62 protein-coding genes (1 of these 62 running past the window's edge) are annotated in these 57,671 nt (G+C 30.3%); 50 read left to right on the top strand and 12 right to left on the bottom strand.

What is annotated here, in order from left to right; genetic code table 11:
* Positions 1–211: 211 nt before the first annotated feature.
* Together HYG85_RS02595 and HYG85_RS02590 are read left to right on the top strand one after the other, a co-directional pair.
* On the top strand, positions 212–1,381 hold the full coding sequence (locus tag HYG85_RS02595) for an iron-containing alcohol dehydrogenase (RefSeq protein ID WP_212692161.1): 1,170 nt from the start codon (positions 212–214) through the stop codon (positions 1,379–1,381).
* 22 nt (positions 1,382–1,403) lie between these two features.
* Entirely contained in the window at positions 1,404–1,886 is a 483-nt protein-coding gene (locus HYG85_RS02590) for a flavodoxin family protein (RefSeq protein WP_212692160.1), read from the top strand.
* Between the two features lie 106 nt (positions 1,887–1,992).
* Here the strand turns inward: HYG85_RS02590 and HYG85_RS02585 are convergent, their stop codons facing one another.
* Positions 1,993–2,682, bottom strand: coding sequence for an SOS response-associated peptidase (locus tag HYG85_RS02585; protein WP_212692159.1), 690 nt, complete (start codon positions 2,680–2,682; stop codon positions 1,993–1,995).
* Between the two features lie 226 nt (positions 2,683–2,908).
* Between HYG85_RS02585 and polX the strand changes: the two genes are divergently transcribed.
* From polX to pyk, 8 genes are all read left to right on the top strand, one after another.
* On the top strand, positions 2,909–4,615 hold the full coding sequence (gene polX / locus HYG85_RS02580) for a DNA polymerase/3'-5' exonuclease PolX (protein WP_212692158.1): 1,707 nt from the start codon (positions 2,909–2,911) through the stop codon (positions 4,613–4,615).
* Positions 4,616–4,717: 102 nt separating this feature from the next.
* Positions 4,718–5,263, top strand: coding sequence for a ferritin family protein (locus HYG85_RS02575; RefSeq protein WP_212693683.1), 546 nt, complete (start codon positions 4,718–4,720; stop codon positions 5,261–5,263).
* A 414-nt stretch (positions 5,264–5,677) separates the two neighbouring features.
* Positions 5,678–6,139 (top strand): DUF6323 family protein, encoded by a 462-nt coding sequence (locus HYG85_RS02570; RefSeq protein ID WP_212692157.1) that lies wholly within the window; start codon positions 5,678–5,680, stop codon positions 6,137–6,139.
* Positions 6,139–7,446 (top strand): DUF6179 domain-containing protein, encoded by a 1,308-nt coding sequence (locus HYG85_RS02565; protein WP_212692156.1) that lies wholly within the window; start codon positions 6,139–6,141, stop codon positions 7,444–7,446. Before HYG85_RS02570 ends, HYG85_RS02565 begins: the two co-directional genes overlap by 1 nt.
* Positions 7,447–7,606: 160 nt before the next feature.
* Entirely contained in the window at positions 7,607–7,855 is a 249-nt protein-coding gene (locus tag HYG85_RS02560; protein ID WP_113671524.1) for a hypothetical protein, read from the top strand.
* A gap of 95 nt (positions 7,856–7,950) precedes the next feature.
* Positions 7,951–8,259 (top strand): DUF2752 domain-containing protein, encoded by a 309-nt coding sequence (locus tag HYG85_RS02555; protein ID WP_212692155.1) that lies wholly within the window; start codon positions 7,951–7,953, stop codon positions 8,257–8,259.
* Between the two features lie 170 nt (positions 8,260–8,429).
* Complete coding sequence (locus tag HYG85_RS02550) at positions 8,430–8,834, top strand: secondary thiamine-phosphate synthase enzyme YjbQ (RefSeq protein ID WP_212692154.1); 405 nt, start codon at positions 8,430–8,432, stop codon at positions 8,832–8,834.
* A gap of 178 nt (positions 8,835–9,012) precedes the next feature.
* Entirely contained in the window at positions 9,013–10,437 is a 1,425-nt protein-coding gene (gene pyk / locus HYG85_RS02545) for a pyruvate kinase (RefSeq protein ID WP_242986376.1), read from the top strand.
* Positions 10,438–10,467: 30 nt separating this feature from the next.
* On the opposite strand, the gene HYG85_RS02540 is transcribed toward pyk, so the two are convergent.
* Complete coding sequence (locus HYG85_RS02540) at positions 10,468–11,502, bottom strand: 2-hydroxyacid dehydrogenase (RefSeq protein ID WP_244971265.1); 1,035 nt, start codon at positions 11,500–11,502, stop codon at positions 10,468–10,470.
* A gap of 206 nt (positions 11,503–11,708) precedes the next feature.
* Positions 11,709–12,296 carry a hypothetical protein gene (locus HYG85_RS02535; RefSeq protein ID WP_212692153.1) on the bottom strand — a complete coding sequence of 196 codons (588 nt, stop codon included), beginning with the start codon at positions 12,294–12,296 and terminating at the stop codon, positions 11,709–11,711.
* Positions 12,297–12,433: 137 nt separating this feature from the next.
* Here HYG85_RS02535 and HYG85_RS02530 point away from each other — a divergent pair, with 137 nt between their 5' ends.
* The 8 genes from HYG85_RS02530 to HYG85_RS02495 all read left to right on the top strand — a co-directional run bounded on the left by HYG85_RS02530 (position 12,434) and on the right by HYG85_RS02495 (position 19,134).
* Positions 12,434–13,144, top strand: coding sequence for a response regulator transcription factor (locus HYG85_RS02530; RefSeq protein ID WP_212692152.1), 711 nt, complete (start codon positions 12,434–12,436; stop codon positions 13,142–13,144).
* Positions 13,141–14,538: a sensor histidine kinase gene (locus HYG85_RS02525; RefSeq protein ID WP_212692151.1), complete on the top strand. Its 1,398-nt coding sequence runs from the start codon at positions 13,141–13,143 to the stop codon at positions 14,536–14,538. Before HYG85_RS02530 ends, HYG85_RS02525 begins: the two co-directional genes overlap by 4 nt.
* 80 nt (positions 14,539–14,618) lie before the next feature.
* Positions 14,619–15,446: an endonuclease VIII gene (locus HYG85_RS02520; protein WP_212692150.1), complete on the top strand. Its 828-nt coding sequence runs from the start codon at positions 14,619–14,621 to the stop codon at positions 15,444–15,446.
* Between the two features lie 165 nt (positions 15,447–15,611).
* Positions 15,612–16,817: an MFS transporter gene (locus tag HYG85_RS02515; RefSeq protein ID WP_212692149.1), complete on the top strand. Its 1,206-nt coding sequence runs from the start codon at positions 15,612–15,614 to the stop codon at positions 16,815–16,817.
* A gap of 127 nt (positions 16,818–16,944) precedes the next feature.
* A complete protein-coding gene (locus HYG85_RS02510) occupies positions 16,945–17,556 on the top strand; it encodes a TetR/AcrR family transcriptional regulator (protein ID WP_212692148.1) in 612 nt (203 codons plus the stop codon).
* Between the two features lie 14 nt (positions 17,557–17,570).
* A complete protein-coding gene (locus tag HYG85_RS02505; protein WP_212692147.1) occupies positions 17,571–17,954 on the top strand; it encodes an FMN-binding protein in 384 nt (127 codons plus the stop codon).
* A 21-nt stretch (positions 17,955–17,975) separates the two neighbouring features.
* On the top strand, positions 17,976–18,467 hold the full coding sequence (locus HYG85_RS02500; protein WP_212692146.1) for a flavodoxin domain-containing protein: 492 nt from the start codon (positions 17,976–17,978) through the stop codon (positions 18,465–18,467).
* Between the two features lie 175 nt (positions 18,468–18,642).
* Positions 18,643–19,134 (top strand): flavodoxin domain-containing protein, encoded by a 492-nt coding sequence (locus HYG85_RS02495; RefSeq protein WP_113671515.1) that lies wholly within the window; start codon positions 18,643–18,645, stop codon positions 19,132–19,134.
* Between the two features lie 25 nt (positions 19,135–19,159).
* On the opposite strand, the gene HYG85_RS02490 is transcribed toward HYG85_RS02495, so the two are convergent.
* Together HYG85_RS02490 and HYG85_RS02485 are read right to left on the bottom strand one after the other, a co-directional pair.
* Positions 19,160–20,518, bottom strand: coding sequence for an NAD(P)H-dependent oxidoreductase (locus tag HYG85_RS02490; protein WP_212692145.1), 1,359 nt, complete (start codon positions 20,516–20,518; stop codon positions 19,160–19,162).
* A gap of 63 nt (positions 20,519–20,581) precedes the next feature.
* Positions 20,582–21,634, bottom strand: a complete 1,053-nt coding sequence (locus tag HYG85_RS02485) for a GGDEF domain-containing protein (protein WP_212692144.1) — start codon at positions 21,632–21,634, stop codon at positions 20,582–20,584.
* Positions 21,635–22,033: 399 nt separating this feature from the next.
* On the opposite strand from HYG85_RS02485, the gene HYG85_RS02480 reads away from it, so the two are divergent.
* From HYG85_RS02480 to speD, 12 genes are all read left to right on the top strand, one after another.
* On the top strand, positions 22,034–22,795 hold the full coding sequence (locus HYG85_RS02480) for a DUF4184 family protein (RefSeq protein WP_212692143.1): 762 nt from the start codon (positions 22,034–22,036) through the stop codon (positions 22,793–22,795).
* A 126-nt stretch (positions 22,796–22,921) separates the two neighbouring features.
* A complete protein-coding gene (locus tag HYG85_RS02475) occupies positions 22,922–24,313 on the top strand; it encodes a TldD/PmbA family protein (RefSeq protein WP_212692142.1) in 1,392 nt (463 codons plus the stop codon).
* Positions 24,313–25,665, top strand: coding sequence for a TldD/PmbA family protein (locus HYG85_RS02470; RefSeq protein ID WP_212692141.1), 1,353 nt, complete (start codon positions 24,313–24,315; stop codon positions 25,663–25,665). The genes HYG85_RS02475 and HYG85_RS02470 overlap by 1 nt, the downstream gene beginning before the upstream one ends.
* A 115-nt stretch (positions 25,666–25,780) precedes the next feature.
* Entirely contained in the window at positions 25,781–26,728 is a 948-nt protein-coding gene (locus tag HYG85_RS02465; protein ID WP_212692140.1) for a DUF4846 domain-containing protein, read from the top strand.
* Positions 26,729–26,835: 107 nt separating this feature from the next.
* The gene (locus HYG85_RS02460) at positions 26,836–27,264 is read left to right on the top strand and encodes a metal-dependent transcriptional regulator (protein WP_212692139.1); all 429 of its coding nucleotides are present in this window, start codon (positions 26,836–26,838) and stop codon (positions 27,262–27,264) included.
* Between the two features lie 19 nt (positions 27,265–27,283).
* Complete coding sequence (locus HYG85_RS02455) at positions 27,284–28,210, top strand: metal ABC transporter solute-binding protein, Zn/Mn family (RefSeq protein WP_212692138.1); 927 nt, start codon at positions 27,284–27,286, stop codon at positions 28,208–28,210.
* Positions 28,211–28,237: 27 nt separating this feature from the next.
* On the top strand, positions 28,238–28,981 hold the full coding sequence (locus HYG85_RS02450; protein ID WP_212692137.1) for a metal ABC transporter ATP-binding protein: 744 nt from the start codon (positions 28,238–28,240) through the stop codon (positions 28,979–28,981).
* 4 nt (positions 28,982–28,985) lie between these two features.
* Positions 28,986–29,888 carry a metal ABC transporter permease gene (locus HYG85_RS02445; RefSeq protein WP_212692136.1) on the top strand — a complete coding sequence of 301 codons (903 nt, stop codon included), beginning with the start codon at positions 28,986–28,988 and terminating at the stop codon, positions 29,886–29,888.
* A gap of 5 nt (positions 29,889–29,893) precedes the next feature.
* Positions 29,894–31,012 (top strand): metal ABC transporter permease, encoded by a 1,119-nt coding sequence (locus tag HYG85_RS02440; RefSeq protein WP_212692135.1) that lies wholly within the window; start codon positions 29,894–29,896, stop codon positions 31,010–31,012.
* A 148-nt stretch (positions 31,013–31,160) separates the two neighbouring features.
* Entirely contained in the window at positions 31,161–31,619 is a 459-nt protein-coding gene (locus HYG85_RS02435; protein WP_212692134.1) for a hypothetical protein, read from the top strand.
* A gap of 122 nt (positions 31,620–31,741) precedes the next feature.
* Positions 31,742–32,320, top strand: a complete 579-nt coding sequence (locus tag HYG85_RS02430) for a rhomboid family intramembrane serine protease (protein ID WP_212692133.1) — start codon at positions 31,742–31,744, stop codon at positions 32,318–32,320.
* Between the two features lie 34 nt (positions 32,321–32,354).
* Entirely contained in the window at positions 32,355–33,149 is a 795-nt protein-coding gene (gene speD, locus HYG85_RS02425; RefSeq protein ID WP_244971264.1) for an adenosylmethionine decarboxylase, read from the top strand.
* A 68-nt stretch (positions 33,150–33,217) separates the two neighbouring features.
* On the opposite strand, the gene HYG85_RS02420 is transcribed toward speD, so the two are convergent.
* Together HYG85_RS02420 and HYG85_RS02415 are read right to left on the bottom strand one after the other, a co-directional pair.
* Positions 33,218–33,895, bottom strand: a complete 678-nt coding sequence (locus HYG85_RS02420; protein WP_212692132.1) for a PspA/IM30 family protein — start codon at positions 33,893–33,895, stop codon at positions 33,218–33,220.
* Between the two features lie 47 nt (positions 33,896–33,942).
* Positions 33,943–34,326 carry a type III secretion system chaperone family protein gene (locus HYG85_RS02415; protein ID WP_113671500.1) on the bottom strand — a complete coding sequence of 128 codons (384 nt, stop codon included), beginning with the start codon at positions 34,324–34,326 and terminating at the stop codon, positions 33,943–33,945.
* 231 nt (positions 34,327–34,557) lie between these two features.
* Between HYG85_RS02415 and HYG85_RS02410 the strand changes: the two genes are divergently transcribed.
* The 13 genes from HYG85_RS02410 to HYG85_RS02350 all read left to right on the top strand — a co-directional run bounded on the left by HYG85_RS02410 (position 34,558) and on the right by HYG85_RS02350 (position 45,611).
* Positions 34,558–35,082, top strand: coding sequence for a DUF4178 domain-containing protein (locus HYG85_RS02410; protein WP_113671499.1), 525 nt, complete (start codon positions 34,558–34,560; stop codon positions 35,080–35,082).
* A 33-nt stretch (positions 35,083–35,115) separates the two neighbouring features.
* Complete coding sequence (locus tag HYG85_RS02405; protein WP_212692131.1) at positions 35,116–35,919, top strand: hypothetical protein; 804 nt, start codon at positions 35,116–35,118, stop codon at positions 35,917–35,919.
* A gap of 30 nt (positions 35,920–35,949) precedes the next feature.
* A complete protein-coding gene (locus tag HYG85_RS02400) occupies positions 35,950–36,156 on the top strand; it encodes a DUF350 domain-containing protein (RefSeq protein WP_113671497.1) in 207 nt (68 codons plus the stop codon).
* 60 nt (positions 36,157–36,216) lie between these two features.
* Positions 36,217–36,411: a DUF350 domain-containing protein gene (locus HYG85_RS02395; protein WP_113671496.1), complete on the top strand. Its 195-nt coding sequence runs from the start codon at positions 36,217–36,219 to the stop codon at positions 36,409–36,411.
* 36 nt (positions 36,412–36,447) lie between these two features.
* Positions 36,448–37,998 (top strand): polyamine aminopropyltransferase, encoded by a 1,551-nt coding sequence (locus HYG85_RS02390; protein WP_212692130.1) that lies wholly within the window; start codon positions 36,448–36,450, stop codon positions 37,996–37,998.
* A 21-nt stretch (positions 37,999–38,019) separates the two neighbouring features.
* Positions 38,020–39,048: a potassium channel family protein gene (locus HYG85_RS02385; RefSeq protein WP_113671494.1), complete on the top strand. Its 1,029-nt coding sequence runs from the start codon at positions 38,020–38,022 to the stop codon at positions 39,046–39,048.
* Between the two features lie 168 nt (positions 39,049–39,216).
* A complete protein-coding gene (locus tag HYG85_RS02380; protein ID WP_212692129.1) occupies positions 39,217–39,789 on the top strand; it encodes an L-2-amino-thiazoline-4-carboxylic acid hydrolase in 573 nt (190 codons plus the stop codon).
* A gap of 233 nt (positions 39,790–40,022) precedes the next feature.
* Entirely contained in the window at positions 40,023–41,348 is a 1,326-nt protein-coding gene (locus HYG85_RS02375) for an MATE family efflux transporter (RefSeq protein WP_212692128.1), read from the top strand.
* 269 nt (positions 41,349–41,617) lie between these two features.
* Positions 41,618–43,285, top strand: coding sequence for a hypothetical protein (locus tag HYG85_RS02370; protein WP_212692127.1), 1,668 nt, complete (start codon positions 41,618–41,620; stop codon positions 43,283–43,285).
* A gap of 169 nt (positions 43,286–43,454) precedes the next feature.
* Positions 43,455–44,186 carry a nickel pincer cofactor biosynthesis protein LarC gene (gene larC / locus HYG85_RS02365; RefSeq protein WP_212692126.1) on the top strand — a complete coding sequence of 244 codons (732 nt, stop codon included), beginning with the start codon at positions 43,455–43,457 and terminating at the stop codon, positions 44,184–44,186.
* Entirely contained in the window at positions 44,183–44,590 is a 408-nt protein-coding gene (locus tag HYG85_RS02360) for a DUF3842 family protein (RefSeq protein ID WP_113671490.1), read from the top strand. Before larC ends, HYG85_RS02360 begins: the two co-directional genes overlap by 4 nt.
* Positions 44,591–44,683: 93 nt before the next feature.
* Positions 44,684–45,202 carry an ECF transporter S component gene (locus HYG85_RS02355; protein ID WP_212692125.1) on the top strand — a complete coding sequence of 173 codons (519 nt, stop codon included), beginning with the start codon at positions 44,684–44,686 and terminating at the stop codon, positions 45,200–45,202.
* Positions 45,189–45,611 (top strand): DUF1893 domain-containing protein, encoded by a 423-nt coding sequence (locus HYG85_RS02350; RefSeq protein ID WP_212692124.1) that lies wholly within the window; start codon positions 45,189–45,191, stop codon positions 45,609–45,611. Before HYG85_RS02355 ends, HYG85_RS02350 begins: the two co-directional genes overlap by 14 nt.
* Positions 45,612–45,708: 97 nt before the next feature.
* Here the strand turns inward: HYG85_RS02350 and HYG85_RS02345 are convergent, their stop codons facing one another.
* Entirely contained in the window at positions 45,709–45,969 is a 261-nt protein-coding gene (locus HYG85_RS02345) for a hypothetical protein (RefSeq protein ID WP_212692123.1), read from the bottom strand.
* A gap of 278 nt (positions 45,970–46,247) precedes the next feature.
* On the opposite strand from HYG85_RS02345, the gene HYG85_RS02340 reads away from it, so the two are divergent.
* The 3 genes from HYG85_RS02340 (at position 46,248) to HYG85_RS02330 (ending at position 49,577) form a co-directional block, all read left to right on the top strand.
* Entirely contained in the window at positions 46,248–47,300 is a 1,053-nt protein-coding gene (locus HYG85_RS02340; RefSeq protein WP_212692122.1) for a DUF2804 family protein, read from the top strand.
* A gap of 31 nt (positions 47,301–47,331) precedes the next feature.
* A complete protein-coding gene (locus tag HYG85_RS02335; protein WP_212692121.1) occupies positions 47,332–48,147 on the top strand; it encodes a MerR family transcriptional regulator in 816 nt (271 codons plus the stop codon).
* Between the two features lie 68 nt (positions 48,148–48,215).
* Positions 48,216–49,577, top strand: a complete 1,362-nt coding sequence (locus HYG85_RS02330; protein WP_212692120.1) for an MATE family efflux transporter — start codon at positions 48,216–48,218, stop codon at positions 49,575–49,577.
* Between the two features lie 21 nt (positions 49,578–49,598).
* Here the strand turns inward: HYG85_RS02330 and HYG85_RS02325 are convergent, their stop codons facing one another.
* The 4 genes from HYG85_RS02325 to HYG85_RS02310 all read right to left on the bottom strand — a co-directional run bounded on the left by HYG85_RS02325 (position 49,599) and on the right by HYG85_RS02310 (position 53,567).
* Positions 49,599–49,886: a DUF2325 domain-containing protein gene (locus HYG85_RS02325; protein ID WP_113671482.1), complete on the bottom strand. Its 288-nt coding sequence runs from the start codon at positions 49,884–49,886 to the stop codon at positions 49,599–49,601.
* Between the two features lie 285 nt (positions 49,887–50,171).
* Complete coding sequence (locus HYG85_RS02320) at positions 50,172–51,329, bottom strand: iron-containing alcohol dehydrogenase (protein ID WP_212692119.1); 1,158 nt, start codon at positions 51,327–51,329, stop codon at positions 50,172–50,174.
* A 19-nt stretch (positions 51,330–51,348) separates the two neighbouring features.
* Complete coding sequence (gene gltA / locus HYG85_RS02315) at positions 51,349–52,737, bottom strand: NADPH-dependent glutamate synthase (protein ID WP_212692118.1); 1,389 nt, start codon at positions 52,735–52,737, stop codon at positions 51,349–51,351.
* A 2-nt stretch (positions 52,738–52,739) separates the two neighbouring features.
* Positions 52,740–53,567, bottom strand: a complete 828-nt coding sequence (locus HYG85_RS02310; RefSeq protein ID WP_212692117.1) for a sulfide/dihydroorotate dehydrogenase-like FAD/NAD-binding protein — start codon at positions 53,565–53,567, stop codon at positions 52,740–52,742.
* Positions 53,568–53,853: 286 nt separating this feature from the next.
* On the opposite strand from HYG85_RS02310, the gene HYG85_RS02305 reads away from it, so the two are divergent.
* The 4 genes from HYG85_RS02305 to HYG85_RS02290 all read left to right on the top strand — a co-directional run.
* Complete coding sequence (locus HYG85_RS02305; RefSeq protein WP_212692116.1) at positions 53,854–54,702, top strand: helix-turn-helix transcriptional regulator; 849 nt, start codon at positions 53,854–53,856, stop codon at positions 54,700–54,702.
* A gap of 164 nt (positions 54,703–54,866) precedes the next feature.
* Positions 54,867–55,895, top strand: coding sequence for a class II fructose-bisphosphate aldolase (gene fbaA / locus HYG85_RS02300; RefSeq protein WP_113671477.1), 1,029 nt, complete (start codon positions 54,867–54,869; stop codon positions 55,893–55,895).
* 218 nt (positions 55,896–56,113) lie between these two features.
* Positions 56,114–57,289, top strand: coding sequence for an ABC transporter substrate-binding protein (locus HYG85_RS02295; protein WP_244971263.1), 1,176 nt, complete (start codon positions 56,114–56,116; stop codon positions 57,287–57,289).
* Positions 57,264–57,671, top strand: partial view of an ABC transporter permease gene (locus HYG85_RS02290; protein WP_212692115.1) — the 5' portion only. 360 nt of this gene lie beyond the right edge of the window; the window shows 408 of its 768 coding nt (coding positions 1–408); it begins with the start codon at positions 57,264–57,266; its stop codon lies off the right edge, out of view. The genes HYG85_RS02295 and HYG85_RS02290 overlap by 26 nt, the downstream gene beginning before the upstream one ends.

Raw genomic sequence — 57,671 nt, 5'->3', positions numbered from 1 at the left:
TATGCTCATATTATATGCTTGTCAAGGGGAAAAATTGATAAAAATTATTTAGAATATTTAATATTTTGTAAAAAACAAAGAAATATTTCTAAAAATAATAAATGACAAAATAAGTATTTTAATATAAAATATAATTTATAGGATTTCACATTTTGGAACATCTTAACAAATGAATATTAAATAATTAATTAACAGCAAAGGAATGAGTCATATGGTAAACTTCAATTTTGCTAAAGTACCACAAACGATTTTCCATCCAGGAAGTATTAATGAGATAGATTCTTTGCATATTGTAAAAAGTGCAAAAAATATATTACTTGTCACAGGAGCAAACTCTTTTAGAAATTCTAAGTATTATGGAAAATTATTAGAGAAGATGGTAAATACTAATATATATGAGACAAGAGTAGTAAGAGAGCCTTCTCCAGAAAGTATAGATAATGAAGTAAACAAGCACAGAGAACATGATATTGAATTAGTGATTGCCATTGGCGGAGGCAGTGTCATGGATGCAGGTAAAGCTATTTCTGCAATGTTGACTCAAAAAGACTCAGTCATGGCATATATAGAAGGAGTAGGGGATGGAAAGATTCATAATGGGGATAAAATACCTCTCATTGCAATACCTACTACTTCAGGAACTGGTAGTGAGACAACGAAAAATGCTGTTTTAAGCAAAGTGGGAAAAAGAGGATTCAAGAAATCCATACGTCACGAGAATTTTGTACCAGATATAGTTATATTGGATCCAGAACTAATGATTAACTGTCCATCTAATGTAACAGCTGCTAGTGGGTTAGATGCACTGACTCAATTAATAGGTTCCTACGTATCCACCAAAGCGTATCCTATGACAGAGGCATTAGCCGTTTCAGGTATAGAATACTTTGGTAAATCTTTTCTGTCAGTATGTAAGAACGAATATGATTCTATAGAAAAACGTGCTAGTATGGCTTATGCTTCTTATATATCAGGGATTACATTAGCAAATGCAGGTCTTGGCATTGTTCATGGTTTTGCTTCAAGTGTAGGTGGTTATGCAGATATACCACATGGGGTTTTATGCGGTACATTGTTGCCTGAGGCAGTCAAACTTAATATTAAGCTATTACAAGAACAACAAGATGAGATTTATTTGAAGAAATATGCTAAAGTAGGTGCCATACTTACAGGAAGTGATGAAAAAAATATAGATACATCTTGCAAAGAATTGGTAAATATCTTAGAGTATTGGATAAATGAACTGAAGATACCAAGACTTAAGGAGTTTGGTATTACAGAAGAAGATTTGGATTGTATTGTAAAAGCAACTAATAATAAAAATAATCCTGTTAATCTAAGTAACGAACAAATGAAAAGTATACTTTTATCAAGATTATAAAAAACGAAAGGTGGAAATATTTATGGATAATGGTAAGAAACTTATTGTATTTTACTCTTTAGGTGGAAACACAAGATTTATTGCCGAGGAAATAAAAAAAGAAGAAAATGCCGATTTATTAGAACTGAAACTAAAAAAAGACATTAAATCAAAAGGATTCTTAAAGTATTTAATAGGGGGAAGACAAGCAATAACGGATAAAAAACCAGAATTATTGCCATATGACGTTAACCTAGATGATTATGAAACAATCTTTATAGGTTCACCTATATGGGCTAGTCATTTTTCACCAGCAGTAAACACTTTTTTATCAGAGAATGCAATACTAAATAAAAATATTGCCCTTTTCTGTTGCCATGCTGGTGGAGGCGAGGGAAAAGCTTTTAAACATTATAAAGAGAGATTAAAAGGTAACAGATTCATCGGAGAAATTGAAATAAAAGATCCTCTAAAAGCCAAGACTGAGTCTGTTAACAAATTAAAAAATTGGTTGAAGAATATATAGAAATATATTTTGATGGGGACTGTCGGATAATATGCTATCTCCAAAAATGTATTATCCGACGCCTTATAAAAAACTAATTACTAATTCTTTTTACTGTCTGTACAAGTCAAGAAGATACAGGTTTTGTACATAACGGGCTTTCATTTTTTGGTGAGTTGACTAGACTGGATACCTCATAAGCTTCCATTTCTGAAGTTGGGTATGGTTTCAGTAATGATTTTAGATAAGTTATATCTTTTATATTAGGATTCAGCCAACTTTTTTCATCGTCTTTATTCAATATTACAGGCATTCTGTTATGGATATTGGACATTAAAGTGTTGGGTGTAGTAGTTAATATTGTACAAGTACTTATTTTTTGTTTGTCCTTAGTGTAATATATACTATATAGACCAGCCATACAAAATAGTTTGTTGTTTCTCATAGTGATAAACATTGGTTTTTTACTGTTTTTTTCTTTTTTCCATTCATAGAACCCGTTAGATAATATAACACATCTATTGTTTATAAAGGATTTTTTATAAGATGGTTTTGTTTCTACAGATTCGCTTCTTGCATTAATCATTTTATATCCTATTTTTGTATCTTTTGCCCAAGAAGGAACAAAACCCCATCGTAAATAACCTATTCTATCTTTTTTGCCATTTGAGGCAACAGATAGAACTTGTTGGCTTGGAGCAATATTATAACGAGGAATATAGTCAAGATTGGAAGCTATGTTTTCTATGTCGAATCTACCTTTTAAGATATCAACCAACATGTCATAATCTAATGTTAAAACAAAACGACCGCACATATTAATCCTTCTTTCTTATTAGAATTTATAATCATATATTGTACATTATATCAAATAAAATTATAGATTCAAAGGGTATAGATTAATTACACAAGTACATCATATCTGTTTTAATTACTCATTAGTATAGATATTTTATTTAGTGCTAATACTAATATTTAAGTTAGGGATAACTATAGATATGGTTACTAATACAATAGAATTTATATAAAGGGGCGGTGTCATAATGACAAAAAGTGAAGTAATAAAAATTCTCAATGAAATAGGGTTGTTATTAGAATTGAAAGGTGAAAATTTCTTTAAATCCAGAGCCTATTATGATGCAGCTAACAAGTTGGAAGTCATTCAAGAAGATATACAGACTTTGGTTTCAGAGAATAGATTAGGAAGTATAAAAGGCTTTGGAAAAGCATTAACTAGTAAGATAACCGAACTTGTTACTACAGGTGAATTGGAATATTATACAAAATTGAAAGAGACCGTACCTAAGGGACTAGTAAGTATGCTCCGTATATCAGGATTAGGACCAAAAAAAATAATGACTATATATAAAAGTCTTGGTGTAAATACTATAGAAGAGTTAAAAGAAGCTTGTGAGAATAATAAATTATTGGATTTACCAAGATTCAGTAAAAAAACTCAAGATAAGATTTTAGAAGGGATAAAGAATTATAATGAATATTCTGAAAAGTTTCATTATCCTATTGGTGAAGTTTTATCCTCCGAGTTGTTAAAATATATTAGAGAAAGTGGTATTGTGCAAAGATGTGAAGTAGCAGGAAGTTTAAGAAGAAAAAAGGAAGTGTTAAAGGATATAGACCTATTAGTAAGTAGTGATGAACCTGATAAAGTAATGGATTTATTCACTTCTCATTATTATGTAAAAGAAATAACTGGCAAGGGAGAAACCAAGTCAAGTGTAGTGTTGCAAAATGGAATGAATGCTGACATTAGAGTTGTTAGTGATTCACAATTTCCATATGCACTTCATCATTTTACTGGTAGCAAAGAGCATAACACAGCACTTAGGCACCTAGCTAAGAAGCAAGGAATAAAAATGAATGAATATGGTCTTTTCAAAGATGATGAATTAATTGTATGCCATAATGAAAAAGATATTTTTAATGTGTTCGGTATGGAGTTTATTCCACCAGAATTAAGAGAGAATTATGGAGAACTTGAGGCTGCTGAGAATAAGGAATTACCTGTTCTTGTAACTAATGAAGATGTAAGGGGAGTCTTTCATACTCATACTAATTACAGTGATGGTAATGCTACAATTGAACAATTAGTTATAGATTGTATGAATAGAGGATATTCTTATCTAGGAATTACTGACCATAGTAAAACAGCCATTTATGCAGGTGGTCTTACAGAAGAGGATATAAAAAGACAACATGAAGAGATAGATCTCCTTAATGAAAAATATCATGATTTTAAGATATTGAAAGGTATTGAATCAGATATTCTTCCAGATGGTAGTCTGGACTATGATGAGCGAATTTTACAATCCTTTGATTTTATCATTGGTTCTGTCCACAGTGCTTTTAAAATGGAACAGAAAAAGATGACAGACAGAGTAATTAAGGCAATTTCTAATCCATATATGAGTATATTAGGGCATCCGACTGGTAGACTTCTTCTTAGCAGGGAAGGATATAAAATAGATATTGAGCAGATTATTGAGGTTTGTATTGAAAATGGTATAGTTATAGAAATTAATGCTAATCCTTATAGGTTAGACCTTGATTGGAGACACATGAAAAATGCAAAAGAAAAAGGCTGTAAATTTGTTATTTCTCCGGATGCACATAGTATCAAAGAGTTTGATTATATGAGGTACGGTATAAATGTGGCAAGAAAAGGCTGGTTGGAAAAAAGTGATATTATAAATACTTTGAATAAAGATGAAATAGTTAAATATTTCTTGTAGGGAAGTCGATATTAAGTATTAAGTAAAAGGCTCGTTGTATTTGGAATAAAGTATGATATAATATTATTTAGTTAAAAATGGGAGATGATTACTGTGAAAAAGATGAGATGTTTAATTTGTGGAATGATCATAAACGATAAAAACTATAATATGAATGATTCTACATTTATTGATAAAAATGAAGCAGACGATATAATTAGGTGTCCTTTTTGTGGCGTTTCAAAAGAATACCTAAGTGATGATGAGGAATATATCAATTTTAATCTAGACGACTTAGATGATAAAACCAGGAAAGTATTGGATATGGGTATGAAATTAGAAATATTCAATGGTGATTTTTATGCTGAAGCTAGTAAACAAGCAAAGGATGAGAAATTGAAAAAAATGTTTAAGGACTTGAGTAATATTGAGATGATGCATGCAAGAGTTCATAAAAATTTTGGCGGTTTTGAAACATTACCAAGTCTTAGAAAAATGGATTATACAAAGCATAATACTGATGAACTATTATTGATGGAAGCTAATAAAAGAGAGAAACATGCAATTGCATTTTATGATCGTTATTTTGATAAGGTTCCAGATAGTATTAAAAAAATCTTCAAAGCTTTATCTGATGTTGAGAAGGAACATGTTACAATAACTGAGTAAACCTAATATTGAATCTTACATACTTGTAAGGTTGTACATAAATTTTGTAAGGAAAATGAATGTTTTTATAGGTTGGTGTTTGGTATAATATAAATATGTTATTACCAAAGGGGGAATGGACATGATTAAAAAACTAATTAAATATGGATTTCTTTCATGTTTTCTATTGTTCTTGAGTTATTTAGTTATTAGAATAGTGAATAGTGATTGTATTGATGAAGAATAAAATATAATTTGATATAAAAAATAAAAAAGGTATGGGTACATGCCTTTTTTTGTTGACAAGAATTAATGAATGATATATAATAAAATTTAAAGCTTAATTATATAAAAAGACATAATAAACCAACTTTACTATATCATATTTTGGTTTTTTTGTCAAGGTTTTTGGATGAATTTATTTAGGAGGTTGTTATGAAATTACCGATTATGATTATTAATAGTTCAACGGAGCAGCAGGTCAATGAGATTATTAGACTTAATGAAGAGACTGTAAAATATGGTCTTACACTTTCTAAGCATGAGATTATGCAGATTATTGATGTTAGGAATGATTTGTTAAGAGGATATGGACGTATTGAATTAGGTACAGAAGTTATTAATAAATTAATTAAGAGTTTTTATAATTCTTCTTATATACAACAAGATATGTATATGTCGACTCTAATGGAATTACAAGAAGTTTTTTATTATATGAAGAATGAGACCGAAGATAATCTTAGTGATGATGAGATTATAGAGATCTTAAGAGAGTTTTTTGAGGATTATTGTAAGGGGTCTATTGAGTTATTGCAAGGAAGGGAAATTGAGAATTTTGCAAGGAATCAAAGAATCAAGTACCAAGAATCTGATTTTTTGAAGGGGGTGTCATTTTAATGAATAATGATTTGTCTTTACAGCTAATTAATAAAAATAATATAGAGACATTAGTTATATTGAAGAAATTAATAGCTAAATACACTTTTGGTGAAAGTTCGTCGGTGAAAGTAGAAGTTGCGGAGAATCTTTTACAGTCTATTCATTACTCAATTGATGCTTATGTAAGTGGATGTTCACAGGAAGAGGGATTAATTACCTTACAAAGTGAAGGGATTACAGAAATATATGAAAAAGGATTAAATATAGTAAAATTATGTTTGGAGGAATGTAAAGGGCTATACAAAAATGTCATTGATAATAAGCTTCAAATAAATATACAAGCTTATAACGATACTTTACACACAGCTATACCATATTTTTTAAGGGATTATAATTGTTTGTATAATGCTCATGAAACTATTTGCTGTATTGATTATCCATTAGCAATTGATGATATGGATATACAGGGAGTTTTTTATATTAGAAAGTATCTAGAGACAATCATGTTAGAAAATAAATTCTGCAATTATTTTATTAATGAAATAGATGAAGTGTTAAGTTGTTATGGACAGTTATACAAGTTAAATTATAGTGAAGCGTTAATAAATGTGTTTGAAATAGTAATCAATAACTATATATTTTTCTTAATAGCTGAAAATAAAGGAATTAGTATTCATATTTCCAAGGTTGATTATGAAATGATAGTAAGTAAAATCAGTAATTTAGAAAGGGAAGATCTTAATAAGCTGTTGGATAATATTTTTAAGGAGATAGCTGTTAATTTAGATATTAAAGATAAGGCGCTTATACATTATATTGAGGAGTATAAGAGTGTTTTTAGTGACAGGCTGATTAGTAATATCAAGCATGGTAGCTTAAAATATATGGTTATAGTTGATGATACACAAAAACTGCAAGAGATAAATTTATTGGACACAGATGATAGGATGGATGATGATTCATTCAAAGAATTGGTTAATACAATTCAAGAATGTAATGATACACAAGACATTATTAATATTATTAAGAATAATGTGAAATCGTTAATTGATTTTATAGATATTTTAAAAGCCGATTGTCTTTTTGGTGAAGAAACGTTTTATAGTATATTTAATATATTGAATGATATGGAATTAGCTATTTTAGGTAAGGTAGTCTATGATGAAGAGTTAAGATATAGAGAAGGGATTGACCTGTTGTTGATTGATATAGGTGATAGGGAAAAAGAATGGGAAATATATTATGATGATTTTATAAAAGATTTAGATAAAGATAGAATTAAAAACATTAAATGGCTAATGAGTAATTATAATATAGTGATATAATTTATATATTTTAATAAAATATTATGAATTTTATTAAAATATATATGGAGTGCATAATATCATAATATAACATAATATATAAAATAAATTGACATATTTAGACAATTACTTTATAATTATAACATAATATAGCTTATATGCTTGAAAGGAGGCAAATGACATGGGAGTTGCTGCTTTAGTCTTAGGAATTGTTTCTGCAATTGCTGCATTTATACCATTTTGTAACACAATAGCATTTGTACCTGCTGTAGTAGGTCTAATCTTAGGTATAGTTGAAACAGTTAAGAAGAGCAAAAACAATGAACCAAAAGGTATGGGGATTGCAGGAATAGTGCTTAATGCATGTGCAATAGTACTAATTATCATCTGGGTAATTTGTTTAGGATCTGCAATTGCAACAGCGCAATAATGAAAAAGAGGTTTATAATTTATAACTGGGTTTTCCTAGGGATATTGGTATATTTTATTTGTTTACCACTGATTACACCCATAATGGTAAAGGTTATGCCTGATTTATGGATCTGTCCATATCAAAAATATACAGGTAAAGAATGTCCGTTTTGTGGTGTTACAACGGATTTATACCGTTTGTTCAGGAATCCCCAAATATTAGGCAACATTAAGAATTTTAAAAATCCTGTTTCATTAATAGCCTTAGTATTAGGTTTGTTGGAGTTTCAGTATAGGATAATTATATTGATAACGGTTCAGAAAATAAAAAGAATCAAGGGGATTTTTATAACAGATATCATCATACATATATTATTAATAAGTATGTTTTTTTCTTTGGCTATTTATTTTTGGGACAAGTAAATTTAATATTTCTTATAAAGAATGAGTATCTAAAACGGGGAGCTTAATAAGCTCTCTTTTTTTTAATATATACCTTTAATTGGTCGATGTATTCTACTCTTTTTATTGATTATTTCTAATAATTGGTTTAAACTGAAATATATATAAAATAATAGAATATAGGTGATTATATGATAACTAAGATGATTCAGGTAAAAACCAATAAGCATACTGAGATGATTGATATAACTAGTAAGGTACAGAATATAATAGAATCTGAAGGTGTAGAAGATGGAATATGTACAGTTTTCATACCTCATACAACAGCAGGGGTTACCATCAACGAAAATGCTGATCCAGATGTTACTAGGGATATGTTGATGGAAATGAATAAAATAGTACCCTTAGAAGATGGGTATCGTCATATGGAAGGCAATTCTGCAGCACATATAAAATCAAGTATGATGGGATTCTCAGAAACTATTATAATCAAAGAGGGAAGACTACTATTAGGAACTTGGCAGGGAATATATTTTTGTGAATTTGATGGACCTCGCAATAGAAAAACCATGATTAATATTATTATAGAAAAATAATCACTTTACAAATGAGGCTTTTAGGCGTATAATACAATGGGAAAAACTTTTGTATATAACAAAATATATAGTGGTCAATAAATATTGTTCCACAGTATATATTTTTACAAATTTTTTTTGCAAATTTACGTGTTTATTAGTTAACAATAATATTAATATAAATATAGGAGGTTTAATATTGTATAAAGCAAAAACAAAGATCATTTGTACGATAGGACCTGCCAGTGATAATAGAGAGACTATTACTGAGCTTGTAAAGAATGGACTTAGTATCGCTAGACTGAATCTATCTCATGGAACAAAAGAGTATTATAAGAAGATTATTAATATAATAAAAGAAGTAAGAAAAGAGTTAGATGTTCCAATAGCTATTTTAATGGATACTAGAGGACCTGAAATAAGAACTAAGAATTTTGTTGACGGACAATTGAAGCTGGAAGTAGGTCAACAGATATCAATATGTAATGGAGATTTTGATGGTACCAAAGAAGGTTTTTGTATAACATATCCTACATTATATAAGGATGTGAAAAAAGGTAGCAAAGTATTAATTGACGATGGCTTAATTGAACTTGAAGTAATACAAGTTGATGCCAAAGAGAAAACTATCAAATGCGTTGTAAAAAATGGTGGTATAGTAAAAAATAAAAAAGGTATTAATGTTCCTAATGTAAATGTCAATCTACCTGCTATTACTGAAAAAGACAAAGAGGAAATACTTTACGGTCTTGAACATGATATTGATTTTATAGCTGCTTCCTTTATTAGAAAAGAGGAAGATGTTCTAGAAATCAGGAAATTCATTGATGATAATGGTGGCAAGGATGTTAAGATAATATCTAAGATCGAGAACCAGCAAGGGGTAGACAATATTGATTCAATCATAAAAGTCTCTGATGCGATTATGATAGCTCGTGGTGATCTAGGAGTGGAGACACCAACAGAGTTAATACCTATTGTTCAAAAGATGATAATTGATAAATGTAATCAAAATGAGCTGCCTGTAATTACAGCTACTCAGATGCTTGATTCCATGATAAAGAACCCAAGACCAACAAGAGCAGAAGTTTCTGATGTTGCTAATGCTATTATTGATGGAACAGATGCTATTATGTTGTCAGGGGAGACAGCTGCTGGATTATATCCAGTTGAAGCAGTAAAAGTGATGAGTAAGATTGCATATGCTTCTGAAAGCATGACTGACCACGAACAGAGAAATATCTGCAAAAAAAGCAAGACAAGTATTACACATGCTGTTAGTTATTCGGCTTATACTACTGCAATACACCTAAAAGCAAAAGCTGTAATTTGTCCTACTTATAGTGGTAATACTGCTAGAATGATTTCTATGTACAGACCTAATGTGCAGATAATTGCAGTAACTAGTGATGAAAAAGTTAGAAGACAAATGCAATTATTATGGGGTGTTACTCCGTTATTCTTAAAACAGGAAACGTCTACAGACATATTATTTTATAAATCAGTGATTATGGCAAGAGAATTAGGTATAGTTAATTCAAAAGACTTGGTGGTAATAACAGCTGGTGTTCCTCTTGCAGAAGGAAGTAAAACTAACTTAATGAAAGTACAAGTAGTAGAATAAACTAGAGGGGCTTAACAGCCCCTCTTACTTTTAGTTGACTTTTTTAATTGCACAACCATTCTCATCGCATATATAGGCTATCTCATTTTTTAATGGTTTGCCTTCATCAAATTGTGTAATACTATTAAACGTAGTTGTGGCTATATTATTTAGCGCCTCTTTTGTAAAGTAGGCTTGATGTGATGTAATCAGTACGTTAGGGAATGTTATAAGTCTTGACAATATATCATCATTGACCCCTTCTACAGAGAAATCTTCATAGAAATATTTATCTTCTTCTTCATATACATCCAAGGCAGCACTACCTATTTTATGTTCTTTAAGCCCTTCTATCAAATCTTTGGAATTAATTAATTTACCTCTACCAGTATTAACAATCATAACTCCATCCTTCATCTTATTAATACTTTTTTCACTAATTATATATTCTGTATCTTTTGTTAAAGGACAATGTAAAGTGATAATATCACTTTCTTTAAATAGGGTATTAAGGGGAACATAACTAAAACCTAACTCTTTGGCTGAATTATTATCAGGATATATGTCATAAGCGATAACATTACACTCAAAGCCTTTTAGAATCTTAATTAGAATTTTTGCTATTTTACCTGTACCAATGACACCTACTGTTTTTTGGTACATATCAAATCCTAATAAACCACTTAGAGAGAAGTTAAGATCTTTTGTCCTATTGTGTGATTTGTGTATTTTCCTGTTCAATGTGAGCATCATAGACATTGTGAATTCAGCTATTGCATGGGGGGAATAAGCTGGAACATGAACCACATGTACTTTCCCTTGTGCTGCTTTAAAATTAACATTATTATAACCTGCACAACGAAGTGCAATCAATTTAACTCCATATTCATATAGTTTATTTACAACAAATGAAGGAGCCTTGTCTTGTACGAATATAGAAACTACATCAAACCCTTCCGTAAGCTTTACTGTTTTATCACTTAAACGTTCTTCAAAGTATGTTATCTCAAAACCATAATCCTTATTTAAAACTTCAAATATTTCTTTGTCGTATGGTTTAGTATCAAAAAATGCTATTTTCAACATATCGGTCACCTCTTATATTATAGTTAAGTAAATTTTAATATATTATTCATGAGAATAAATAATAATTATTATTAATTAGGTATTATTATAAATTAATAATTTTTATAAGTCAAGTATGAATGATTAATAAAAAAATAGATCCTGCTTTGGATATTTGGCAGAATCTATCTTTTTTAAGTTTAGAAGTCTTAATTACTTATGAAATCTTATTCTATTATAGATTTTATAGTCAATAAATCATTGTAAGTTTGCTCTTTTAACTCTAATATTTGACTAAGAAGGTTTGCTGCTGATTCGAAGTCTTGAGAGGACATAGCAGTTTTAGCATCTTCTCTTAGAGATTTAACCATAGAATGTCTTTCTTTAATTGCTTCTAAATAAGGTTTTATTTCATCTTTGTGATTTTTGAATTGTGACTTCAAATCCTGGAATAATAATTTTTCGTCTTTTACCTGTTGTGTCAATTCTGTTCTCAAGGTATTGAAACTATCTCTTGTAGTAGAAAATTCATCTTTTAATGCTTTGTTTGATTCTTTTTTTGCATCAATTCTGCTTTTTATTTCATCTGCTTGAGATTTGAAGCTATCCTTTTCTGAATCCCTAATATCTTTTATTGAATCTCTAGTGATTTTGATGTTTTCGTTCATATCCTTTATGTCATCTCTTAACTCAATAACATTCTCTGGAATCTGAACTTTTTCTTTCACATTTTCTGGAGCACTCTCTGCAAGAGCAGATATACCTGAGAAAGTCATTATTCCAAGTATTAAAATAGTTGATACAAGTTTTTTCATATTAATCATCCTTTCAAATTTTTTCTTAACTTGTTTACAGTTATAGTGTAAAATAAAAATACGGCAGAATATTATTGTAAATGTGGAAAAAGTATGTAAAAAGAAATTTTGATTCTAAAACAGTGGAGGATAGGAATATGACAGATAAATTGATCTATGTGGTTGATGACGAGAAGAGTATTCGAGATTTGATAAAAGCATATTTAGTAAAAGAAGGATATACAGTCAAAACCTTTCAAAGCGGGGAATCAGCATTGGCAGCCTTTAATAATACTAAGTGCCATTTGATGGTTATTGATATTATGATGACCGGTATGGATGGTTATGAATTATGTAGAGAAATTAGGAAGTCCAGTGATATACCAATAATTATGGTTTCAGCAAAAGATGATGAGATTGACAGGATATTAGGTCTGGAGCTTGGAAGTGATGACTATCTATCAAAACCTTTCAGTCCAAGAGAGTTAGTAGTTCGTATCAAAAATATATTCAGAAGAATTGATAAATCCAACGGCAATAATATGGATGAAAAAGAAATAAATAAATTGTTAATAAATGATTTGATAATTTTAGAAGATGAAAGAAAAGCTGTAGCTAATGGTAATGAATTAAAGCTTACCAACAAAGAGTTTGAGTTTCTATTATTTATGGTTAAAAATAAGAATAGAGCATTTTCAAGAGAGCAAATACTAGATAACATATGGGGATATGATTATTATGGTGAAGAAAGAGCTGTAGATGACTTAGTAAAGAGAATCAGAAAGAAATTGAGAGAAAATAGTTCAAAGGTTGAAATATTAACAGTTTGGGGTTATGGTTACAAAATTGTTGACCAAGGTGAATCATGAGAAGAAATATTACGAAGAAAGTCATCCTACAATTCATACCCCTTATAATAGGTGCATTACTTGTTAGCAGCATTGTAGCCAATATTGCTATAAAAGTATTTTTAGAGAAAAAAGTTATGGAAGATCTTACTAATGAAGCAGCTATCATAAGAAATGTTATTACTACAGAAATTGGTAATGAAAAAAATATTGATAGAGAAAAGTTCAAAGATGTAATTATGCGTTCTCATAAGCTGGATAAGGTCGGCTTGGATAGCAGACTTGAAGTAATTACTAAAACAGCTAATAATGTTGTTATGTCCCAATCAAAAGACTCACAGTTTGATAGTCAGATGTTAACTGAATTAACTAATAGAATACAGAAAGGCAAAGAAAGCTTTATTATTAAAAATGATAAAGACGATTTTAAATATTATATTACTGTGCTTCCAATAAATAAATTAGTTAATAATAATAGAAAAGTAAGGTACTGGGTCATTTTGTATACCACTACTAAAGAAGTTTCTAATCTGACAAACACCATATTGAGAATAAACATTCTGATTATGATTATTATAGGTTTCATATCCATCGTTATTGGAGTATTTTTCGCAAGGTCATTGACAAAGCCTATAATAAAATTAAAAAACAGAGCCAACAGAATATCAAAAAGGGATTTTGACTCAATAGAGATGATTAATACAGGAGATGAAATAGAGGAACTAAGCGAATCTCTGGAACATATGGTTAATGAGCTAAAGAATTATGATGAATCCCAAAAAAGATTTTTGCAGAATGCCTCACATGAATTGAAGACACCGTTGACATCTATTAGTGGATATGCAGAGGGATTGAAAGATGGGGTTTTTGATAATACCGAAGAGGCTCTTGATACCATTATTGATGAAAGTTTAAGGCTGAAAAAACTAGTTGAGCAAATAATATTTCTATCTAAATTAGAAACTACGCATGAATTTTTTGAGATGAAGGTTGTTGATCTAAAAGAATTAATAGGAAATGCAGTTAAAAAAGTCTACGGATTATCGGCTAAGAAATCAGTAAATGTCAAACTAGATATAGAAGATAGGATTAATATATATGCAGATGAAGATAAGTTGATTCAAGGCTTTATCAATATCCTATCAAACTGTATTAGACACGCAGAATCTAATATAGATATTGCTGTTAAACAAGAACAAGAGTTATGTCATATTATCATCAGTGATGATGGTAATGGTTTCAGTAAAGAAGATTTAGAGAATTTATTCGACAGATTCTATAAAGGAGCGAATGGTAGTACAGGTCTAGGTATGACCATAACCAAATCCATTATCAATAAACATGGTGGACAAATCAGAGTCTCCAATAATGAGAATGGGGGAGCCAATTTTATTGTGACTTTCAAAACTATTTAGTAGTAAATATGACATACTGTTGTCAAGTTAACTATGTTAAATTATATGTGTTGATCTTTTATTTGAATGGAGGGAAAGTCTTGATTGAGATACCAGAGGCGATAGCATTATCACAACAAATTAATGATACACTTATAGGCAAAAAAATCAGTAAAGTATTAGCTAATGGTTCACCACACAAATTTGCTTGGTTTTTTGGTGAGCCAGAAGAGTATCATGAAAAATTAGCAGGTAAGACAATAGATGAATCAATAGCATTTGGGGGATACGTTGAAATTATTCTAGATTCTACACGATTAGTTTTTGGGGATGGTGTGAACTTGAAGGTTTTATACAAAGATGAGAAGATTCCCAAGAAACATCAGCTTTTAATCGAGTTTGAAGATAATTCATTGCTTATTGCATCTGTCCAGATGTATGGAGGCATGTGGTGTTTTGAAGAGGGAGAGTTTGAAAATATATATTATGAAATTGCAAAAGAGAAACCTTCTCCATTATCTGAAAAATTTGATTATGATTATTACAAAAAAATAATATCCCATGAAGAAGTACAAAATAAAAGTGCAAAAGCTTTATTGGCTACTGAACAGAGGATACCAGGATTGGGAAATGGAGTATTACATGACATATTGTTTAATGCTAAAATAAATCCCAAGAGAAAAGTCTCATCATTTTCACAAGATGAAATAGACAAACTATATGAATCTATTAAATCCACTTTACACGAAATGACTCTAAAAGGTGGTAGAGATACTGAGAAAGATTTATTTGGCTGTTCAGGAGGTTACAAAACCATATTAAGCAAAAAGACATATAAGGAACCATGTAAAATATGTGGAGGCAATATAATAAAAAAAGCTTATTTGGGAGGCAGTATTTATTATTGTGAAACTTGTCAGCCAGAATAAGTTAAATAAAGCAAGGTAGGGGAATAAAAAATAATTCCTCAACCTTTTTTTATGTTTATTATTATATAGAATTATGATATAATCATTAAAATATTTATATAGAAACTATATGAAACATTATTTATGAACATATCTTAATTAAATCATAGGAAGAGAGACAAGATCATGACAAAACTTTTTACAATGAAGAAAGAAATGGTTATATATTTTATTATTTTAGCACTCACTGCACTTGGTTTAGGATTGTCCAATGATATTTTTTCTAATTATTTTAAGGATGCTTATAATATTACAGCTTATCAACGTGGTATAATAGAATTTCCTAGAGAATTGCCTGGAATGTTATGTATTTTTGTTGTTACTGCATTATCTTTCATGGGAGATATAAGACTTTCTATCATTGCACAAATATTGAGTTTTATAGGTATTGCAGTGTTAGGATTTATAACACCAACATTTTCTGTGATGTTAATATTTCTATTCATCAATTCTATGGGAATGCACTTATTCTTTCCTTTACAAGACAGTATTGGAATTTCTTTGATTGATGATGAAAAGATAGGTAAAAGAATGGGGCAATATAAAGGGGTATTTACTGCTTTCAGTATGGTTGCAGCTATTATGGTGTTCTTAGGCTTTAGAACCAATGTTTTTAGTTTTACTACTAAGATTAAGTACATATTTGTTATTGATGCTGTAATATTTCTTGTGATAATTGTTTTATTCGTATATCTATTGAAATTATTGAAAAGACCTTTGGTAAAAAAGAAAAAATTAAAATTCGTATTTCGTAGAGAATATAAATATTATTATATATTAGCTATTATGCACGGGGTTCAGAAACAGATAATGGTAGTGTATGGTCCGTGGGTTCTTATAGACATTCTCAATAAAAAAGCGGATACATTAGCTATTCTCATGATGATAGGCAGCTTCATCGGAATTTTCTTTATACCAGCAGTTGGTAGATGGCTGGATCGTTTTGGAGTGAAAAAATTATTATATGCTGATGCATTATCATTTATTGGTGTATATGTTGCGTATGGTTTGATTACTACTGGATTTGATACAGGAAAGCTTCCACTTGTTGGTTTACCAGTTATCTTAGCTTATAGCCTAATTATAATTGATAAGATGTCCATGCAAATGGGAATGGTAAAGACTGTATATTTACGCTCAATAGCAGTTGATATGTCAGATATAACACCCACCTTATCCATGGGAATTAGTATGGACCATGTTGTTTCTATATTATGTGCTTATATTGGTGGTATAATATGGAGTGCATGGGGACCACAGTACATATTCTTTTTTGCTGCTACCTTATCCCTTGTCAATCTATTTGTGGCAAAAAAAGTTCAAATTAAATAATAGATATTAATAATATAAATTTTATACCCCTTCCTATTGACTACAGGGGTATAAAAATATATAATAAAATTAAACAGTGTTTAATAATTAAATATTGTTTAATATGATCTGGAAGAGTTAGGTAATTATGAGTAGACAAAGGCAAATAAATAAAAAAGAAGAAATAAAACAATTAATATTGAATACTGCAAGAGAAATAATGGTAGAAGAGGGAATTGATAAAATATCCATAAGAAAGATTACCAATACATTAGATTATTCTCCAGGTATTGTGTATCACTATTTCAAGGATAAAGATGAGATTACAGAAATACTATTAAAAGAAGGCTATGGAGAAATCTTAAACAGTCTTAGGGATGTAAAAGACCATGGAAATGAGCCGGAGAAAGAAATAAGAGCGAGATTTATAAGTTATATTAATGCTGTTCTCAAGTTTTCCGAATACTACTTAGCAATAGTCCTAAGTGACAAGGCATCTATATTGCAATATACAAGTATACTTCACAAAGGGGTCAGTGAAGACAGAAAATCAATTAAGATATTATGTGACAGCATTAGAAAGGGGATACAATTAAATCAGTTCAAAGAATGTAACGTTGAGCTTACAGCTCAAGCTTTATGGGTTTCCATTTTTGGATTAACTGTGCGATTGATTATTGAAGGGGAGATTGATATAGAGCAAAAAGAAAAATTAATCAATCAGCAATTGGATATTCTGATAAGTGGAATCAAAAAATAATAAGAGGTGGTTTGATGAAGAAGCTAAAAAAACGCAGTAAAGTTTTATTGATAATATTAGGCATCCTTGTTATAGCATTTTTCGCAGTAAAATCAATTCATGTAAAGGAGATTGAGGTTAGTAATATTGACCTTAATACCTTGGAAGATGGTATTTATAAAGGAAGTCATGATTCTACATTAGTCAAGGTACGGGTTAGTGTGGAAGTTGAAAATCATACGATCAAGACTATCGTTATTGATGAACATCAAACAGGTCTAGGGAAAAAAGCAGAAGCTATGACAGAAAAGATTATTGAAAAACAATCGTTACAGGTGGATGGTATAACTGGAGCTACAGTTAGTAGTAATGCTATAAAAAAAGCCATAGAAGATGCATTGAGTAAAGACCAACAATAAATATAATTAGGGAGGTTTGTTATGAGTACTTTAATAGTTTATGGAACAAAATATGGCTTTACAGGAAAATGTGCAAAAGCTCTAGAGAATGAATTAAATGGTAAAGTTGATATTATCAATTTACAGAGTGAAAGCATAAAGGACTTATCTGGTTATGAAAAAATCATTATTGGAGGTCCTATATATGCAGGGCAGCTTCGTAAAAATGTTAAGCAATTCTGTGTAGATAACCTTAACATGTTATTGAGTAAAAAAGTAGGATTATATATATCATGTTCAATGACAGGAGATGACGCAATAAAACAAATAAAAAACGCTTTTCCAGAGGCGCTGTATAAAAGAGCAGTGATTAAAGACTATCTTGGTGGAGAAGTCAATCTAGAAAAGGCACGTTTTTTTGATCGCCTAATCATTAAGATGGTATCAAAATCTGATGATAGTACCCCAAATAGGAATAATGGAATATGTATGGATAACGTAAAAAGATTTGCAGATGCTATAAATAATTGTTAATAGTATATTATAATTATATTTAATGGTGAAAGAAGAACTATTTATTCACAACTTCTTTTACCATTAATTTTTTTGTGTTATAATCAAATGGCTGTGTATTAAATAGATAGAATCTAATCTGTAATATTAAGATATAATATATATATTAAAATTTTTATGAGTGGGAGGTATATATATGAGTGTTTTAATAGTCTTTAGTACCAAATACGGCTTTACAGAAAAATGTATTAAAGTTTTACGTAATGATTTACAAGGTGAAGTGAAGATAGTTAATATTCAACAGGAAATGATTAAAGACATAAGCTGCTATGATAAGATTATTATTGGAGGACCTATTTATGTAGGAAGATTCCAGAAAAAACTACGGAGATTTTGTTCGGATAATCTGCAGATTCTGTTAGATAAAAAAATCGGATTGTTTGTAACGTGTTCTGTAGGTGGGGATATTGCGATTAAGCAATTGAATGATGCTTTCCCTAGTGAGTTATGTAGAAATACTATTGTAAAAGGGTGTTTTGGAGGAGAAATCAATAAGGAAAAAGCTAGATTTTTTCATAGACTAATTGTAAAGATGGTTTCAAAAACTGATAGTTCCAGTACTCATAGAAATAACGGTATGATTATAGAAAGCATCAATGAATTTGCAGGTATAATAAATAGTAGATAACATATTTATTATACCTGTATTTAGATTACTTGTTTATAGCTTCTTTATAAGGTTTTATGATAGCTTCATTCATTTTACCTTTTGATTTTGCCTTAACTGAAGGTATTGACATGAGCCATCCTATTAATATCATTTTAATCATGGTCTTTCTTTTTTTCTGAGGGAAATCGTATATACCATGTTTCTTATAAAACTTATGGTCTTCTTTCATAAGTCCACGCATTACATAAATTAGGTCCCTAAATATCTTCATGCCTCCAACTCCATAAAAATTCTCAGGCAGTACTAATTTGTTTTCAAGGGCAAACTCAGTTTGCAGGGATAGGTTCATCAAATTATTTTTAATCACATCATTATCTTTGCTTTCATCACATACTACAGAAGTTAAATAATTGTGACCAACTTCACTTCTGCCTTCAACAATAGTCTTCAGGTTACTTTCTTTTGAATATTCACCGCTTAATATATAACCTACTGGCATACCCATAGTGACTGTTCTATGCCCATTACAGAACTGTCTATCGTTGTATAGCTTGAATGAAGCTCCCATGGAATGATCTTTTATTGTAGCCGCATATATTATTGAATCAGCTTTTTGGATGGTATTACGTAACAAATCTTCAAAACCATCTTTATAAATACATTTACCGTCAGATGCACAATTAAAACAACCAAGACATCCACCAGAAAACTTGAAGTCATTGATGTTAATTATTTTTGTTTTATACTTATATGTGGCACAAAAATCATCTATCATATTTTTTAGACTAACATCTTCATCAGTACAGTTAGTAACAATTACCGTTTCAAAATCAGGCTTTACATCATTCTTATCAAGGCTTCTATCATATACGAAATCAAATTTAGAAGGTGTATGATTAGCTATATTAATAACATTACTCTTAACAGAAAATCTTACATATTTCCAAAAAAGTTTAAGCTCTTTTCTTCCTTTTTCTGTAAGTAGATCATCCATATCACAAGATATACCCTTAATATATTTTAACTCCATATCATTACAGTTATCTTCAATATAATGATGTGCTGTAATGTCAAAAAAATGTTTGGAGGTAGTTAACTGTGTTGCAAATTTACCTTTTAGATTGGTAAGAAGACTAGATTGTTTCATTAGCTCAATAAATCTATGAAGTTGATAGGGAGCGATGAATGTATAGACAGGATAAGAAAAAAGTATTAGATCATAGTTACTCAACTTCTGCATGATCGTTTCAAATTGGTCAGGTTTCTCTAATTTTTTTATTTGCTGACCAACATTAATTATTTCAAAACTATCATCTTGAAATTGTTTTTCTAAATATAAAACTGATTGTAAGGTTACACTATACTTTCCTTTTGGGCTTCCATTCAATACTGCTACTTGCATATTTACACCTCATTAAATTTTATTTTTTAAAGATTTACTTTATATCTTGTATTCTATAAATAATCAATCATGGATTATAAACTTGTTTCTACCATTGGATTTAGCTTCATAAAGTGCTAAATCGGCTCTACTTAATAAATCAGTTACTGTATCATTGGGTTTTAATCTAGTTAAACCAATGCTAATTGATGAATCAAGATTTTTTGTATGACCTATCTTTTGGATTGCTTCCAATAGATCATTCATCTTAGATTTTACGATGGTTTCATCTCCAGTATAAATGATGGCAAATTCATCGCCACCCCATCTAGCTAATATATTGGGTGCTTTTATAATTTCACCAGCTTTTTTGGCGAAACTTATTAATAAGTCATCACCAATAAGATGTCCGTAAGTATCATTGATTTTCTTGAAGTTATCAACATCCAATAGAGCTACATATATATTAGAGCTAGATATCTCCTGGTCACTTATCAGAGCCTGAAGATATTCATCAAAGATTCTTCTATTATTTACATGGGTAAGTGAATCATAAGTTGCTAGATTATGCAATTTATAATTAGCTTCTTTTAATTTTATACTGTATTCTTCTTGTTTTTTCTTTTCAGTAGTATATGCATTAGCAAATTGTTTGATTAAATAATATGATGCATATAATGTTAGTGGGATTTGTATAAGTCTATCCCAAAATTGTGAATCGGTTGGATGTGTATTAATTAAATCGGGTCTCAAATGTTCAAATATGTAGAGTCCTGTAAAAGTTCCAATCAACAGGATTATCAATATGGTTCTTTTTTTTGAATTAAATAGATATGTAATGCATATTAAGATGATAAATACATAGGCAATTGTATTATTAGCAGTTCCACCTGAATCAAACCATCCAACTGGGATAAAGAACAAAATTATAAATATAAAAAATATAAATTTTACATGTTCTTTTTTAGGGGTTTCCTTAGTCTCATAATATAATGCGAAGAAACACATAATTATTAAACAAATCCATTTTGTGTTGACTATGAGAGGAAATTTAAATATTATATTACCGACTATACATATAGTTGATAAAACTATACCAGTTTTTACTATTGAGTTGAAAATTTTATTTTCTAACATTTTACACTCTCATTTCTTATGAATGAATATTAATAGTATCGTTAGTTCTCTAGTAAAGTTTATTGTTTAATTTTATCATATACCCACTGTCCTTTCAATGTAGGTGATAGATTAATTAGATATTATTATTGATAGCATAAGGTTAATTTGAATTATTTACCACTGCATAAAATGAAACTTTTCATAAATTGTTTTCGTCTTATAAGTGTTAAATATTTTAGGTAACTCCATACCTAATGCTATTTTAACTAATTATTACATTTTTTTGGCAGATAATTATTATCTGCCTCTTTTTTTTATCCTAACTACTTAAGCTTTTTTAATTAAGTTTTAACTTAAGTCTAATATAGTCATGCTATAATCTTATAAAATGAATATAATTTATAGGTGGTGAAAATAATGCCTTTTACTTTATCGCATCCAGCAATTGTCTTGCCTTTTGGAATGAAAAAAAATAAATATGTAGATTTTACAGCTCTTGTAATTGGATCAATGGCACCTGATTTTGAGTACTTTTTACACTTTAGACCTTATAGAACTATTGGTCATAGTTTTTTGGGACAATTATATTTTAATTTACCTTTAATATTAATACTTGCATTAGTATTTCATTACATAATTAAAGAACCTATGATAACCAATTTACCTAAGCCTTTTTGCAATAACTATTATTATATTGCTAGAGATAAGTGGAAATTAAACTCAGTATTAAGAATAATTGTCTTTATATATTCAGCTTTGATTGGAGCATTTTCACATATTTTTTGGGATGGGTTTACACATTCCACTGGTTTTTTTGTAGAAAAATTCCAGGTGCTAAGAGAATATATAGATATTGCTGGTATTAGACTTCCAGTGTACAATCTGTTACAACATTTTAGTTCAATCATGGGATTGATAGTAATATTTTTATTTATCATCTATAAACGAGATAAAAATTCACATATGGGTGTTAAGAATGCAACAGCTAATAAAATAATTTACTGGTGTGGTGTGATATTAATAACAATCTTCGTTATGATAATAAAAAGAATGCTGACAGGAAAGTATCTGATAGCAAGCTTAATCATTACATCTATAAATGGATTTTTCATAGGGTTGATTATCATGTCAATATTAATAAAAGTAAAAAGCAAGATTAGTTTAATTAAATTAGAATAATGTGCTTATATTTCCATTAATTTAATAAATATGATAGTATAAAATATATAATTTTTTAATTTTGCCGATATACTTGGCATATAATGATTAATTATAATTATAGTTTTAATATGAGGAGGGAATTAATTGTTAAGTAAATCGTTAGTTGAAGATGTTTTGACAGCAGCAGTTTCTACTGGAGGGGACTTCGCAGAGATATTTGCAGAGGACAGAAATGATACACAATTATCCTTAGTAGGTGGAAAGCTTGAAAAAAGTGTTTCAGGTAAGATATATGGTATAGGGATTAGAATATTCAATGGACTAAATTGTGTTTATGCTTATACTAATAACTCCACCAGAGATAATCTGATAAAGGTAGCTAAAGAAGCTGCGTCCGCTATTAAGGGTGCGAAATATAATTTGGTACTTAACTTTAATAAAGGTGAAGCCCGTAATATCCATCCTATCAAAATTATGCCTAGTTCAATATCAAAATTCAATAAAGTAGATTTAATGAGATCAGCATATGAAGCTGCAAAAGGATATGACCCTCTTATTTCACAAGTGAAAGTACAGTATCTAGACCATAATCAAAAGGTATTTATTGCTAACACAGAAGGTACTTTTGTAGAAGACAATAGAATCCGTTCTAGAATTATGATTCAATCTATAGCTTCTAGAAATGGAGAAATGCAAACAGGTATACATGGACCAGGAGCGCAAATGGGCTATGAGTTTTTTGATAAGATTGATGTGAATGGATACGCAGAAGATTCAGCTAGGATGGCAAAAACAATGTTATTAGCTGATTATTGTCCTAGCGGTAAAATACCAGTTATAATCAATAATTGTTTTGGTGGAGTGTTATTTCATGAATCGTGTGGTCATGGATTAGAAGCTACCAGTGTAGCTAAAAAATCATCAGTATTCGCTGACAAACTTGGGGAACAGGTTGCATCAGAATTAGTTACTGCAATTGACGATGGAACTATACCTAATGCTTGGGGCTCAATAAATATAGATGATGAAGGTTCAAAAGCTAGGAAAAACGTATTAATAGAAAATGGTATTCTAAAAGGTTATATGATAGATAAATTCAACGGACGTCGAATGAATATGGAGTCAACAGGTTCTGGCAGAAGAGAATCCTATCGTTTTGCTCCAACTTCAAGAATGACTAATACATACATTGCAGCAGGTAAGTCAACAAGAGAAGAAATAATAGCCAATACTGAATATGGATTATTCGCTAAGAGTCTTGGCGGAGGTTCTGTAAATACATCAACAGGTGAATTCAATTTTGCTGTAACTGAAGGTTATATTGTTAAGAATGGTAAGATTGATAGACCTGTTCGTGGAGCTACTTTAATAGGAACAGGAATAGAAGTTCTCGAGAAAATCGATATGGTTGGCAATAATGTAGACCATGGTCAAGGTATGTGTGGTTCTATTAGTGGTAGTATACCAGTCAATGTAGGGCAGCCTACTATTAGAGTAAGCAAAATGACTGTTGGTGGAAGGGATGGTGATAAATAGTGGATAATAAGAAAATGATTAAAATGTTATTTGATAAGGGTAAAAAAGCTGGATTCGAAGAAATGGAAGTATACATTTATAATAAAAAAGGACTTAGTTTAAAGGTGTTCAAAGGCGATGTTGATACTTTTGAGAATTCCGTTGAAGAAGGACTTTCATTTAGAGGATTGTATAATAATAAAATGGGTTACTCATATACTGAAAAATTAGATGAAAGCTGTATTGACATGCTCATAGAGGAAGCCATGGAAAATGCTAAGATAATTGATAACGATGACGTTGATATTATATTTGAAGGTTCTAAAGAATATAAAAATGTGACTACTTATAATAGGGACTCAGAAAAAATAAGTACTGAACAGAAGATTGATTATCTGATACAGTTAGAAAATGAAATATTCAAAAAAGATAATAGAGTTGTTGCCATGCCTTATAATATACTTGAGGAGACTACTAATAGTACAATAATCAGTAATACCAAAGGACTTAATCTTGAATATAAATCCAACCGTGTAGAAACATATGCATTCATTGATGTAAAAGAAGATGGAGATGTAAAAGCAGCATATAGATATAAAGTTGCTGATGACCTAAACAAAATAGATGGTAAGAGCATAGCTGCAGAAATAGTAGACGAAGCAATATCAATGCTTGGAGCCACTCAAATAAAATCAGGGAAATATCCAATTATCCTTAGAGCTGATGTATCAGCACAAATTCTAAGGGCATTTGCACCAATTTTCTCAGCTGATAATGTACATAAAGATTTATCCCTATTAAAAGGTAAGATAGGGGAAAAGATAGCTAATCCAGCAATTACTATTGTAGATGATCCTTTTATGAAAGGTGGAGCATACACTAAGCCATTTGATGCAGAAGGAGTGGCTAGTAAATACAAGAAACTGGTTAGCAACGGTATCTTGAAAACTTATTTCCATAATCTTAAGACAGCTACCAAAGATGGTGTAGAGTCTACAGGTAATGCATATAAAGCTGCTTACAATTCAATCATAGATATTGCACCTACCAACATGTATATAGAAATAGGTAAGAAAAGCTTGGATGAGTTGATTGGAAGTGTAGAAGAAGGTTTATTAATTATTGATGTACAAGGTTTGCATTCGGGATTGAGTACCATTTCAGGAGATTTTTCTGTTTCTGCTTATGGCTATGAAATCAAACAAGGTAAAATTGCCAGACCAGTTAATCAGATTACCATATCCGGTAATTATATAGAGATGATGAAAAATATTGAAGACATAGGAAATGACTTGGAATTCGTAATGCCTAGTAGAGGATATGTTGGTTCACCATCCTTAAAAATCAGTAGTTTATCTGTAGCAGGAGAATAACCAAAAAGATAATGCTCTTGACAATATTGTTGAGAGCTTTTTTTATCTTATAGAAAAGTTTTTACAAAACACAGGAACAGCTATTATATTATCAAAAATCAAGGAGGAGTGTAATATGAAACAGTATATTGTATTAATTATGATGATAATATTAGTAACAGGTTGTACAACGGACAAAGAAAAAGCGGAAAGTAATCCAGAAATAATAGGAGATGTAGTTAAAAATAATAATGAAGCAAAGATAGAAGAAAGAGAAGAAAAGGATAAGGAAATAGATATTGCTGATGTAGATGATGAACAGGATAACATTATTAATTCTGATGGTAAAACTGTTCAAGAAAGATTTAATGTACCTGATAATTATGAGAGAGTAAAAGTTGAAGAAAAATCTTTTGGGGAATATTTAAGAAACCTTCCATTAAAACCACATGGTTCCAAAGTTAAATATTATGATGGTAATATAAAAGATAGAACTAACGTTTATGAAGCAGTTATTGATATGAATATAGGAGATAAAAATCTACAACAATGTGCTGATGCAATTATGAGACTGAGGGGAGAGTATCTATTTGGTAAAGGAGATTATGATAAGATACATTTTAATTTTACCAATGGTTTCAGAGTTGATTACAGTAAATGGATAGATGGTTATCGCATTAAGATAGATGGCAATAAGACAGAGTACGTAAAGAAAACACAACCATCCAATACTTATGAGGATTTTCTGAATTATATGGAGTATATATTTATGTATGCAGGCACATTATCCCTGTCAAAAGAGCTTGAAGATATAGAAATAGAGGATATGGAGATAGGGGATATTTTCATTAAAGGAGGAAGTCCTGGACATGCTGTTATAGTAATTGATATGGCAGTTAATAAAGAAACAGGGGAAAAATTATATATGCTGGCTCAGAGTTATATGCCTGCGCAGGATACTCAAGTGTTATGTAATGGTAATAATAAAGAGCTAAGTCCTTGGTATAGACTTGATGATAATGAAATAATTAGTACTCCAGAATGGACTTTTGATAAAAATCAATTAAAAAGATTTCCTAAATAAAAAATAATTTTTTTTATTGTTAAAATGATATTGACAATCATTATCAATAAGTATATAATGTTATTAACAAATGTTAAGGTTAACCTTAACAATCAAGGGGTGATGAAATGTTAAACAGGGCAGAGCAGGATTATATCAAAGTAATAATAGTCCTAGAAGATAAAAATACAGAAGAATATCTTAGTAACAAAGAACTAGTAAAAAAATTTGGTCATACACCACAAACTGTTAATGAAACAATAAAAAAATTAGTCAATAAAGATTTAGTAGAATATGTACCATATAAAGGCTGTAAACTTACTAAAGAGGGCAGAGAGATAGGTACAAGATTAATCAGGATTCATAGGATATGGGAGTATTTTTTATATGAAAAGTTAGGGTATACTTGGGAACAAGTGCATGAAGAGGCTGAAAAATTAGAACACGTTACTTCATTTTTATTAGAAGAAAGACTTTATGAATATTTAGGAAGGCCTGAACAATGTCCCCATGGAAGCTATATTCCTAAACTTAATGATTCATCGGGAACAAATTAATAATTAGGAGGTCAAATATATGAAAAAAAACTTATTTATTGTATTTATAGTATTAGTATTAGCAATGGGAGTTACTGCTTGTAATAGCAGCAAAAAGGTTTCAAAGGTTGAGGGAAAATATAGTATAGTTGCAACGACTACTATGATTGCTGACTTAGTAAAGGTTATCGGCGAAGATAATGTAGATGTTAAAGGTCTTATGGGACCAGGAGTTGATCCACATTTATATAAAGCTAGTGCTGGCGATGTTTCATTAATGCAAAATGCTGATATGGTTTTCTATAACGGTATACATCTTGAAGGTAAGATGGGTGAAGTTTTTGAGAATCTTAATGGAAATGGAAAGATAGTTATTGAAATAGCTTCTGGTATTGATGAGAAGAATCTGATAGTAAGTGAAGATGATTTACATGACCCACATATCTGGTTCAATGTATTACTATGGAAAGATGCAGCAAAAGTAGTAAGAGATGGTCTTATAGAATTTGATAAGGAAAATGAGAGCACATATAATGAAAACTATGAAGCTTATATAAAAGAACTGGATGAGTTACATGAATACGTAAAATCCAGAGTAGAGGAATTACCAGAAAGCAAGAGGATATTGATTACTGCTCATGATGCTTTTGAATACTTTGGAAGTACTTATGGGTTCAGTGTTAAAGGATTACAAGGTATTTCAACAGCTTCTGAAGCTGGTACAGCAGATGTAAGGGAATTGGCAGATTTTATTGTGGAACACCAAATAGGTGCTATATTCATTGAATCATCAGTTCCTAAGAAAAATGTTGAAGCTCTACAAGAGGCGGTAAATGCGAGAGGTTTTGAAGTTGAGATAGGTGGAGAACTTTTCTCTGATTCACTAGGAAGTGAAGGTACAGAAGCAGAAACCTATATAGGGACTGTTAAAAGTAATGTGAATACAATAGTTGATGCATTAAAATAATATACACTAAAAAAAGAGGGTAATTATATGGTTAAAACAGATAATTATGTAATAGAAGTTGAAGATATGACAGTTGCATATAGGGTAAAACCTGTGCTTTGGGATATTGATCTAAGAATTCCAAAAGGGGTTTTAATGGCTATAGTTGGACCTAATGGTGCAGGAAAATCTACTTTAATAAAGGCTATGCTGGATCTGATAAAACCTATATCAGGTAGTACACTCTTTAATGGACGATCTTATAGACAGCAGAGAAAAAATATAGGGTATGTACCTCAAAGAGGTAGTGTAGATTGGGATTTCCCTACAACTGTGTTGGATGTAGTTCTAATGGGAAGATATGGACATATTGGTTGGATAAAGAGACCTGGGAAAAAAGAAAAAAAATTGGCTGAGGAAGCTTTAGTCAAAGTGGGTATGGAAGATTTTGCACGTAGGCAAATAAGCGAATTATCTGGCGGACAGCAGCAACGTGTCTTTTTGGCAAGAGCCATTGTCCAAGATGCAGATATATATTTTATGGATGAGCCGTTTCAAGGAGTAGATGCTAAGACAGAAAGAGCAATTGTTGACATATTGAAAGAAATGAGAAAACAAGGGAAAACAGTAATAGTTGTACACCATGATCTTCAAACAGTAAAGGAATATTTTGATTGGGTAACTCTACTTAATATCCAGCTTATAGCATGTGGTCCCATTTCGCAAGTATTCACAGAAGAGAATTTAGTTAAAACATATCATAGTACTGGCAGATTGCTAAAAGGTAGGTAATGTTATGGTTGATTTTAGAATGATATTTACAGATTACACATTACAAATAGTTTCATTAGGTTCTGCGCTTCTTGGTATAATAAGCGGAGTAGTTGGAAGTTTCGCAGTTCTAAAAAAACAGAGTTTATTAGGGGACGCAGTATCACATGCGGCATTACCAGGAATTACTCTTGCATTTATTTTCAGCGGGAGTAAAAATACATTGATTCTTTTAATAGGAGCATTAATTACAGGTTTATTAGCTACTTGGCTGGTGGGATTAATTGATAAGCATTCCAGAATAAAATTTGATTCAGCTCTAGCACTTATATTATCAGTATTCTTTGGTATTGGACTTACTTTATTGACATATATTCAAAAAATACCGAATGCAAATCAAGCAGGACTGGAGAATTTTATTTTTGGTCAGGCATCCACACTGCTACGTAGGGATGTCAAGATAATATTTATAGCTGGTATTGTTGTCATTACATTGGTAATTATCTTTTGGAAGGAACTTAAAATAATCTCATTTGATTATGAGTTTGCAAGAAGTATTGGTTTCTCAACAAAAAAATTAGACTTTCTATTAGCTAGTATGATAGTTACGACAATAATCATAGGATTGCAAACAGTAGGAGTCATTTTGATGAGTGCCATGTTAGTCGCACCAGGTGTTGCTGCTAGGCAATGGACCAATAAACTGTCTATCATGGTTATACTTGCATCTATCTTTGGTGCAGTGAGTGGTATACTTGGAACTATAATCAGTTCATCCACCTCCAATATGCCTACAGGTCCATCTATAGTACTAGTCATAAGTATAATAGTAATCGCCAGTATTTTACTTGCACCTAATAGAGGATTAGTATGGAAAAGAATCAAAGATTTTAGAAATAGAAAAAATTGTTTAGTTGTTAGGGGGTAGTAGAAATGACACCACAATTAGAGATTCAAATAATAGCAGTAATAGTTGCAATAGCTTGTTCTATCCCAGGGGTATTTTTAGTTCTAAGAAGTATGGCTATGATGTCAGATGCTATAACCCATACAATATTATTAGGAATTGTAGGAGCATATTTTATAGTATTCGATCTGAGCTCACCTGTTTTAATAATAGGGGCGGCAGTAGTTGGATTACTTACAGTATATTTGGTGGAACTTCTTAATTCAACTAAATTATTATCAGAGGATTCGGCAATAGGTGTTGTATTTCCACTACTTTTCAGTATTGCAATAATCATTATTTCAAAATATGCTAGCTCAGTTCACTTAGATACGGATTCAGTATTATTAGGAGAGTTGGCTTTCGCACCATTTAACAGAATGGTTATTGGTTCAGTTGACATTGGAGCAAAAGCAATTTATTCTATGGGAACAATATTGTTGATAAATCTAGTATTGGTAATTATATTTTTTAAGGAATTGAAGTTAGCTACTTTTGATAAAGGGTTGGCAGCGGTTCTAGGTTTTTCACCCATCCTAGTTCACTATGGGTTGATGACTTCCGTTTCAGTTACGGCAGTAGGAGCTTTTGAAGCAGTAGGATCCATATTGGTGATTGCATTTATGGTAGGTCCACCTATTTCGGCATATTTGATAACTGATAATCTTAAGAAAATGTTGGTATTAAGTGGTATAATAGGCGCTGTCAATGCTGTTGCAGGGTATCAGATAGCTGAGTTTTTTGATGTATCTATTGCAGGATGTATGGCAGCCGTTACGGGTTTAACTTTCATGTTAGTATTTGTTTTTGCACCAAAACGTGGAATAATAACTATAATGAGAAGGCGTAAGTACCAAGAAATCGATTTCGCTGCAAAAACAATGTTATTCCATGTTTATAATCACGAAGGTAATGAAAATGAATATATAGAAAATGGTATAGTAAGTATATGTAATCATTTGAATTGGCAGAAAGATTTCTTGGAACGTATTGTAATGAGATTAAAAAATGATAACTATATTATTGAAACTAATGGAATCTTTAAACTGACTGATGAAGGAAGGGAATATACTGTCAGAAGTTATGAAGAGATTGTAGCTCAATAAATTTATAAAAAGGCTGTTACACAGGATTGATGTCTTGTGAGACAGCCTTTTTTCATTGTTGGATTATTGAGAGTAAGAAGGTAGATTGACAAATAGTGTAATATTATGTGATAATAATATTGATTTGATATTAAAAGGAGTGAATTGAATGAGTAATAATAAAGTAGCTGTTGATGAAAGATTCTTAGAGAAATTATCTGATTTATATATTACACAAGAACAAGGGGTGAATTCATCTATTGCCATGTGGAGCAATATAAAAAAGCATAATGAAATGTATATACCTTGTTCAATTACTAAGAATGAGTGTATGTGTATGATTGAATTCTTAGAAGGATATAAAGAATCCATAAACTATATATATGAAGGAGATCCTCTAAGGGAAATTGATGATTTTATGATTTGTTGTGGAAATGAATTCCCAGGCAATAAAGAATTAGAACTAAAATGGGGATGTAATGTGCTTTATGCAGAAAGTAAATTCTCTGATTTAGATGAATTATGTCAGTATATAATTGTAGAATGGGCAATAATGTATAGAGAATATAATGAAGACCAGAAAAAAATATTTGAGAAATATATTGAAGATCTTTATAAAACTAGGTGAACTTTTAATTATAAATTCACCTAGTTTTTTTATCATTACCATAAATCAAGAATATCTTGCAGGAACCTACATAAATGTTTATAATAATAACAATGGTATATGAAATAACGAGGAGGAGTAACTTGAAGAACATATTAAGCAAAATAGAATATAACTCACCAGTGGTTCTGACATTTTCTTTATTGGCAACAGCAATTTTCTTTATTGATCAGATTATACCTTTGGATATTATTAATTCCTTATTTGTTTATAGAGGTGGATTTTCTTTGATAAGTTTGGTACAGATGATTTTATGGCCTTTGGGACATGCTTCTATAGATCATTTGCTAGGGAATATTACATTAATTCTATTGATAGGACCGATGCTTGAAGAGAAATATTCTTCAAAAACAATTTTAATCTTAATTATTATAACAACAGTAGTGATTGGATTTTTTCAAGCTATTATTTTTAGTAGTGGAATATTAGGAGCTAGTGGTATTGTATTCATGATGATAATACTAACTTCCTTCACTAATATGAAAGATGGAAAAGTTCCCCTTACATTTATATTTATAGCTATATTATTCTTGGCTAAAGAAATATATAATGGGATATTTGTAACTAATAATATCTCAGAATTAGGGCATATATTAGGAGCTCTTGTAGGAATGGGATATATATACATAGTACAAAAAAATAAGAAGAAGCAAAGTATATAGCATATTTACTTTACATTAGAGAGAGGGCATTTGATTGAATAAAAAATATAAATTATATGGTTTTAATAACCTGACTAAAACTCTCAATATGAATTTTTATAATATTTATTATATAGATGGTAATGAGTTGAAAGATCAATATATAGACTATATCAATTGTAATTTTAGTGCAGATAATTTAACAAAAGTACTTAGAAAGGTTACTAAGATGATTGGTGCCAATATATTAAATATCGCAAAGCAGGATTATGACCCACAAGGTGCCAGTGTCAATCTATTGATTTCAGAAGGGCAGATACCAGTTGTTAAAGTGGATGATTCCTGCAACAGAGGAAATCTCATGCCTAATGATGGGCATGTGGTAGGGCATTTAGATAAGAGTCATGTTACTGTACATACTTATCCAGAAAACAATTATCATAGCAATATATATGTGGTAAGAATAGATATTGAAGTTAGTACTTGTGGTGAAATATCACCTTTAGTAGTTATCAATTACTTGATTGAACAATTTGGTTCAGATATGGTAACTCTAGATTATAGGGTTAGAGGATTCAGCAGAGATATTAATGGAAGAAAACGTTACAATGATAATAATATAAAATCCATACAAGAGTTTATTTCAGAGGATAATAAGTCATGTTGTGAGTTAGTTGATTTTAATTTACCAAAAGAAAATATATATTATACCAAAATGAGAAATGATGATTTTGAAATTGATAAACATTTATTTAAGCTAAAAGAAGAAGATGTACAAGATAAAAAAGTCAAATGTATAATAGACAAAATCAAGAATGAATTGAATACTATATTTTATGGAAAACAATAATATTAATGGGGCTGCAGATAATACTAGTTGGTATTATCTGACAGCCCCATATTTATTAATTAATATTATTATTCTTTACCAAGTTTAGCTTTTAGTGCAGCAAGTTCATCCATTACCTCAGAATCTGAATTTTCAAGTTCTGCAAATTGACTGTCTAGATCATCATTAGCCATATAGCTATTTAATTCTGTAGCTGCTTCAGCTTCACTTTCAATTGTATCTACTTTTTCACTGATTCTAGAAAAAGTATCAAATACACTTGTATCATTAACGCTTGACATAGTTTTTTGAATAGATTTTTGAGCTTCAGCTCTTTTTGTTCTAGCGATTAATAAGCCTTTTTTACGTTTAGCTTCTTCTATTTTATTACTAAGATCTCTAAGTCCTGCTTTCAAATTATCAGTTGCATTTTTTTGAGCTTGCCATTGTTGACGATATTGTTCAGCAAGGTCATCATATTCTTTCTTTCTGTTAAGAGCTTGTAATGCTAGAGCATCATTACCATTAGCAACAGCTAATTCAGCTTTTTTAGCCCATTGAGCAGCCTTTGCAACTTCTTCATCTAAAGCTTTCTTAAGCTTTTTCTCATCAGCTATAGCTGACGCAACAGATCCCTTTGCTTTATTATACTGTTCACCCATATCAATAATCAATTGATTCAACATTTTCTCAGGATCTTCAGCTTTTGAAATAAGATCATTAACATTTGATTTAAATACTGTACTTATACGATTAAATATACCCATTATAAGTTACCTCCCTTTGATATTTTTAGGTTATAGTGTTATAGTCATTAATTTGCAAATTTAGCTAATAAATCATAGTGTTGTATTAGAGCTAGACCAATACTGTCTATTGTTGATTGGAATTCATTCTGGTCAAGATTTTCTGCCTGTAAAGTATCTATTATAACTAAGCTGTCATTTTCAATAGCGTAAGCTCCGTGAACTAAATCATTAGCATTTAATTCTAAGACTGTTCTATAGAATTCTTCTTTATTCGTTTTTGGCAACTCCATGATTTTTACTCTAAATAAAACTATTGGTTCTACTAATTTCACTACGATATTATCTATATGAGATAAATCATCTTCTATCTTCCATGTGCTTTCGTCTAGTTCTTCAAAAACTAAATTCATGTCTAGCATGAAACTTTCAATTCTTTGTTTTATATCCATTGTAATAACCTCCTTATGTATTGTTGGTTCTAAATATAAAGTAATGTACTCATAACATATTATAAGTGAGTTAACTCTATATATTATATACATTATAACATATAAATTTCAATAGTAACTTATCAATAAAGATATATTTCAAGCAAAATATTACAAGTTTTGCAATATAACTTTTATAATAATAAAATATGTGATAATATAAACTGGATGTAATTAAGGAGGTGAATATTAATGGGATTTATTGATAGAATTAAAAATATATCAAGAGCCAATAAAACTGCAAAGATGGAAAAGGAAAGCAACGAAATCACAGTTTTTAATATGAGGGTTGGAGATATTGTTTCTATTGAAGAAGTTGATTATGAAGTAAAAGGTATATTAAAGTTCAATGATCATGGATGGAGATGGACCGAGTACAAATTAAAAGATTCTAGAAAAACCTATTGGTTAAGTGTAGAAGAAGATGATGAAGTCGAAATATGCTTATATAGGGAAGTTGTTGCTATAATCACGGAGGCTCCAAGAGTATACGAATATAAAGGAGTTACATATTATATGCAAGAAGGCAGCGATGCAAAAGTAGAATATGTAGAAGGTCAAGTAAACGCTGTAAAAGGTGAAGAAGTTGATTACTATGAGTATTCTGATGAAGACGGAGAAAATCTTCTTTCCCTTGAGATATGGAATGGTGAAGTAGAAATGGCAATTGGTAGAGAAATAGAAGATTATAATGTTGTTATTTATCCAAAAAGTTAGGTTTGTTAATAGTATAGGAAGGAGGGAGATTGCATGAGCAAAGGTATAAAGATATTTTTGGGTGTTATTGTGTTTGTGGTGATAATTGGGACAATCAGTTCATTGGGTTCCCATAAATCTATAGCCAAAAAGCTAGATAATAATTCTAATTTTGAGTATTCCACTAGTTTGACAAGTAATTATGATAAATCAGATAAAGCAAAGGTTTATTCATCGGATATGAGTGTAAAAGAAACTGCATTGTATCTAATTAATGAAGACAGACCTGAAGATTATACTGATTTAGATAATGAAGAAGCTATACAATTAACATATGATGATTACTATATTTTAATCTATCAAAGTGAAGATGGAAAGACATATACACAGATATCATCAAGAAAGTACATACATAATAATGGATATCACGGGTTGTATAGACCATATAGGAATAATATTATATTATTCTACGATACATCATATACTTCTAGCAGATATTATACTAAGGATAATCATCGTTATGGAAATGGATATAGTAAACCAGTTAAGAATGTGAATACTACATCAACTAAAAGTCAAACAACCAATGATAAAACTGATGCTAATTCAACTAAGATCAAGACAGATAAGAATTCATCTAGTAAGATTAGAACAGAAAATTCAAAAACAAATTCATCCAGTAAGGCAACAAATGGTAGTACATCATCAAAAAGTAGTTCAACAAGCAAAAGTAGTTCAACTAGTAAAAGCTCTTCAACAAGCAGCTCAACTAGTAGTACATCAAGAACAAAATCTGTCCGTTCAGGAAGTGTAGGTTCCAAATCAAGATTAGGTGGAGGAACAAGTTTCGGTAAATAAATTAAACATGCGAAGGAAGGAGAGACAATAATGGATTTCTTAAATAATGAATTTGTAGCAACTATAATTTATGCTATTCTAGCGTTAGTTTTAATGTTTGTAGGATATAAAGTGTTTGATATGATAACACCTTATAATTTCGCTGAAGAGATTAAGGAGAAAAATCCTGCTGTGGGAGCAGTAATAGCTGGGATTTTTATTGCAGTTGCAATAATCATAAAAGCTGCTATAGCATAAATTCTCGAATACATATAGGACAATAGAAATTTTAACTAATAATTAAAGGAGGTATGAAAAATGAATCCTATCATTTCTAGTATTATATATTTTGCAATAGGTATGTTTTTCTGCGCAATAGGATATAAGGTGTTTGATATGATAACACCATTTGATTTGAATAAAGAGATTGACGATCACAATGTTGCTGCAGGTTTAGCTGTAGCAGGAATATTTATTGGAGTGGCAATAGTTGTTAGTGCTGCAATAATATAAGGTTAGATAGCTTTGTGAAAAGTTATGGAGGTTAACATGGCAAAGGAAAATAGCATTAAAAAAGATATGAGTAATGAAAAAATTAATGCTGCCCCTCTAATGTTTGCTGTTTTTATTATAGCTATATGTGGAATAATATATGAACTGATTATTGGTGCAATCAGTTCATATTTATTGGGGGATAGTGTTAAGCAGTATTCTATTACTATAGGATTATATATGAGTGCTATGGGTATAGGTTCATATATAACTAAGAAGTTCAAACGTAATTTGTTTGATGTTTTTGTGGTTATTGAATTAACAATAGGTCTAGTTGGAGGTATATCGGCAGTGGCGTTATTTGCTGCATACGGATATACCAAAGTATATCTGCCTGTTATGTATATGACAATAATTACAATTGGTATTTTAGTAGGATTAGAGATACCTATACTTACACGCATCATTGAAGAAAAAGAAAATAATCTTAGAATGACACTTGCTAATGTACTTAGTTTTGATTATATTGGTGCACTAATAGGTTCAGTTGCATTTCCCTTGATTCTTTTACCACATCTAGGGTATATAAAAACTGCTTTTCTAGTAGGTTTTATCAATATTGTAGTAGCTAATATTATCATATATAAGTATAGTGAGCATATTAAGAGAATTGATATACTTAAAATTGTAGCTGCATTTTTTGCTCTAATAATTATTGTAGGTTTTATAACAGCTGATTCCACTGCAGATAAAATTGAAGATAGTTTTTATAGAGATCAAATAATATATAGGAAGCAGACCAAGCATCAGAGGATAGTTGTGACAAAACATCGAGATGACCTTCGTTTGTTTCTTAATGGAAATGTGCAATTCAGTTCACAGGATGAATATAGATACCATGAATCTTTAATTCATCCTGCAATGAGCCTTGCAAAAGAACGTAAAGAGATATTGATACTTGGTGGTGGTGATGGATTGGCTGCTAGGGAGATTCTAAAATATGATGATGTTGAAAGAATTACTCTAGTAGATTTAGATAAAGAAGTAGTAGATTTCTGTAAGACCAATCCCCTAGTAAAATCATTGAGTAATAAATCATTGGATAATGATAAGGTAAATGTCATTAATCAGGATGCTTACAAGTTTCTTGAAACAACAAACAATAAATATGATGTTGTCATTGTGGATCTCCCTGATCCTAACAATGAAGCTTTAAATAAATTATATACTAATCTATTTTACAGACTGATAAATAGTAGATTAGACGATGGCGGTATGATTGCTATTCAATCAACAAGTCCTTATTATGCTGAACAAGCTTACTGGTGCATTCGCAAAACTGTTGAGTCAGAAGGATTGTATACTACTGGATATCATTTGTATGTTCCTTCATTTGGAGATTGGGGATTTACTTTAGCCTCAAATCAGGAATTTGATAAAGATGATATTAATCTATCAGTCCCAACTAAGTATCTGAATGATGATATGGTAAAAGCTCTATTTGTTTTTGCTGATGATGAGAAAAAATCTAAAGATAAAGTAGAGGTAAACAGCCTTACCAATCCTGTTTTATTTGGATATTATCAAAAAGCATGGGACAGTTATTAATAAGATATAGGAGACGATGAAATGATATCAGTATTAATAAATGCAATTAAGGTTCTTCATATATCAATGGAAAAAAGCAAGATATATAAATTGATAGGAATTTTTTTAGTGGCATTATTTGTTTGTTCAACAGCATTTTATGTTTTTGAAAGTAAGGCTAATGCTGATTTAAGTTATGGTGATTCTTTATGGTGGGGATTTGTTACAACCACAACTGTTGGATATGGTGATTACTTCCCTATAACTATTCCAGGGCGTTTATTCGGCATAGCTTTAATGTTAATAGGCATTAGTACATTTGGTTTTTTAACAGCAGCTATTGCATCGATTTTTATAGATAATAAAATGAAAGAAGGTATGGGACTTATGGACATCAAGTTTGAAAATCATATCGTACTCATTGGTTGGAATAAAAAAAGTGAAACTATGTTAAAGGAATTAGTAGAAGATAGTGAAGAACGTAAAATAGTTATAGTTTCTGATATTGAAAGATTGAATCTTCCATACAAAAACACTTATTTTGTTCATGGAGATCCTACTATAGATGAAACACTTATAAGAGCTAATATCTCTTGTGCAGATATTGTCATGGTTGTAGCAGATGAAAATTTGAAAAATAATGATGGAATGGCAGATGCCAAATCAGTTCTTGTATGTCTAGCTGTTGATAAATTCAATACAAATATTCATCTCATAGCAGAAGTCCTCAATGAAGAGAATATACCTCATTTTGAAAGAGCCAACGTAAATGATATTATTGTCAGTAACCAAATGAGCAGCAGAGTTATGGTCAGGAGTGCAGTCTATAAGAATGTAAGTTCTGTATTAAAAGAATTATTGACCAACTCTTACGGTAATGAATTGTATGAATGTAAAGTTAAGAAAGATGATATAGGAATATCCTTCAAAGAATTGTCTATGAAGTATATTAATGATTATAATACTATTGTAGTTGGTATAGCTAACGAAAAAGTATCTCTAAATCCAGATAAAGATAGAAAAATAAAAAAGGACGATGTTATCATATACATATCTAATGAAAAGTTATAAGAATTATAACCCATGTGAAGCTTAAATTTTTACTGATTATAGTTGTTAAACAACCTTTTTGGAATAATATTTTGTCAGAATTGACGAGTATAATAATCAATGTTTGCTGTATAATTAAATTATACATAGCTAATAACAAGAATAATTCTAAAAAAGGGGATCGTTGAAATGAAAGATTTTTTACATAAATACTTTACTGAGATACAAACAGACGATATATTAACAAATTATAATGGAATACTGGAGCAAATGATAACTGAGCAAGAATCAAAGCGCACATCTAAACAGTATAAAACTGCCAAAACACGTATACTTGATAGAATAGCATTCTATTTATCCATTCGCAAATATCTGGATGACGACAAAGCACTTGAATATGCTAAAGAGTATTATTACTCTAAAACAACCAAAATGAGTAACTTCATGAAAAAAGTTGGAAAGTCAACAATTGGATGTATACTCTTCAAAAAAGCATTTGTATCTGGATTGAAGGCGGATACTTGGGTTACAAATAGTATACAAAATGATAATAAAGGATTAAACTTTAATATCACAAAATGTCTCTATAAAGACTTATGCGATTATTATAAATGCCCAAATCTATGTAAGATGTTTTGCGACGGTGATTGGTTGATGTTTGGTAAAATGGAGAAACTTAAATTTTCTAGAGAGTACACACTTGGGTATGGTGATGATGTATGTGATTTTCATTTTAAAAATACAAAAAATAAAATGGGATAGAGAAATCAATCCTTACTTTAGATAAAGATAGGAAGATATAAAAACATGATATTCTCATATACAGAGCTAATGAAAAGTTGTAAAAGGTACAAGTCATAAAAAACAAATTTTATGATTTGTACCTTTTATTTTGCTTCTTAACTTACAGAATCAATTTAAGAAAATCTACAAATACTAAATGAGATGATTGAATGACATTAGTGGTTGATTCTTAAAGAGATAGAGGTGAGTATATGGATAAAAGAGAGTTCAGGGATTATTATAAAGAATATTCTAATAGAGTAATTAAAACGAAGGTTATTTTATCTGTAGCTTCTAATGCAGATAATATCATAGCTGCGGCTTTTATAAGTTCTGTTGTACTTGCTTCATTAGCACTAATCATGCCATTGGTAATTTTTATTATAGCTTTGTCAGTAATGTTTTCAGCTGGTTTAGGTTCTTATATAGGATTTTATTTAGGGAGAGATAATATCAATAAGGCTAATGATTTAGCTAGTTTTATTATTATAGTTATAAGTATTATTTCTCTGATAATTGGTATGATTACGTCAATTAATGCAAGTTCTATAGCTAGTATATTAGGTGCAAGTGGAAAATATCATACAGCAGCAACCATTTATCTTAGAATTCTAGGAATCAGTTTTATTCCACAGATAATATCTACAGTTCTTGATAAATTGATTATGAATGATGGTTCTCCAAAATTTACTTATCAAGTGAATATAATTACTATGATTATCAATTTATCTTTTAATCTATTATTAGTAATAGCCTTCAGTATGGGTGTTAAAGGTTTAGCCTTAGCAACACTTTTAAGCCAATTATTTCATCTTGGAGTTAACATATATTATTTTATAAAGAAATCCAAATTTATCAGATTTATTTTTCCATCATATCATTTTCACGAATTGAAGAGGATTCTATATAATGGGAGTAGTGATTTTCTTTCGGTTTTTACGGATGCTATTATGATTTATGTTGTTAATAAGGCGATACTTAAGTTTTTACCTAACGAGTATTTAGAGGCCTTTGCTTCAGCAACTATCTTTACTGCACTGATTACTAAGATATATGTGGGTTCACAAGTAGGATTACAGCCTATTTTGTCCAGGTTTTTGGGAAAAGGATATTTTAATAAATTGAAGAATATATTTGTTTATTCACTTAAGAGAAGTGTTGTATATGCTGTTATTTTATATATTATCTTGATTCCTGTTTCATTTATATTGTTACCTTATCTTTTGGATAATAAAGATTTGGTGTTTATCGCTTTTAGAATATACCTGGGTGTGGGTATAGCGTATATATCTTCTTGTGTTGGAGTTCAGATAATATTGTTTTTTACTGCAATCAATAGACCCATAGAGTCGTTAGCTATTGCATTTATCAGAACTATAATATTGATTCCTTTATCAAGTATAAGCATGATTTACTTGATTGGGGTTGATGGTATAGCGATAGGATTTTTGTTGCCTGAAATATTAATTAGTGTGGTGTTTGTTTATTATTACAAGAAAGCTGATTTTATGAAGTATAAAATTGAATATGATAGATGATAATTCAAGTAAGTCAGAAAAATGTTTTGTTCTGACTTGGTTTTTGTAAAATAGTATATGTATATGTTACGCCAGCTACTTGCTCGTCCTGAGCAAAAAGCTGGATTCGGCGTCCTGCCTCACTACTTCACACATACATATACTATTTTACTTCTTAGTTATAAATAAGTGTTATATAGTTTGATAGTATTGTAACTTTTCTAATATATATGTATAATTATAATGACTAATATGTTAATAACATTATATAATAAGAGGGAGAGTTACAAATGATAAGAAATGTTTTTAGTAAGATTATTGGAGTTATATTAATTATGGGTATAATTGCTGGGGCAGTAGTATTGGTTATTCATGGTTTTGGTAATGATACTAGTGCTGTTAGTAATAGTATTGAAGAGGGTAATGAATCAAATGATAAGTTACCAAATAATGAAAGTGTTAATGAAGATATTGGCAAGATTTTAACTAATACAGTTAAAAAGGAGTTAAGTGAAACATCTCTAAAATTGGAATTGGATTTAGATAATGATGATAATATTGATTATGTTCTTATTTTTGATAATGGTAGTGGAGATAACATAAAACCTACTGTTTCTAGTGAAAAGTGTATAGAGCATAAGTATATGAATGAGTATGAATATGAAATAGATTTATCCAGTGATTATGGTAAGGTATTATTGACTTTTCATGAAGTGTTTGATAGTGGGATGATATATTATGTAGAGTATATTCCTAACGGTAGTTCAAGTAAAGCATTATCTTTTAGTGTAAAAGCAGGTAAGGCAGATAGTTATAATATTTTTGAAGGATATTATGAAGATAAGACTTTAAAGTTTAATGATAAAGATATAATTTCAAGTACAATTCTTCCGAATATAATTAATTTTATTGATGGGGAGAATAATCATATTAAACTTGGAAGAGTATTTCATGAGAAAAAGCTAGAAAGAAGTGTAAAGACTGTAAGTGAAATAGAACAGAATATCAATATGGTTATTGATAATGAAACAACCTATAGATATGAATTACCTGTTAAAAAAGGTTATTCAACAAAAGTAGAAGGAGTTCTATCATTAAAGAATCTAATTATTGATAAGAAGGTCAAATTTAATATTGACACATTGATTGCATTGGATCTGGCTAATATAAAATATGTATGGGCTGATGGTGTATATTATGATAATCCTAGTACTTATAGACCTTCTGCAGAAAATGATTTTTTTAGAGCACCTTGTGCAACACATATGAGAGCTTGCTATTGGGTATTGGATCAAGGGAGTATCTTTACAACTTATGGAATAAGTCTAATGTATAGTTATGCAAAGTTATACAATGATAAGAATTACATTCCTACTGAACCAAGGTCAAATTGGATATATGAAGAATATGGTATAAACGAGAACTTTTATGATACAAGATTCAATACAGATACTGTAAGTAGTTTTTTACATATGCAGGAAGTATATCCTGATGAAAAAATCAAGAGAGTATTAGATAATTACTTTAAGTTTTATATTGATTTTGTTGAGGATAATAGTTTTTATGTTGATGGAAATATTTTTGTAGCTGACTATATGGATTATAATGGTAACGTTAAGATGCCTCATTGCTCATTGAACCACATGCTTTCAGAAATGACAGTATTGTATAGATATCACTTATTATATGGTGACAAAGAAATGTTTGAGTTGGCAGAGAAATTCTTACATAGTATATTGAATACGAAAGATGGTTGGATTAAGAATAATGGAGATTTATATTATTGTATTACAGAAGAGGGTAAGTATAAGAGAGATGATTATCCCTTAGTCACATATAATGATCTTAAAAGGGCAGAATACTATCTGAAAAAGATATATGGAGAAACACCACAGGAATACCAAGATATATTGGATTCAAAAGAAAAGTGGGCTAAGGAAAAAGGGTATCTAAAATAAAATATACAAAAAATAATTCCTAGTAATATTATTTAACCATTTTACTTATAATGTATTATAGTAAAATGGTTAAATTTATGCTAGAAAAGGTTGACTAAATTAGTATCATATGATAAAGTATAGTTGTTCCAAACGTTTGGTACAAATTTGGACAGCGGAGGTGATAGACATGAACAAAATACTTTATTTTGATTGTTTAGGTGGTCTTAGCGGTGATATGACCTTAGGGGCACTTGTTGATTTGGGTGTTGATAAAGATATTCTAATAGGAGAATTGGATAAGCTTGGAGTTGAGGGATTTTGCCTTGATATTAATAAAAAAAGAAAAGATGGAATTAGTGCTACAGATGTTTATGTACATATTGATGAAAATTTAGTCTATCCAAAAAGGAATTTAAATGATATTATTAATATTATAAATGATAGTTCAATTAGTGTAAGAGCGAAAGAAATCAGTAAATCAATATTTATCTTAGTTGCTGAGTGTGAAGCAAAGGTTCATGGGCAGCCTATAGAAGATATTTTCTTCCATGAAATAGGTGCATTGGACTCTATGGTAGATATCATTGGAGCTTCAATTTGTATTGATTTACTTGATATTGATAAAATATATGCATCTCCTATTCATTTAGGTACTGGATTCATAGAATGTGCAAATGGCATTATACCAATACCTGCTCCAGCTACCATGGAAGTATTGAGAGATGTACCGGTGTATCAAACTAATATCAAAACTGAATTAGTAACACCAACTGGTGCTGCTATCATTAAAACCATAGCAGAAGATTTCATTTCAATGCCTAAAATGACCATTAGAAAGATTGGTTATGGCTCGGGTAAAAAGAAATTACCTATAAAGAATTTGTTAAGAGTCTTCATAGGAGAAGAGGTGGTTAATTGAAGATAGCTGTAGTTGATGGACAGGGCGGCGGCATTGGGAAAATTATTATTGACAAGCTGAAAAATAATATTGATGAAACTCATGAATTAATTGCACTTGGAACGAATTCAACTGCAACCACTGGTATGATAAAAGCTGGAGCGAACTCCGGTGCTACTGGTGAAAATGCTATAAAAGTAATGAGTAAAAGAGTTGATATTATTTTAGGTCCACTTGCAATCATGGTACCTGATGCTATGATGGGTGAAATAACAACTGAAATTGCCTTATCAATTTCATCCAGTGAAGCGAAAAAAATACTTTTACCCTTCAATAAGTGCAATATGGTTATTGCAGGAGTACAAGGTAAAAAATTAAATAAACTCATTGAAGAATTAGTGCAAGAAGTACTAAGATATATATAAACACCAAGAAGGTTGTTATACTTTTTTGGTGTTTATTTTTGTTTTATAGAGAGTATTTTAAAATATTACATATAACTTGGAAGGAGAATTATTATGAAGAGTAAACAATTGGTTTATACAGCATTATTTGCAGCTTTAGGGGTTATATTACCTCAGATGTTTCATGTTTTTGGGAGTATTTCTGGTAGAGCTTTCTTGCCTATGCACATACCTGTTTTATTAGCAGGATTCGTATGTGGACCTATCAGCGGGTTGCTTGTTGGATTGACATCTGTACTAGTAAGTCATGTTTTTACAGGAATGCCACCTGTTCCAACTTTATTTTTTATGATTGTGGAGTTACCTGTATATGGATTGATGGCAGGTCTATTATTTAATAAATTCAGATTGAATATGATGTTATCATTGATTTTAGCAATGGTAGCAGGTAGAATAGTTGTTGGACTAATGATTATATGTGCAACCAGTTTGTTTGGTATAACCCTTCCACCATTTATCAATGTAGTTGGGATGACGATAGCTGGGTTGCCAGGAATAGCATTACAGATAGTGGTTATTCCATCGGTGATGCTTATAATGAGGAAAGTAGGGTATCAACATGCAACAGCTTAATAGTAATGAATTAAATGAAAGCAATTATACATGTATTGTGAAAAATAATGATGAAGTGGTCTTTACTTCTACGGAAAGAGGAGTGAAACCTTTATTAGATTATATTAATGAAAATCATGAATACAAGGATATTACGGTTATAGATAGGATTATAGGTAAAGGTGCCATGTGTTTAGCTATAAAAAGTAGAGCTAAGATAGTAATTACACCAATAATTAGCAAAAAAGCATTGGAATTAGCCGATAAATATAATGTTCATGTAGAATATAAGAAGGTTGTTCCAGGAATAATTAACCGAACAGGCACAGGTCCTTGTCCAATAGAGAATGCAGTTTCTGATATAGAGGATGTTGAAGAGGCTTATAATATTATTTTGGACACATTGAAGGAACTAGCTAAAAACCAATAATATAAAGCTTTGTATATAAAAATATGTCTAGACCACATTTTATATGCAAAGCTTTTTATATCTTATAGGAAAGCCTCTTTTTTTATAGAATAATGGATTATTTGATATTATTATAATCTGACCTGGCAGCATAAAAACAATCAATATTTTTAAGAGGTATTTTAACAGGTTCAAACTCTTTTCCAGTATACATTACACCAGTAATATAATCTTTTTTACATTCTTTTAGACGAAACATATGAGTAAACCCCATCTTTGATTTTATCATAACCATTTTATCTTGGTAATTTTTTAGATTCATTTTATCCTTGATTTTCTTGAAAGGCATTTCATTATAGTATATATCCTTATTATCCATATATCCTCCATAGAATTATACTCATAACTAATATATGAGTTGAAAGTGAGATAGTATACGTATTGTTTGGATGGATGTCAAAAATTTACTTGTTTAAAAGGTAAAATAATTATATAATATAATTAAAGTTAAGGACTATTATGTAATTTGTTGTGAGTTTGATGAATTTCATGATAGTTTTTATTATATCGATATAAAAGACTGACTTGTATTTACTATAATTTATGACATCAATAGAGTATTACGTAAAGATAATATATTCTTTAGGAGGTTCTATTATGGAAGGTTATACAAGGGAAGTTAAAAATCAAATCAATAGTCTAGTGGATCAAGATGGAAAATTTCAATTTGGAACATATAACAAACCAGTAAAAGAATTGAATATGTTAGATGCTAAGAAACCATTAGGATTTCCATTTGGTAAGCACTTCAAAAATCTAAGATTAAAGGAATGGGAAGCATTTCAAGCAGGTAATCAGGATGTTTTTATGCTTGGAGCAGTCTATAATACTAAAACTTCTGCCCTTAATCAATTATCTATCTATGATAAAAGAAATAATAAACTCTATAATTATAGAAAATACTGTATCCCATGGAAACAAATATTAAGTACAAGCATGTATCAAAGTGAAAGTAAATATATATCAAAAGATTTTATGATGATAATATATAACAATCTTGAAGAAGGCAAGATCAACATAATTGTTAAAATAAGAAGTAAAAATGATTTGCCAAATATAAAATTGGAAATCACTGCTTTTCACTTAACAGAACCAATCGTTATCTGCCAACCTTTTGATACTAATAGAGGGCTATATTCTCATAAAGCATTAATGAATATGGAGGGAATACTCTATCTTGGAAAAGAGAAAATCATCTTTGATAAGGATACAGCTTTCACTATCATTGATGACCACAAAGGATATTATCCAAACAATGTAAAATATGACTGGGTTACAGGATGCATCAATAACAAAGATACGGGACTTATAGGGTTTAACCTAACAGATAATCAAATAAAAGATCATGAAAAATATAATGAGAATTGTTTATGGATGAATGGTAATATGCAGGTATTGCCACCAATCAAATTCAAAAGGTCGGTTAAAGATGATAAAGAAGTGTGGAAAATAAAAGATGAGTATGGTATGGTAAATATATTATTTTATCCATTGGCTAAGCTTAAGCTGAAATTTAATTATGGTATCATTTATTCAGATTATGAAGGTCCTATGGGAACATTTAGAGGATACATCAAGGATAAAGATGATAATAAAATCATGCTTGATAAGTTCTTTGGCATGGGTGAAAAGAAAAGATATAGGGTTTGAAGGATCCAGAAGAGATATATAGGAGCAGTATATGAACAGACGAATAAGTTTATCAGAGATGTCAAAGTTATTGAACATATCGAAACATACGCTAAGGTATTACGATAAAATAGGATTGATTACACCTAGTTATGACAGTAATGGGTATAGATATTATTCAATAGACCATTATTACGTATTAAGTACTATTAAATTGTTAAGAGAAATGGATGTATCCATCAAAGATATTAAAAAGAGTCTTAATGATGATAATCTAGAAGATTTTGTTCAGTTGTTGGTTGATAGTAAAGAACATATAGATTCTGAAATAATAAGAATGACTAAACTAAGTAATCTTATAGGCAATAAGATAAAGGTGGCTTTTCATGAAAAAAGTCGTGAAAATCAATGGTATGTACAAAAAGAGCAGGAAAGAAAGTACATTCATTTTGGGAAATATCCTCCACAAAGTGCTAGTGAAGAGGATAAATTCGAAGATCTATTTGAATTAGGTTACGATGTCTTAGCTGAAAGTAATATAATGATAAAGCATTCCATAGAACAATTAGAAAAAATAACAGATGATTTTACTAACTTTTATATAGAGTATGATGAAAAAGTGGATATGATAGGCGATTTGTCCATATTATCTGAGGGAGATTATATAATATATTATTATAAGGGAAATGAACAAAATATATATGACAGCTTAATAAATACATTAAATGATATTAAATCAAAAGGTTATATCATTGGTGATGTAGTTTATGAAATGTTGAGACCATCACAGTTCATTACCAGCTCTAATAAATATTTCTTTACAGAATTTAATATACCTATTGTAAAAAAAGACTTGACATTAGAGTAACTCTAACCTTTACAATGTCTAATAATTGATTTATTAATCAGTTATTATAACATTGTGGAGGACTTTATATGAAGCAATTAGACCTAGGAAAAGACAAAATAAGCAAGTTGTTCATTAATTATTCCATTCCAGCTGTTATCAGTATGGTAGTCATCTCACTATACATTATAGTTGATGGAATCTTTGTCAGCAGAGGAGTAGGACCTGATGGCTTAGCGGCAGTTAATATTGCATTACCTTTTATTCAAGCACTTAATAGTGTTGTTATTATGATATGTATAGGTGGTGGAGTGCTAACAGCTATAAAGCTAGGAGAGAATGAAACAAAAGAAGCAAGTAGAAGGTTTTCTTTTACAGTAATAATTGCATTAGTATTCATTTTGGTTACATCATTATTATCACTAATCTTTCTGAATACTCTAGTTGAACTTTTGGGTGCAGATGAGACATTGATTCATTTGGTTAAAGAATATCTTGTTATTATGTTAAGCTGTAATCTACTATTTCAACTTGCGCCTATCATGGAGAATTTTATACGTATAGATGGTAGACCATCCTTTTGTATGATTGTGTCTGTTATAGGAACAATAGTTAATATCGTTCTTGACTATATATTGATAATTAAATTGAACATGGGACTAACTGGTGCAGCTGTAGCTACTTGTATTGGTTCAGGATTAAGCGGTTTAACAATGCTAACCTATTTTCTAAGCAAAAAATCAAAACTAAGATTCACTAGACCAATCTGTAATATAAAATTACTAGGTAAAATGTTATACAATGGCAGTTCTGAATTCCTTACTGAAATATCGTCATCTATAGTATTATTGATATTCAATATAGTTATAATGAACAAGATGGGATCATTGGGAGTATCAGCTATAAGTATTGTGTTATATATAAATACCTTAGTCATTATGGTGCTTTTTGGAATAAGTCAATCATTACAGCCTATAGTAAGCTATAATCTTGGAGCAGGACAGGTAGACAGAGCTAAACAAGGATTAAAATTCTGTTTAATTACTACCCAAGTAATTGCATTGGTATCAATGATAGTGGTGTTTATATTTAGTGAACCACTAGTAAATATTTTTGCTAAAGGGAACAGAGAACTTATTGAAATGGGAGTTTGGATGACAAGATTATATCTAACCTGTTACCTGTTCATTGGAATAAACATAACATCATCAGCATTTTTCACCGCTGTAGAACAACCGTTGATGTCAGCAGCTATATCATTATCAAGAAGTTTAGTTCTAGTTATCATAGGATTAATACTTCTACCTAGAATAATAGGGGATAGTGGCATATTCCTTTCAAATACTTTTGCAGAAGTTGGAACATTTTTCGTTAGTCTATATTATCTAAAGAAGTATTTTAATAAAAAATGTGATAGATATTTAAGCAATAATAAAAAGGCTGTTATATAGCCTTTTTATTATTAGAATCAATTAAATAACTGATTCTAAGTTTTTTATAGAATTATGTAGGGCATCAATACTACTGGAATGACATCTTAGAATTGGAATATTTTTCTTTTTAGCTTCCTTATTAGCAATTTTAACCATTTTATGTGAAACTGTGCTAGTAAATATAAGTAAAGCATCTGGAGTTCCAATACTCTTACTTAATCCACCTGACATTTGGGTAAATACTTTTAACTTGTGTCCAGCGTTCTTACAGACTGTTTTATATTCTCTATGCATACGGTCATGACCGCCAATTAATACTATACTCATAATAATCACCTTTTTAACTTATTTTCTTATATTATACTAAAAATGATAATGATTGTCAATATCATTTTTAGTATAATATTAAGTTTTTTATAAATAGCCTATGTTTAGCATAATCTAAGAAACAGCTTTTTGTTATTTAAATCAAAGATTCCTAAGGCAAACTGGTATATGTATATGTGGAGTAATGAGGCAGGATGAGCATATAGAAAATCCCTCTCGATTTTCGATTTCAAAGAGGGATTTTACATTATATAATATAAGGTTGTAAGCTAGTTAATAAATTGATTAAATATTTTTAGCAGTTGTACCATAAAATGCTACTTTATATATTTCTTTTACATCTTCTGCACTAGATTGTCTTGGGTTAGTAAGGGTACATGGGTCAGCAAAAGCGTTTTTACTCATTCTATCTAAAACTTCATTGAATTTTTCTTCTGTCATTTCAACTTCTGTAACTTCTTTTAGAGTAGTTGGGATACCAACTTTTTTGTTTAATTCTTTTAATTCAGCTACTAAATCATCAATTTCAAGTTGTTTTTCAATCTCAGCAAATTTGTCTGTAGCTTTCATGTTGTATTCTACGATGTATGGTAATAAGATAGCGTTAGCTAAACCATGAGTAATACCAAGTTCTCCACCGATTTTGTGAGCTAAACTATGAACAAGTCCAAGTGAAGCGTTTGTAAATGCCATACCAGCTAGAGTAGAAGCATTATGCATATCTTCTCTTGCTTTCATGTTACTGCCTTCAGCATAAGCTACTGGAATTTGTTTGTATACTAATTTGATTGCTTCCATAGCAAGTGGATCTGTATAACTAGTTGCAGCTGTTGAAACATAAGCTTCAATTGCATGTGTCATAACGTCCATACCTGTGTTAGCTGTAATATGAGCAGGCATTTTTGCAGGAAGTGCTGCATCTAATAATGCAATATCAGGTGTTATTTCATAAGATACTAATGGATATTTAATATGATTTTCTGTATCAGTGATTACTGAGAATGCAGTAATTTCTGAAGCAGTACCACTTGTTGAAGGAATAGCTATAAATTTAGCTTGTGTTCTAAGTCTTGGGAATTTACCTGCAACTAAATCTTCAAATTTTGTTTCTGGATACTCATAGTAAACCCACATGATCTTAGCAGCGTCAAGAGCAGAACCACCACCGATTGCAATAATCCAATCTGGTTTGAATTCAGCCATTTCTTTTCCACCTCTAACTACTGTATCAATAGATGGATTAGGCTCAACACCATCAACTATAGATACTTCCATACCAGCTTTTTCTAATTGCTTTTTAGCTTCATCTAAGAAACCGAATCTTTTCATTGAACTACCACCTGTAACAAGTGTAGCTTTTTTACCTTCTAAAGTTGATAAGTACTCTAATGCACCTTCACCGAATACGATATCTTTTGGAACTCTGAACCATTGTAAACTCATTATAATTTCCTCCTTATATTTAATTGTTTTTTAATTTATTATGTATTGCAGCAGCAGCTTTTTTCCCAGCACCCATAGCTAGTATAACTGTCGCTGCACCTGTAACAGCATCACCACCAGCATAAACATTTTCTTTACTGGTTTCCATTGTTTCTTCTTCAACAATCAATCCACCCCAAGACTGAGTATCAAGTCCATCAGTTGTTTGTCTGATAAGTGGGTTAGGGGTCTGACCTATTGCTACTATAACTGTTTCAACATCAATTACAAAATCACTATTTTCTATTGGACATGGTCTTCTTCTTCCAGAAGCATCTGGTTCACCAAGTTCCATCTCTATACAATTAATACCTGTAACATATCCATTTTCTCCAATTATATTAGTTGGATTTGTTAAAAGCTTGAATATGATTTCTTCTTCTTTTGCGTGATGAACTTCTTCTAATCTTGCAGGAAGTTCGTTTTCACTTCTTCTATATATTATATATACATTCTCTGCACCTAGTCTTTTTGCTGTTCTAGCTGCATCCATGGCAACATTACCACCACCGATGACTGCAACACTTTTGCCAACTTTTATAGGTGTTGGAGAATCCTTTTCATAAGCTTTCATAAGATTAACTCTAGTTAAATATTCATTGGCAGAGTAGACTCCATTAAGATTTTCACCTTCAATATTCATGAATCTTGGAAGACCGGCACCACTACCGATGAAGACAGCTTTGTAATTTTCTTCAAGTAATTCATCTATTGTAATAGAACGACCAACAAGTACATTAGTCTTAATTTCTACACCTAATTTCTTTATTGTTTCAATTTCATTACTAACTAACTTTTTAGGAAGCCTGAATTCAGGAATACCGTAAGATAATACTCCTCCTGTTTTATGTAGAGCTTCGAATAGTGTTATGTCATAACCTTTTTTAGCTAATTCGGATGCACATGAAAGTCCAGAAGGACCAGCACCTACAACAGCTACTTTGGTATTATTTTTTTCAATGTCTACAGATTCATTAGCGTCTGCATTCTGCATATGATAATCTGCTACAAATCTTTCTAGACGACCAATTGCTACTGGTTCACCTTTGATACCTCTAACGCATTTACCTTCACATTGATTTTCTTGTGGACAGACTCTTCCGCAAATAGCAGGTAATGAGTTCTCAGTAGTGATTATTCTATAAGCTTCTTCGAATTCACCACGGCTTACCGCATTAATGAATTCTGGTATTGGTACATTGACAGGACATCCGTTTACACAAGGTTTGTGTTTGCATTGTAAACATCTTTGTGCTTCTTGGATTGCTTCTTCTTCTGTGTAACCTAGAACTACTTCTTTGAAGTTTTTATTTCTGATTAAAGGTTCTTGTTCGCTGATTGGTGTTTTTGTTAATGATTTATTAAGCATTTCTAGTCCTCCAATCCTAGTCTGCATACATGATCTTTTTCTTCTTCTTTGTACATACCTTGACGTCTCATGGCCTCATCAAAATCAACTTGGTGACCATCGAAATCAGGACCATCAACACATGCGAATTTTGTTTCGCCGCCTACAGTTACACGACATCCTCCACACATACCTGTACCATCAATCATAATAGGATTCAAGGAAACATTTGTTTTGATATCATGTTTCTTTGTTATTTCACAAACGGCTTTCATCATGATCAAAGGTCCAATTGCGATAACCAAATCATATTTTTCGCCATTTTCTATTAGTTCATTAAGTTTATCTGTTACAAAACCTTTGATTCCTTTTGAACCATCGTTTGTAGCATAATAAACGTTATCACTTATATTTTCCATTTCGTCTTCAAGAATTATGAATTCATCACTTCTGCCACCAAGTATAGTATCTACTTGTACACCTAATTCTTTCATTTTTTTCAACTGAGGATAAAGTGGAGCAATACCAACACCGCCACCAATACCTAAAACTCTTTTTACTTTATGAAGAGGTGCTTCTTGACCTAGAGGACCAACAAAGTCTTCTACAGAATCTCCTTCATTTTTAAGGCTTAATTTCTTAGTTGAATATCCTACAACTTGATATATAATAGTTACTGTTTCTTTTTTTCTATCATAATCGGCTATAGTTAAAGGGATTCGTTCACCTTCTTCATCAACTCTTAGAATGATGAATTGACCAGGTTCGCATTTTCTTGCGACATATGGTGCATGGATTTCCATAAGTTCAACTAAATCATTTAACTTTCTTTTAGCTACGATTTTATACATTCTGACACCTCGTTATTGTAATGTGATTGTTAATTATTAGACATTTTGTTACTTATTAAATACTTAATACATAAATGACGCGTAAATAAAGCTAGTTTATCATTCCTTCTTAATTCCTTCAAAAATTTGGCGGAATACTAGCATTGACATTCATCTAAGTTTTAGTTATCATGTACTTATGAAAAACATTATAATATGGAATACAAAAAAAAACTAACATTAAATTTTAAAAAGTAATACTTTTTTGATTGATATTGATAAAATTTTAACAAAAGTAGGTGGAGTTATGTTGAATCTCTTTGATAAAAAACTAGAAAGACTTGATGGGTTTGAGACAGATTATGTAAAAATACTATATTATGATTTGCCAAAGAATTTTTCTGGTGAATATAAATCATATAATTATTCTCGTTTTTGTACAATTCTCAGTGGGAGAAAGCATGTAACATTAAATAATAACAGAAAATTCATGTATACTAACGATAATTATCTATTATTACCTTCTAATTCAAAAGTGCATATGGATATAGATACTGATACAAAAGCTTTGGTATTTGAGTTGAATGATGAACTAGTAAACAATGTGCTTAATAAGGTCAATATAGAAGATTATATAAAGGAAGAGGTTAAAATAGATAATAATTATTTTCTAGGACAAAATAAATATAATATATCAGAAGATATCAATAATATATTTGCTGCATCTAAGAGCAAGGAGAATAATAATGAATTCTTGATTGATTTGTATGCGCAAAAATTAGTATTTGATTTGATTAAGAATAAGTCAACATATCAGATACTTAATGGAAACAGCTCTCATCCAATAAATATAGCTGTAAAATATATTAATGAAAATATTGAAGAAATGATCAATATAAAAGAGCTGGCAAAAGATTTGCATATGTCAGAATCAAATTTTTCACATCTATTCAAGAAAGTTATTGGTATTAAACCAGTTGAATATATTAAGAATAAAAAATTAGAGTTGGCTTTAGAATATTTAAGAAATGAAAGTGTAACAGATGTAGCTTTTAATTTGGGATATGCTAATATTTCATATTTTATCAGGCTATTTAAAGATAAGTATAATATGACACCTAAACAATATAAATTAACTTATTTTGAAAAAATATAATAAAAAATTACTATCTGTAATATTATTTAGGTAATATAAATAAAATATTTTTGTCATTATCATTGACGTATTATAAATAATATCTTATTATGAATGTGTAACACAATAATAGGAGAATACTTTGAATTGGCAAAGTATTAATAATATATGAGGAGTGAAATTTCATGCCAGTAGTTGATTACAAAAATTATTGTAAAATGCTTGATAGGGCCTTAGAAAATAAGTTCGCTTATCCAGCAGTTAATGTTTCTAATGTTGAAACAGCCAACGCAGTTTTAGAGGCGTTCGCTAGGGCAAAATCAGACGGGATTATTCAGGTTTCCATAGGTGGAGGAAAGCATGCATCAGGTATGGTTGCCAATAGTGCAATTGGTGCTATATCACTTGCTAATCATATTCATCTTATGGCTGAAAAATACGATATTAACATTGCTTTACACACAGACCATTGTACAGCAGCTAATGTTGAGCCATTCATGAAGCCTCTTATTGAAGAGACTAAAAAAAGAAGAGCGCAGGGGTTACCTAATCTATTTAATAGTCATATGTTTGATGGTTCTGATATTCCATTAGAAGAAAATATCAAAATCTCTAAAGAACTTATGGCTCTTTGTGCTGAAAATGAGATTATACTAGAAGTTGAAGCTGGTGTAGTTGGTGGAGAAGAAGACGGTGTAAATAATGAAGATGTAGCAGCAGATAAATTATTTACAACTCCAGAAGATATGCTTATGTTTGAAGAAGCTTTAAAAGATGTTGGTGACCGTTATATGTTAGCTGCAACATTTGGTAACGTACATGGTGTATACAAACCAGGTAATGTTAAGTTAAAGCCAATCATATTAAAAGAAGGTCAAGATGCATTAAAAGCTAAATATGGAGAAGATGCTAACTACTATTTAGTATTCCATGGTGGTTCAGGATCAACAAAAGAAGAAATAGAAGAAACACTTGAATATGGTGTAATTAAAATGAATATTGATACAGATACTCAATATGCATTTACTAGACCAGTAGTTGAACATATGTTTAAGCATTATGATGAAGTACTTAAGGTTGAGGGTGAAGTAGGGAATAAAAAAGCTTATGACCCAAGAGCATATTTGAAGAAAGCTCAAACAGGTATGGCTGATAGAGTTATTGAAGCTTGTAACGTTTTAAGATCAAGCGGTCAAACTATGGGTAGACAATAATATCATAAATAAATATAGCTTACCTTATAATAATAAGATGAGCTATATTTTTTTTGCTGTAAAATAATATAATTAAATCTTTTTATTTGGTCAATGATAAAAATACAGCAAAAAATGTAAAATAAATATTTTGAAAGAGTAAATTTATGTTATAATATTTAATCATATAATAGCTACTAATTTAAAAGTTGATAAGAGATAAGAAAGGATAAATTATTATGAAGAATCTTAATAAAATATTGTGCTTGATGCTTACACTAGTACTTATGACTGCTTTATTTGCAGGGTGTAAATCCAATAAAAAGAAAGATGTTGAGGATGATGTATATACACAGGAACAAGAGAACAATAAAGAAGCTGATGAAGATAATGAATCAGTAGATAATAAAGAGAACACTGATAAAGATGCTGAAGACGAAACTAACAAAGAAGAGGATAAGGATGAAGCTAATAAAGAAGAAAACAAAGATGAATCCTCAGATGAAACAATCTTAAAAGATACAACTATAAGAGTTGCTACATTAAAAGGACCTACAGGAATGGGTATGGCAAAATTAATGGAAGATGTAACTACAGGCGAATCAGAAGTCAATTGTGATTTTACTTTAACTGGTGCACCAGATGATTTGGTTGGTAAGATTGTTAATAAAGAAGTAGATTTTGCATGCCTTCCAACAAACTTAGCTTCTGTTTTATATAATAAAACAGAAGGTGGTATCAAGCTTGCAGCAGTTAATACACTTGGTGTATTATATATTATGGAAGTAGGAAATGAAATTAATGATATTAATGATCTAAAAGGCAAAGAAATTTATGCTAGTGGAAAAGGATCAGTTCCAGATTATATATTACAATATATATTGAAGGAAAATTCTATAGACCCTGAAAAAGATGTAGATATTAATTTCTCTATGCAACATGCAGAAGTTGCAACAACTGTAATATCAGGAGATAACAAAATAGCTTTATTACCACAACCATTCGTAACTACTGTATCAATGAAAAACAAAGATGCTAGAATTGCACTTGATATTACAAAAGAGTGGGAGAAAATCCAAGGTGAAGATAGTCCACTTGCAATGGGATGTATTGTAGTAGACGCAGAATTTGCAGCTAACAATAAAGAACTAGTAGATAAATTTCTACAAGAATATAAAGAATCAGTAGACTTTGTTAATGCTAATCATGAAGAAGCTGGTAAGTTAATTGAAAAACATGAAATCTTACCTAGTGCTGCTATTGCACAAAAAGCTATACCTAATTGTAATATAGTCTATATGAGTGCTACTGATGCAAAAGATACATTACAGAACTTATATGAAATACTATTTGACTTCAATCCAAAGTCATTAGGAGGAAAATTACCTGATGGAGACTTCTATTACCAAAAATAGACGACGATTATATAAAATAATAGCTTTAATATTTTGGATAATAGTATGGGAGATTATTGCCTTAGTTATCAATAAGGAAATATATCTTCCTACTCCTTATAATACTTTTAAGGTATTATTGGAAGAGATCAAGACAGTTATGTTTTGGCAGACAATCTTTGCTACTATATTTAGAGTTGCAGTAGGCTTTGTAATAGCATGTATTGTAGGAATATTAGTAGGAATAATATGCGGAATCAACCATTTAATGTATGAGATTCTTAATCTAATAATAGTCGCAGTAAAATCAACACCAGTTATGTCTTTTATACTTATTGCATTGGTATGGTTCAAATCAGAGAATGTACCTATCTTTATATGCTTTTTGATGTGTTTTCCTATT

This window comes from Vallitalea guaymasensis (genome assembly GCF_018141425.1).
Classification (GTDB): domain Bacteria; phylum Bacillota; class Clostridia; order Lachnospirales; family Vallitaleaceae; genus Vallitalea; species Vallitalea guaymasensis.
Note: the sequence above shows the minus strand (reverse complement) of the source record. Positions and strands in the feature narration are given on the sequence as shown.

What these genes read in the sequence shown, in the direction of transcription:
- HYG85_RS02595 (WP_212692161.1), top strand. Translation starts at nt 212, where the DNA reads ATGGTAAACTTCAATTTTGCTAAAGTACCACAAACGATTTTCCATCCA.
- HYG85_RS02590 (WP_212692160.1), top strand. Translation starts at nt 1,404, where the DNA reads ATGGATAATGGTAAGAAACTTATTGTATTTTACTCTTTAGGTGGAAAC.
- HYG85_RS02585 (WP_212692159.1), bottom strand. Translation starts at nt 2,682, where the DNA reads ATGTGCGGTCGTTTTGTTTTAACATTAGATTATGACATGTTGGTTGAT.
- polX (WP_212692158.1), top strand. Translation starts at nt 2,909, where the DNA reads ATGACAAAAAGTGAAGTAATAAAAATTCTCAATGAAATAGGGTTGTTA.
- HYG85_RS02575 (WP_212693683.1), top strand. Translation starts at nt 4,718, where the DNA reads ATGAGATGTTTAATTTGTGGAATGATCATAAACGATAAAAACTATAAT.
- HYG85_RS02570 (WP_212692157.1), top strand. Translation starts at nt 5,678, where the DNA reads ATGAAATTACCGATTATGATTATTAATAGTTCAACGGAGCAGCAGGTC.
- HYG85_RS02565 (WP_212692156.1), top strand. Translation starts at nt 6,139, where the DNA reads ATGAATAATGATTTGTCTTTACAGCTAATTAATAAAAATAATATAGAG.
- HYG85_RS02560 (WP_113671524.1), top strand. Translation starts at nt 7,607, where the DNA reads ATGGGAGTTGCTGCTTTAGTCTTAGGAATTGTTTCTGCAATTGCTGCA.
- HYG85_RS02555 (WP_212692155.1), top strand. Translation starts at nt 7,951, where the DNA reads ATGCCTGATTTATGGATCTGTCCATATCAAAAATATACAGGTAAAGAA.
- HYG85_RS02550 (WP_212692154.1), top strand. Translation starts at nt 8,430, where the DNA reads ATGATAACTAAGATGATTCAGGTAAAAACCAATAAGCATACTGAGATG.
- HYG85_RS02540 (WP_244971265.1), bottom strand. Translation starts at nt 11,502, where the DNA reads ATGTTGAAAATAGCATTTTTTGATACTAAACCATACGACAAAGAAATA.
- HYG85_RS02535 (WP_212692153.1), bottom strand. Translation starts at nt 12,296, where the DNA reads ATGAAAAAACTTGTATCAACTATTTTAATACTTGGAATAATGACTTTC.
- HYG85_RS02530 (WP_212692152.1), top strand. Translation starts at nt 12,434, where the DNA reads ATGACAGATAAATTGATCTATGTGGTTGATGACGAGAAGAGTATTCGA.
- HYG85_RS02525 (WP_212692151.1), top strand. Translation starts at nt 13,141, where the DNA reads ATGAGAAGAAATATTACGAAGAAAGTCATCCTACAATTCATACCCCTT.
- HYG85_RS02515 (WP_212692149.1), top strand. Translation starts at nt 15,612, where the DNA reads ATGACAAAACTTTTTACAATGAAGAAAGAAATGGTTATATATTTTATT.
- HYG85_RS02510 (WP_212692148.1), top strand. Translation starts at nt 16,945, where the DNA reads ATGAGTAGACAAAGGCAAATAAATAAAAAAGAAGAAATAAAACAATTA.
- HYG85_RS02505 (WP_212692147.1), top strand. Translation starts at nt 17,571, where the DNA reads ATGAAGAAGCTAAAAAAACGCAGTAAAGTTTTATTGATAATATTAGGC.
- HYG85_RS02500 (WP_212692146.1), top strand. Translation starts at nt 17,976, where the DNA reads ATGAGTACTTTAATAGTTTATGGAACAAAATATGGCTTTACAGGAAAA.
- HYG85_RS02495 (WP_113671515.1), top strand. Translation starts at nt 18,643, where the DNA reads ATGAGTGTTTTAATAGTCTTTAGTACCAAATACGGCTTTACAGAAAAA.
- HYG85_RS02490 (WP_212692145.1), bottom strand. Translation starts at nt 20,518, where the DNA reads ATGCAAGTAGCAGTATTGAATGGAAGCCCAAAAGGAAAGTATAGTGTA.
- HYG85_RS02485 (WP_212692144.1), bottom strand. Translation starts at nt 21,634, where the DNA reads ATGTTAGAAAATAAAATTTTCAACTCAATAGTAAAAACTGGTATAGTT.
- HYG85_RS02480 (WP_212692143.1), top strand. Translation starts at nt 22,034, where the DNA reads ATGCCTTTTACTTTATCGCATCCAGCAATTGTCTTGCCTTTTGGAATG.
- HYG85_RS02465 (WP_212692140.1), top strand. Translation starts at nt 25,781, where the DNA reads ATGAAACAGTATATTGTATTAATTATGATGATAATATTAGTAACAGGT.
- HYG85_RS02460 (WP_212692139.1), top strand. Translation starts at nt 26,836, where the DNA reads ATGTTAAACAGGGCAGAGCAGGATTATATCAAAGTAATAATAGTCCTA.
- HYG85_RS02455 (WP_212692138.1), top strand. Translation starts at nt 27,284, where the DNA reads ATGAAAAAAAACTTATTTATTGTATTTATAGTATTAGTATTAGCAATG.
- HYG85_RS02450 (WP_212692137.1), top strand. Translation starts at nt 28,238, where the DNA reads ATGGTTAAAACAGATAATTATGTAATAGAAGTTGAAGATATGACAGTT.
- HYG85_RS02445 (WP_212692136.1), top strand. Translation starts at nt 28,986, where the DNA reads ATGGTTGATTTTAGAATGATATTTACAGATTACACATTACAAATAGTT.
- HYG85_RS02440 (WP_212692135.1), top strand. Translation starts at nt 29,894, where the DNA reads ATGACACCACAATTAGAGATTCAAATAATAGCAGTAATAGTTGCAATA.
- HYG85_RS02435 (WP_212692134.1), top strand. Translation starts at nt 31,161, where the DNA reads ATGAGTAATAATAAAGTAGCTGTTGATGAAAGATTCTTAGAGAAATTA.
- HYG85_RS02420 (WP_212692132.1), bottom strand. Translation starts at nt 33,895, where the DNA reads ATGGGTATATTTAATCGTATAAGTACAGTATTTAAATCAAATGTTAAT.
- HYG85_RS02415 (WP_113671500.1), bottom strand. Translation starts at nt 34,326, where the DNA reads ATGGATATAAAACAAAGAATTGAAAGTTTCATGCTAGACATGAATTTA.
- HYG85_RS02410 (WP_113671499.1), top strand. Translation starts at nt 34,558, where the DNA reads ATGGGATTTATTGATAGAATTAAAAATATATCAAGAGCCAATAAAACT.
- HYG85_RS02405 (WP_212692131.1), top strand. Translation starts at nt 35,116, where the DNA reads ATGAGCAAAGGTATAAAGATATTTTTGGGTGTTATTGTGTTTGTGGTG.
- HYG85_RS02400 (WP_113671497.1), top strand. Translation starts at nt 35,950, where the DNA reads ATGGATTTCTTAAATAATGAATTTGTAGCAACTATAATTTATGCTATT.
- HYG85_RS02395 (WP_113671496.1), top strand. Translation starts at nt 36,217, where the DNA reads ATGAATCCTATCATTTCTAGTATTATATATTTTGCAATAGGTATGTTT.
- HYG85_RS02390 (WP_212692130.1), top strand. Translation starts at nt 36,448, where the DNA reads ATGGCAAAGGAAAATAGCATTAAAAAAGATATGAGTAATGAAAAAATT.
- HYG85_RS02385 (WP_113671494.1), top strand. Translation starts at nt 38,020, where the DNA reads ATGATATCAGTATTAATAAATGCAATTAAGGTTCTTCATATATCAATG.
- HYG85_RS02380 (WP_212692129.1), top strand. Translation starts at nt 39,217, where the DNA reads ATGAAAGATTTTTTACATAAATACTTTACTGAGATACAAACAGACGAT.
- HYG85_RS02375 (WP_212692128.1), top strand. Translation starts at nt 40,023, where the DNA reads ATGGATAAAAGAGAGTTCAGGGATTATTATAAAGAATATTCTAATAGA.
- HYG85_RS02370 (WP_212692127.1), top strand. Translation starts at nt 41,618, where the DNA reads ATGATAAGAAATGTTTTTAGTAAGATTATTGGAGTTATATTAATTATG.
- larC (WP_212692126.1), top strand. Translation starts at nt 43,455, where the DNA reads ATGAACAAAATACTTTATTTTGATTGTTTAGGTGGTCTTAGCGGTGAT.
- HYG85_RS02355 (WP_212692125.1), top strand. Translation starts at nt 44,684, where the DNA reads ATGAAGAGTAAACAATTGGTTTATACAGCATTATTTGCAGCTTTAGGG.
- HYG85_RS02350 (WP_212692124.1), top strand. Translation starts at nt 45,189, where the DNA reads ATGCAACAGCTTAATAGTAATGAATTAAATGAAAGCAATTATACATGT.
- HYG85_RS02345 (WP_212692123.1), bottom strand. Translation starts at nt 45,969, where the DNA reads ATGGATAATAAGGATATATACTATAATGAAATGCCTTTCAAGAAAATC.
- HYG85_RS02340 (WP_212692122.1), top strand. Translation starts at nt 46,248, where the DNA reads ATGGAAGGTTATACAAGGGAAGTTAAAAATCAAATCAATAGTCTAGTG.
- HYG85_RS02335 (WP_212692121.1), top strand. Translation starts at nt 47,332, where the DNA reads ATGAACAGACGAATAAGTTTATCAGAGATGTCAAAGTTATTGAACATA.
- HYG85_RS02330 (WP_212692120.1), top strand. Translation starts at nt 48,216, where the DNA reads ATGAAGCAATTAGACCTAGGAAAAGACAAAATAAGCAAGTTGTTCATT.
- HYG85_RS02325 (WP_113671482.1), bottom strand. Translation starts at nt 49,886, where the DNA reads ATGAGTATAGTATTAATTGGCGGTCATGACCGTATGCATAGAGAATAT.
- HYG85_RS02320 (WP_212692119.1), bottom strand. Translation starts at nt 51,329, where the DNA reads ATGAGTTTACAATGGTTCAGAGTTCCAAAAGATATCGTATTCGGTGAA.
- gltA (WP_212692118.1), bottom strand. Translation starts at nt 52,737, where the DNA reads ATGCTTAATAAATCATTAACAAAAACACCAATCAGCGAACAAGAACCT.
- HYG85_RS02310 (WP_212692117.1), bottom strand. Translation starts at nt 53,567, where the DNA reads ATGTATAAAATCGTAGCTAAAAGAAAGTTAAATGATTTAGTTGAACTT.
- HYG85_RS02305 (WP_212692116.1), top strand. Translation starts at nt 53,854, where the DNA reads ATGTTGAATCTCTTTGATAAAAAACTAGAAAGACTTGATGGGTTTGAG.
- fbaA (WP_113671477.1), top strand. Translation starts at nt 54,867, where the DNA reads ATGCCAGTAGTTGATTACAAAAATTATTGTAAAATGCTTGATAGGGCC.
- HYG85_RS02295 (WP_244971263.1), top strand. Translation starts at nt 56,114, where the DNA reads ATGAAGAATCTTAATAAAATATTGTGCTTGATGCTTACACTAGTACTT.